Here is a 57340-nt window from a genome sequence, read left to right as displayed (position 1 = left end):
CCAGACAGAGACCGAAAGCAGCATGATGTTGCCCGCCGCGAACCCGGCGACCGCTACGGCGCGGATCAACTCCGAAAGCGTCCTGTCCTTCGCGTCGGCCTCGGGAGCGAAGAGATGCGCCTGGTAGCCGACCCGCCCAATCGCGGCGACGAACGGTGGAACCTCGTCCCCACGCCACCGGACCGCGACGCGCTTCGTCGACAGGTTGACGCGCGCACCCTCGACGCGATCGAGCTTTCCCAACGCCGTCTCGATCGTCTGGATGCAGGCTGCGCAATGAACTGTCGGCACGGAAAGATCGGTCTGGCGAAGGTCATCGCCAAGCGATCGGCTCGCCAGCCTGATCTCCTCGCTAGACGGCAGGGCCGATGTGGTGCTCGAGACATCCAGCGCCATTTCAGCGCCCGGCGCACAACAGCTCATTGCAGCGCTCCATGGGAAATCATGATCCTGCGGACGTCGCGATAGGGTTTCGCCAGACCGGCATCGGCGTCGATCTCGACGATCCAGACGCCGTCCTTCGGCATGTGCTGCGCGGCAAACTCCTGGCCGGAGGCGAGCGTGAGCGTGACGGCCTTGTCCTCTTTTTCGTAGGCGGGATGGCGAAACAGCACCTTGACGCCACGCAAGGGAACAGGCTTGCCGGCGGAGTCGGTGAGCTCGTAGCGAACTTCGCCCCATGCGATGGTCAGCTTGCCGGTCCAGCCGAGCGCTGCCTGCGCGCGACCCTCCTCGGCCTGCTTGTTGAATTGCTGGCTCGCCACATAGGTGTTTTCGACGACAAGGCCGGTCCAGCTCGTGTTGGCGAGCGTCGCCATGGTCAGATTGACCGCGATCACCACTCCGAAAAAGGCAAGGATGATGGCCAACATGTGCCTGCCGGTGAATTCGCGGGATTTCTGCGTATTCGCACTCATCTGGCGGTCTCCGGCGCGTTGAAAATGGCGGTGTATTCGTCCGCCTCGAAACTCGCCTTGTCCTCGACACGGAACTTGAAGGTCTGCGCTATGCCGCGGATCTGATCGACCGGCTGGCGCACGAAGACCTTCAGCATCTTCAGGCGGTCGGGCTCGACCGGAATGGCGAAGGAACGGCCTGCCGGGATGTCGTCGCCGACCACGTTCATTTCAGCCCCTGGCAAGCCTTGCATGGTGACGACGATCGTCCGTGGCTCGGGGATCATGTTGAGCAGCTTGACCGTGTAGCCGTTGCGGATCGAACCGTCGGACAGCGTGACGAATTGCGGATTGCGGTCATGCAGCACGTTGACTTCGAGCCTGTCGCGCGTCAGCAGCGAATAGAGCAGGCCCAGGCCGATCAGCGACCACAAACCCATGTAGGCATACGTGCGTGGGCGAAAGATCTTGCGAATATGGAAATGGGCCACCTTGTCGGAGAACAGGCCATCAGCGGTCCTGACCAGCGACGGATTGACTGAACCGGAGCCGCCCGCGGTCGCCAGCATCATGTTGGCGTTGTAGTCGGAGAGCGTTGCGTAAGAGATCAGCCCGCGCTCCTTGCCAAGCTTGTCCATGACGCCGTCGCAGGCGTCGATGCAAAGCGCGCAGGTGATGCATTCGAGCTGCTGGCCGTCGCGAATGTCGATCCCCATCGGGCAGACCGCGACACACGCATTGCAGTCGACGCAGTCGCCAACGGGCTGCCCTGCTGCGTGCACCTTCTTGGCGTGACGCGAGCGCGGTTCGCCGCGCCAGTCATTGTAGGTGACGGTGAGCGAACTTTCGTCCAGCATGGCTGCCTGGATGCGCGGCCATGGGCACATATAGGTGCAGACCTGCTCGCGCATCAGCCCGCCGAACGTATAGGTCGTCGCCGTCAGCACGGCGACGGTGATGTAGGCGACGGGTGCCGCAGTGCCGGTGAAGAGCTCGCCGACCAGCGTCGGCGCATCGGCGAAATAGAAGATCCATGCGCCGCCGGTCGCCGCACCGATGACCAGCCAGATGGCGTGCTTCGATATCCGCAGCACGAGCTTGCGAGCGGTCCAGGGCCCGGCATCGAGCTTCATGCGCGCGTTGCGGTCGCCCTCGATGGCCCGCTCGACGACCAGAAACAGATCGACCCATACGGTCTGCGGGCATGTATATCCGCACCAGGCACGGCCAACCGTGGATGTGACCAGGAAAAGACCGACGCCGGCCATGACCAGCAGGCCGGCCACATAGTAGAATTCCTGCGGCCAGATCTCGATGAAGAAGAAGTAGAAGCGGCGGTTGGCGAGATCGAGCAGCACGGCCTGGTCCGGAGCAAACGGACCACGATCCCATCGCAACCACGGTGTCAAATAGTAGATCCCGAGCGTGATCGCCATCACCAGCCATTTGAACTGGCGAAAGCTGCCCGAGGCCCGCTTGGGGAAGATCTTCTTGCGCGCGGCATACATCGGCTGGCGCACTTTGGCGGAGTTGACCGCCTCGGCCTCGAGCCGTTCTACCTGCGTATTGTCCAGCACATACACCTCCACTGGCGCGGGCGGCAATCTGCCCATGCCTGGGCCGCCAGCGTAGGGAAGTCTTGCCGCAGGGCAGCGCCACGCGCGTTGATGCAAGTCAAACCGGGTTGCCGAAACAAACCGAGGCCCGGACACGCCGGGCCTCGTCGCTCGGGCGGTGAAGGGATGAGAATAGGCCCCCGCTTCCTATTCTCCGCCGCCAAGCGAATGAACGTAGACCGCCAGTTCCTTGACCTTGGTTTCGCCCAGGCGTGCGCCCCAGGCTGGCATTACCCCCTGCTTCGGCGCGCGAACCTGAGCGGCGATGGCTGTTTCGCCGGAGCCATAGAGCCATATCGCGTCGGTCAGATCTGGAGCCCCGAGTTCCTTGTTGCCTTTTGCGTTGTCGCCGTGACAGGAGACGCAATTTTCGGCAAAGACCTTGGCGCCGGGCGCGACCAGGCTTGCGTCCTGAACCTTGCCGGAAAGGCTGGCCACGTAGGCGCTCACCTGAGCGATCTGGTCAGCGGTTATGATGTCGCCAAAGGCAGGCATTTCCGACAGGCGCGTATCCGGATCGGACGCGAAGCGGATGCCGTGCGTGATCGTCTGCTGGATCTGCTCGGCCTTGCCGCCCCAGAGCCAATCGTCGTCGTTGAGATTGGGAAAGCCCCTGGAGCCCTGGGCGCCGGAGCCATGGCATTGCACGCAATTGACCTTGAATGCGGCGCCACCGGCAACGACCGCGAACTCGCGCAAGGTGTCGTCCGCGGCAATCTCCGAAACGCTCTTGGACTCCACCGCCGCAACATACTTGCCCTTGGCGGCTTCAGCAGCGGTCAGTTCGTTCTTGACCTCGTTGCGGCTGGAATAGCCAAGCACGCCCTTGGTTGCCGAGTGCAGCAGCGGCCATGCCGGATAGGCGATGGTGTAGCCGATCGCCCAGACGATGGTGACGTAAAACGTGACGACCCACCAGCGCGGAAGCGGGTTGTTCAGCTCCCGGATGCCATCCCACTCGTGGCCGGTGGTCGAGACGCCAGAGATTTCGTCGATGTGCTCGTCGCTCATGATCACTCGTCCTCAAGGGGAATCCGGGCGGCTTCGTCGGCCAGCTTGCGGCTGCCGGGGCGGAGCGCGAAGGCGATTGCGCCGACAAAGAACAGCGCCATGGCGACCAGACCCCAGCTGTCGGCAAACTCTCGCATCAAATTGTAATCCATGGATAAGACTCCTCAGCGGTAGCCGGCGGCTTCGTCGTAGTTCTTGAAATCGACCAGCGTGCCGAGCATCTGCAGATAGGCAACGAGGGCATCCATTTCGGTCACCTGTTGCGGGTTGCCGTCGAAGTCGCCGATCTTGGCTTTGGGATAGCGGGCTTCGAGGCCGGATGTGTCGGCGTTGGGATCGGCCTGCGCCATCAGATCGGCATTGGCGTGCGCGATCATGTCATCGCTGTAGGGGACGCCGACCCGCCTGTTGGCGACCAGATGCGTCGAGAAGTCCTTCACGTCGATCGGCGCGTCTTTGAGGAACGCGTAGCTCGGCATGATCGATTCCGGGACGACCGAACGTGGATCTGCAAGGTGCTCGACGTGCCATAAATTCGAGTAACGGTCGCCAACCCGGGCGAGGTCCGGTCCGGTGCGCTTCGATCCCCATTGGAAAGGATGATCGTACATCGACTCCGCCGCCAGGCTGTAATGGCCGTAGCGTTCGACCTCGTCACGGAAAGGCCTGATCATCTGGCTATGGCAGAGGTAGCAGCCCTCGCGCACATAGATATTGCGTCCCGCAAGTTCGAGCGGCGAGTAAGGCCGCATGCCCTCGACCTTCTCGATCGTGTTGTCGAGATAGAAGAGCGGCGCGATCTCGACGATGCCGCCTACGGTCACCACAAGAAGAGAGCCAACGAGAAGAAGCGTGGCGTTCTTCTCGATGAGTGCATGTCTGTCCATCAGGCTCATTCTCTGGCTTCCTTATTCGGCAGGCTGCAGGGAGGGTGCGGAGCCCGGCATCGGCTCTTCCGCGCGCTGGTATCCGAGGATGGTCATGGTGATGTTCCAGGCCATGATCAGGGCACCGGAGAGGTACATGGCCCCGCCGATGGCGCGCATGACATAATAGGGATGCATGGCGGCGACGGTTTCGGCGAAGGAGTAGACCAGGAAGCCCTGCTCGTCGTATTCGCGCCACATCAGGCCCTGCATGATGCCGGACACCCACATCACCGCCGCGTAGACGACGATGCCGAGCGTCGCGAGCCAGAAATGCCAGGTGACCAGCCGCAGCGAGTAGAGGCGTTCACGGTTCCAGAGCTTCGGCACCATGTAGTAGATCGCGCCGAATGAGATCATGCCGACCCAGCCGAGCGCGCCGGAGTGGACGTGGCCGATGGTCCAGTCGGTATAGTGCGACAGCGAGTTGACCGTCTTGATCGACATCATCGGCCCCTCGAAGGTCGACATGCCGTAGAAGGCGATGGCCATCACCATCATGCGGATGATCGGATCGGTGCGGAGCTTGTCCCAGGCGCCCGACAGCGTCATCAGCCCGTTGATCATGCCGCCCCATGACGGCATCCACAGCATGATCGAGAACACCATGCCGAGCGTCTGCGCCCAGTCGGGCAGGGCGGTATAGTGCAGATGATGCGGACCGGCCCAGATGTAGAGGAAGATGATCGCCCAGAAATGGATGATCGACAGCCGGTAGGAGTAGACCGGCCGGTTCGCCTGCTTGGGTACGAAGTAATACATCATGCCGAGGAACCCGGCGGTCAGGAAGAAGCCGACGGCGTTGTGGCCGTACCACCACTGCGTCAGCGCGTCCTGCACCCCGGAAAAGGCGGAATAGCTCTTGGAGCCCAGGAAGGAGGCCGGCATCGACAGGTTGTTGACCACATGCAGCATCGCGATGGTCACGATGAAGGACAGGTAAAACCAGTTGGCGACGTAGATATGCGGTTCCTTGCGCTTCAGGATCGTGCCGAGGAACAGGACGAGATAGGCGACCCAGACGATGGTCAGCCAGATGTCCACATACCATTCGGGTTCGGCGTATTCGCGGCTCTCGGTGATGCCGAGCAGATAGCCGGTCGCCGCCATGACGATGAAGAGCTGGTAACCCCAGAACACGAACCAGGCGAGATCGCCGCCGAACAACCTCGCGCGGCAGGTGCGCTGCACGACATACAGGGACGTGCAAAGCAGCGCGTTGCCGCCGAAAGCGAAGACCACGCCCGACGTATGCAGCGGCCGCAAACGGCCGAAATTGAACCAGGGCTGGATGTTGAGATCGGGGTAGGCGAGCTGCAGCGCGATGACCACGCCGACCAGCATGCCGACGATGCCCCAGAACATGGTGGCGATGGCGCCGTAACGGACTGGCCCATCCATGTAAGCGGATGCGTCGATGGGAGCGGCAGCTTCAAAGCTCGTGTTGCGGATAAGCACGGCGACAAAACCGAGCAGCACAAAAAACAGCACCCACATGTGCTGCCGGAAGGGCTCGTCCACACCGAAGCCAGCGGCCACCAGAGCCGCAAATGTAAAAAGGGCCAAAGCGAAGATTTGTGTGCCGAATTTCATGACAGGTCCCCGACCTCGGATTCCGATGCGCGGACGCCAATCCGCCTGGACACCAATTCCTCAGCCACAGTGTCACCGCCTTGATCCATGTCAAAGCTCAGCGCTTTCGGATTGGGCAGCGTGGTCTTGCAAACCAACCGGGGGCCGCCGTTGAACCAGACGAAAGGACCGGGAACGTCGCTGTTCGGAGCAGGCGATGAAAATCCCGCACCAGCCGATCGATCCTGCAGAGAAGCGGTCCCGGCCGCGGTGATGAAGCGCGCGCACAGGGAAAAGCTGCAGCTCTGCGATGCCCTGGAGAGAATTGCAGACGCATTGCCCAGCGTCGATCGTCTGAAATGTCTCGGCACGGCCAACGCGATCGTTCCGTTGCTGCGCAACATTCATCGATACGAAGAGACGGTCATCTTTCCCGCCTACGATGCCGCTTTGACCGGCGGCGGTGCGAACCTTGCCTCAACCCGGCGATTGCGGGCCGAACATGTGGAAGACGAATGCTTTGCCAGTGAAGTGACCGAAATATTATTGGCCATCGGTCATGGTGAGACAGTCGAGAATCCCGAACCCATCGGCTTCATGTTGCGCGGCCTGTTCGAGAACTTGCGCCGGCACATCGCGTTTGAACGTGAGCACGTCCTTCCGATGATCGGGATCGTCGACCGGGACTAGAGCATAATGCCGAAAAGTGTGAGGCGGTTTTCGGCCGAAATCATGCTCTATCGCTTTGATTTAGAGGCAGATTCAGCTTTCAGGTCGATTCAACCTGAAATCATCCGGCTCTAGGCGCCAGAGCGGCTCGCCAACCGGGTGAGGCTGTCCACCGTCACATGGCGGTTGTTGTCGATCCGGATCACGCCGTCTGTCCGCAGCCGGGTCAATTGGCGGCTCACCGTTTCGATCGTCAGGCCGAGGAAGTCGGCGATGTCTGCGCGCGTGAGCGGCAGGTCGAAGCTCGTCGCGTTGGTGGCTGGATCGAGCGTGGGATCGATGTTTCTGGCAATCATCAGCAGAAAGCTCGCCACTTTTTCCGCGGCGGTCTTGCGTCCCAGCGTCACCATCCAGTCGCGCGCCTCGTCGAGTTCGTTCAGCGTTTGCTTGAGCAGGCGATGCTCGAGCTCCGGCGATTGCTTCATCATCCGTTCGATCGCTGTCTTCGGAAACGAGCAAAGGGAGACAGCGGTCGCCGCTTCCGCGTTGATCTCGCTTTCCACCTTGAAAGGTCGTCCCAGAAAGTCCGGCGCGAACTGGAGGCCGACGATTTGCTGGCGTCCGTCAGAAAGGCTCTTCGTCAGCTTCACCACGCCGGAAAGCACGTTCGAGTAGCTGTCGACGGTTTCGGCGTCGCCGATCAGTTCGCTGCCCGGCTCGACACTGTGCCTTGACGAGGTCTTGGCGAGCCCAACCAATTGGTCGGGGTCGAGGGCACCGCAAACGCCGCGATGCCTTGCCTCGCATGATTGGCAAAGCACAGGAATGCCGGCGCTATGAATATCCTCACGCACTGTCATCACGATCGTCCGAGGATCCAGAGTATCGGCAAAATAGCATCGGCCCATTGAAAACGCCTTGTGGCAGTTTGTCCGGTGCAAGGGCTTTGACCGAAATCAAGGCATTGGCGTCCCGTCGCGGCCATTTTCCTGGCCATGCAAACACAAGGGATGGCGACATGCGACCGGAACTAGCTGCCAGGCTTGGCGACAACGTGCCGCGCTACACGAGCTATCCGACCGCGCCGCATTTCCATCCGGGGGTCGATGCCACTGTCTGTCGAGGCTGGCTGGAGGCGCTCGGGAATGGCGATGAGATTTCCCTCTATCTGCATATTCCCTACTGCGACAGGCTCTGCTGGTTCTGCGCCTGCCACACAAAGCAGACACGTCACTATGACCCGGTAGCGGCCTATCTCCGCTCTTTGCATGCCGAGATCGCCACTATCGCCCGCATTGTCGGTGGCAAGGCCGAGGTGCGCGCCGTCCACTTAGGTGGCGGCTCTCCGACGATGCTGAAGCCCGAGGACATGGTGGAGCTGGGGAAAGCATTGCGGGTGAGCTTCGATTTTCTTCCGGACGCCAAGATCAGCGTCGAAATCGATCCCAATGATATGGATGACGCCCGCCTCGATGCGCTTGCCGAGATCGGCATGACCAGGGCGAGCCTCGGCGTCCAGGATTTTGACCCGAAGGTGCAAAAGGCAATTAACCGCGAGCAGAGCTTTTTGCAGACCAAAGCGGTCGTCGACGGCGTTCGCACGCGCGGTGTCGAATCGGTCAATCTGGACCTGCTCTACGGCCTGCCGCACCAGACCAGGGAGAGCGTGTCCTCCACCGTCGCGCAGGCGTTGACCCTGGAACCGGACAGGATGGCATTGTTTGGCTACGCACATGTGCCCTGGTTCAAGAAGCATCAGACGATGATCGACGAGGCATGGTTGCCGGGTTCGGCGGAGCGGTTTGCTCAATCACAGCTGGCCGCTTGTCTTATGCTGAACGCAGGATATGAAGCCGTCGGCTTCGACCATTTCGCCAAGCCCAACGATGCGTTGGCCGTAGCAGCCCGAACCGGCTGCTTGCGCCGCAATTTCCAAGGCTACACGGAGGATCGCTGCGAAACGCTGATCGGCCTCGGCCCATCATCCATCAGTCAATTTCGCCAAGGCTATGCGCAGAACATGCCGTCGACCGCCGAGTATGGGCGCATGGTCTCAGACGGTGGGCTGGCGGCTGTCCGCGGTATTGCATTTTCCGACGACGACCGTGTTCGCGGCTGGATCATCGAGAGGCTGATGTGCGACTTCGCCTTTTCGGCGATCGAGCTGGTGGAGCGCTTTGGCGATGCTGGCCAAAGGCTTCTGCTCAAGGCAAGTTCCACTGCTCTTGATCGTCCTGCGCGGTTGCTTGAACTCGATGGCGACAGCTTCGTCGTGCCGGCGGAAAGTCGCCCCTTTGTGAGAAGCATCGCGGCGAAGTTCGACAAATATCTTGAAGCCGGCAAGGCCAGGCATTCGGTAGCGGTCTGAGCGTCCGTCCGGGTCAAAAGTGCTCGCCAGCCCTGAACGGGCCGATGCGCGTTCCGGCCGCGATGAGATAGGCGGTCGACCAGCCGAGCAGAAGAAAGCCGTTCACGCCTTCCAGCGCCGCCAGCACGCGCCAGTCATGGGCCGGCACCACGTCGCCATAGCCGACGGTCGAAAAGGTGATGGTTGAAAAGTACAGCGCGGTCTCGAAGTCGGGCAGGACGCCGAGCAGGCGGTACACTCCTGCCCACAACCAGACCTCGGCGGTCATGACGGCAAAAAGGCCCATCACCACGCTGATCATTGCAACGACCCGGCTTCGACGACCATGCATGCGAAATCGCGCCACCAGATGCCCCATCGCACGAGTGACGGCAATGAGGCCGAAGGTGTGAATGACGACCGTCAGGCTTATGACGATCGTGCCGACGAAGAGGTTGAGAGCCATGCGAGGAAACTAGGAGCCGCGAGGGACGCTTTCCTTGCGTAAAATCAAACCTGGCGCTGGCCTTTCGAGCCTTGAAGCAATCGGTCGGGTTTCGCCAAGTTCGCCTATTGGCGTGCGCCTGGCGCGGCGGGACCAAGGCGAAAGAACATCGCCAGTTTCAGGCTTGCCGCGATCCGCTCGGCTCTGTCGACAAACACCGCCGCCGTTTCCGGGACGAAGAGTTCGGCCGCCGTCTGGCCGAAGAGGGCCTGCCAGATATCGAAATCGGCCTCGCTGACACCCTTGAGTTTGAGGTGCGCCGGCACCGGGCGTCCGTGATAGTCGCCGCTCTTTAGGATGACAGAACACCAGAAGTCCGTCATTTTCTCGAGATGAGGCTCCCAATCCCCGGTGATCTCGCGCGCGAAAATCGGACCGAGACGCTCGTTCTGTCTGACCTTTGCATAGAATTCGCGGACCAGTTTCCCGATCGAAGTTCGATCAACGCCGCTATGGTTCAGAGCCTGTTCCGCGACAGGACGTGCCCGGTCAACCGGAGCGGATTTTGAAGTCATTCGTGCAACTCTTGATTCTGCTGCAGTCAGGTCAATCCCAAGCTGCGAATGGTGGTTTGAAAGAAACCTGTCCGGTCGCGTACAAGCCGGAAACCCAGATTGTCGGGCGGCGTTCCGACGGCGCAGCCGCCGCTCTTACCGTCCCGAATGAAGTTCGACATATAGGTGCGGTGGAAGCCCTCCACAGCGTGCACTCCACAATTGTCGATCGAAATCGCGGTGCGCTTTCCGTCGCTGCCTATCGTGGCGTGCGAATAACATGTCGAGGTCCATTCCCAGACATTGCCTGCAATGTCCGACAGGCCCTTTGAATTGGTTCCGAAGGCGCCTTGAGCTCTCGGCTCGGGATCAGGTTTGCGTCCGAGCGCAGCCTCCTGGCGATACTGTGTCAGCCACCGTCGCGCCGGGTTGTTCGGGTCGCTTTCGCCACCGTCGATGTCACCTTTGAACCGCTCGCCGGCGGCGTAAGCCCACTCCACATCCGTGGGCAACCGCCATGCCTCGCCTGTGCGGGCTGACAGCCAGGTCGCATAGGCTTCGGCATCGATGTGGCTGACGCCGGTGACCGGCACGTTGCCGATCTTGCGCGAGTCGGCGGGCTTGCAGGCACCGTCCGCCACGCAAAGTCCATAGTCCGACACGCTTACCTGGTATTTCATGATTTCCAATGGCGCATCGATGGTTTCCTGCACCACAGGCGCTGCGACGGTATGGTTCTGCTTGAGGAATTCGCCGGGCTGTGGGTGCTCGAACGAACCGGGCCCCAGGACCACAAGTTCGCTCACGGCGACAGGTGGCGGGAATTCCAATGAAGCCCTGTCGAGCGCATGGGTTATGCCCAAGCCGATCAGTGCGGCAGCCGCAGTTGTTCCGAATGTGAAGACAGGATCGAAGGGCATGGCACCAAGTCCGGCCGCACGTGCAACCTGTTGGCTCCGCCGCAAGGTTGCACTGAAGATCGGATCTCCCGTTTACGAGGCGATCGGCTTGGGTGCTTCGACCTGCATCATCAGATCGTCGTCCCAGGTTCCGTCGACGACAAAGTGCGCGGTTGCGCCAAGTTCCACCGCCTCGATCAGATTGTGGTTCACATACGCGTAGATGCCTGGCTGCCGGAACGTGTAGAGCGCCGACCCAGCCGACCCGCCGCGGATGAACCAAGTTTCCAGGTCCTTGGCCGGAGGGTTGGCGAACTTGCCCTGTTCCCAGACAAAGTCGCCATGGCCGCCGATCAGGTGCGGGCGTGTGTCACGATTGGCCTGCGAATGAACGATCAGTATCGTTTCGCCGACCTTCGCCCTCATCGCGTTGTCGCCAGTCAGCGATCCCGCCTTGCCGTTGAACACGACATGGGTGGGGATCAACCCGCGCATGACCTTGACCGTATCATCGTAATTGTCGCCGGCTGTTTCGTATTTCTTGAATTTCCCCTGCTCGTCGCGGGGGACGTAGAAATCGTGCTCGCCGATGTAGAAAATGCGGTCATAGCGAGCGGGCTTGCCCTTGTCGTCCTTGAGGCCGTCGCGCGGCAATATCATCACTGCTCCGCTCATCCCCGACACGACATGCCACGGGATCATCGCGCCGCCAGGCGCACAGTGGTAGACGAAGGTCCCCGTACGCGTCGCCTTGAAGCGCAGCGTGACCTGTTCGCCAGGATTGACCAGGGTCAGGCCGCCGCCGCCAAGCGCGCCGGTGGCGGCGTGGAAATCGATATTATGGGCAAGCGTGTTGGTCTCGGGATTGATCAGCGTCAGTTCGATATAGTCGTCTTGATGCACGACCATCAGAGGGCCCGGAATCGAGCCGTTGTAGGTCATCGCATTGAGCTGCGTGCCGTCGGCATCGATGATCATCGGCTTCTCCTCGATCGTCATGGTGAATTCGACGACCTTTGGACCGCCCTTGGCCACTTGGTCATGGGCGTGGACGAACGGCGGCGCGACGAGGGTGACCTTTTCGCGCGGTAGACTTGCAACTTCGGCTGCACTTGCCACAACCGGCATTGCAACAACGGCCGCGGCTGCGGCCGCGGTAAGGACAGAACCTAACAAAGCTTCTCGTCTCGTAAGCATTTCCATCTCCTTTGTTCACCGATCTGATGCGCTAAGAATAGTCTGCTCGCGGGCCACGTCTTTGCGCTGGCGCAAATCTGATTTCATTTGTTGCGTTGCTCGATTGACGGGGCGAGCAGCCGAGCCCGGCCGGCCGAGGTTCACTGACTGCCAACTCCAGATCAGCAACCTTGGATAAGGCAACCGCTGGGGACGGGAGGATCGTGTCGCGGACTGCCAATCGAGACCCATATGAAATAGGCCGGACCAGACCGCTCCCTCGGTCTGTCCGGCCTCTGCCTCCGGAAGATCGCCAACCGGAGGGCATCCTGGAAAAGGCTCAGTTGGAAGCAGTCTTGGTCGCTTCGGCAAACAGTTCGGCAAATACGGTTTTGGCTTTGCCGACCTGCTTGACGGCCTGCGCCGCTTCCAGGTTGGCGGGCTTGCCGACCACGATCAGCGCAACCATGCCCATGCCGTAATGTGGAGCGCACTTGACGCCATAGACGCCCTCCTTGGTGAGGGTCGCGATTATTTCTTCGCTGGGCTTCCCTTTGAAAGCTTCAGCACCCTCCGGGATCATTCCTTTGATGCTCTCGGCATTGTGGGATTTGTCGGTCGGCACAAATTTGATCGTGTCTCCGGGCACTGCCCGAACAAAGGCGGGCTGGAAGACCATCGAACCTTTCTCGCCCTTGTTCAGCATCTGCACGACGTGTTCTTCGGCATTCGCGACACCGGCGACGGAGAGCAGGGCGATGGCCGCGGCGATCAGTGGCAGTTTCATTTGGAAATCCTTTTCTTGAGTTCGTCACGGCTTCAACCGTTGCCTTCTTCTAGGCCATCAGGCGGCTTGGCGATTTGCGCTGGCGCAAACTCATGAGCAAAAACATCCTTGGCGCCCTCGTGTGGCGTGGCGCATGGACGAGAGCCAAAGCATGCGCCCCTTGCCCCGCATCAGTCGCCGTGAGAGACACTCTTTGGCAGACCGGCTTGGATGCATGGGCCGCGGTCAAATTCGGGAGGGGACAGAGTTGGTTAGCCTCGATCGCTCGCTGATTGCAGGGCTTTCTGTCTTTGAGGGCGTGGCCGCCACGGATCTCGACCGCATCGTCGGCCAGGCCAGGTCGCTCCGGATCGCCAAGGACCAGCCGGTGTTCGAGCAGGAGCAGGATGCACATTCCTTTTTCCTGCTGCTCGACGGACATGTGCGCGTCGTGAAATCAACCCCGGACGGTCACGAGGTGACTGTGCGGTACATAAGTCCAGGCGAGTTGATGGGCATCGCCCACGCGCTTGGCCGCACCACCTATCCGGCAAATGCGATCGCTGCCGTCGATTGTGTGGTTCTTGCCTGGGCAAGCCATCTATGGCCGACCTTCGCAGCAAATTTCCCGAGCTTCAGTGCCAACACCTACAAAGCCGTGGGCACCAGGCTGCAGGACGCTCATACGCGCGTCATCGAGATGGCCACAGAACAGGTGGAACAGCGCGTCGCCCATGCGATGCTCAAGCTGGTCAAGCAGGCTGGCAGGAAGACAGAGGAAGGAATCCTGATCGACTTCCCGATCTCTCGTCAGGACATTGCCGAGATGACGGGAACAACGCTCCATACGGTGAGCCGGTTGCTCTCGGCCTGGGAAGACCAGGGATTGGTCAAAAGTGGACGCCAGAGGGTGACCGTGGTCGAACCTCACCGGCTCCTTCTGATCGCGGAAGGCCGCGCCGAGAAAAGTTAGTCAGGGTTGGTGCTTTCGATCGCGGCCCGCAAATCGGAGCCGAGTTGTTCCTCGTTCAGATCGTGCTCGCGTGCCGCGTCGGAAACGGTATGGAACGAAGCAATCGGGCAGCCGACGCAAAGCATGCCGTGCTGGAGCACCACCCGGATGGCCGCCGGCGACCGGTGCATGATTTCGTCCATCGTCGCATCGTCGCTGAATTTGCGTTTCATGCCGCTTGCCCACGCTTGGAAGCGGACATGCTGCATCTGATTTCCGGGATGCTCGTTGCGCTGGGACAAAGAGGAAGCAGCCGATTGCACCCTCATCACCTATGAACGGCGCAGATCGTCGACCGCGTCAGGAACCGCTTCTCCCGTCCGTTGTCCAGCGAGAACATGCCGCCGCGACCAGGCACTACGTCGATGATGAGATCGGTATGCTTCCAGGCCTCGAATTGCGAAGCCCCGATGTACCCGATGTAGAAGGGCGCGTCTTCGATGTGGCCGAGCAGCACATCATGGTCGCCGACGATGAAACCGGCACGCGGATAACACATAGGCGAAGAACCGTCACAGCAGCCGCCGGATTGGTGGAACAGCACCGGTCCATGCTCGGCAACGATCTCTGCGATCAGTTCAAGGGCTGCCGGCGTCGCCGTGACCTTCGCATGCATGGTCTTTTCCGGATTCAGAATGGGGGGCGCGGCCCCTCGCGGAGCCGCGCTGTGAGCCAAAGAGGGGATCAGAAGAAGCCGAGCTTCTTCGGGCTATAGCTGACCAGCATGTTCTTGGTCTGCTGGTAGTGGTCGAGCATCATCTTGTGGGTCTCGCGGCCGATGCCGGACTGCTTGTAGCCGCCGAAGGCCGCATGCGCGGGATAGGCGTGGTAGCAGTTGGTCCAGACGCGGCCGGCCTGGATCGCGCGGCCGAAGCGATAGGCGCGGTTGCCGTCACGCGTCCAGACGCCGGCGCCCAGGCCATAGAGCGTATCGTTGGCTATCGCCAGCGCTTCATCGTCGTCCTTGAAGGTCGTGACCGAAACCACCGGTCCGAAAATCTCCTCCTGGAAGATGCGCATCTTGTTGTGGCCCTTGAACACCGTCGGTTTGACGTAATAGCCACCCGCCAGATCGCCGGGCAGGACGTTACGCGACCCGCCGGTCAGCACCTCGGCGCCTTCCTGGCGGCCTATGTCGATATACGACAGGATTTTTTCCAGCTGCTCGGACGAGGCTTGGGCACCGATCATCGTCGCCGGGTCAAGCGGATCGCCCTGCACGATCGCCTCGACGCGCTTGAGGGCGCGTTCCATGAAGGTGTCGTAGATCGATTCATGGATGAGCGCACGGCTTGGGCAGGTGCAGACTTCGCCCTGGTTCAGCGCGAACATGACGAAGCCTTCGATCGCCTTGTCGAAGAAGTCATCGTCCTCGGCGACAACATCCTTGAAGAAGATGTTGGGCGACTTGCCGCCCAGTTCCAGCGTGACGGGGATCAGGTTCTGGCTGGCATATTGCATGATCAGCCGGCCCGTCGTCGTCTCGCCGGTAAAGGCTATCTTGGCAATGCGCGGCGAGGATGCGAGCGGCTTGCCGGCCTCGAGGCCGAAACCGTTGACGATGTTGAGCACGCCTGGCGGCAGCAGATCGCCGACAAGATCGGCCCAGAGCAGGATGGCCGCCGGTGTCTGCTCGGCAGGCTTCAGCACGACGCAGTTTCCGGCTGCAAGCGCGGGAGCAAGTTTCCAGCAGGCCATCAGCAGCGGGAAGTTCCACGGGATGATCTGGCCGACCACGCCGAGCGGCTCGTGGAAATGATAGGCGACGGTATCGTCGTCGATCTGGGAAAGGCTGCCTTCCTGGCCGCGCACGGCGCCGGCGAAATAGCGGAAATGGTCGATGGCGAGCGGCAGGTCGGCGGCGGTCGTTTCACGGATTGGCTTGCCGTTGTCCCAGGTTTCGGCGCATGCGAGGAGATCGAGGTTTTCCTCCATGCGATCGGCGATGCGGTTGAGGATAAGCGAGCGCTCGGCGACGCTGGTGCGCCCCCAGGCGTCCTTGGCGGCGTGCGCGGCGTCCAGCGCTGCCTCGATGTCCTGCGCATCCGAACGCGCCACCTCGCACAGCAGCTGGCCGTTCACCGGCGAGTGGTTTTCGAAGTAGCGGCCGGAGCGCGGCTCGGCCCATTTGCCGCCGATGAAATTGCCGTAACGCTTGTCGAAGGGCGCCTTGACCGAGCGTGAGAATTCTACCTTGTTCATGTGTCTTCCTCCCAGAGCTGACGCCGCGGAATGCGACGCTTGGGAAGGGAGACTTGCGATTTCCGCCGCTATTGTCACCGTGCCGAGGACAGCGGGCGGGCGGCATGTGTCGCAGAATTGCGACAGTCATGCGAGGATTCGGAAGGTCAGTGAGGCCTGTGCACATCCAGGCGGTTGAGCTTGCGGTGCAGCGTCGCCCGGCTGATGCCAAGCGCCTGGGCCGCAGCAGAGACATTTCCGTCTGCTCGCGCCAGCGCCCGCTGCAACACGCCGCGTTCAGCCTCGGCGAGGACTTCTGGGCCGCTCTCGCCCCAACCAAGCAGATCTGCGGCGGGCATCGGCCTGTCGAGACACCGTTGCGTAATTCCAAGCGCCAGGCGTGCCGAACGGGTCGCGCCGACCACAAGGTCGTCCGCATCAACCGCGATCAGCGCGCCCGAACCTCTGTCGGTCACCGGCGCCAGCAGAATTCGCGCCTTCGGGAATGCTATCCTGAAGTTCTCCGCCTCGATCCGACGCACCGCGTCGACCACGGCCACCGAGATAAGGTTGGCGAAGGCTTCGGTCAGATCGGCCCGGCAGGAAGACACGTCAAGCGCAGCCACAAGATCCCCCTGGTGATCGTAGATCGGAGCGGTGGTACAACTGAGCCCCGTGTTGCGCGTATGAAAATGCTGGTCGCGATGGATTGTCAGTGCGCGCTGTTCAACCAGGCAGGTGCCGATCCCGTTGGTGCCCTGGCTCTGTTCGTTCCAGACGGAGCCGGTCCACAAGCCCCAGGAATGAAACGTCTCGTCATCCACTGGGGCGCCGCGCCGTTCGACCGGCACGCCGTCGCGGTCGGCGAGAAGGACGCAGCACCCGACGCCACCCACGGCAAGATAGAGCCGGTCCAGACTCGATTGGGCAGCACGGACGAGCGGCTCGCTGCGTTGCCGGGCCTCTCCGAATTCCGCCTCTGTAAGATAACGTGGGGGACTGCAATCGGTCGGATTGAGCCGATGCAAATTGGAAGACCGTCGCCAGGAGGCAACCAGCGCGGACTTCGCCGCGGCGTCCGAAGCGATCGCGGCCTGAATGCGGTCGGCATGATGACCGGATAGATCCTCGCCCATGCTTATCCTCCCAAACCTCAACTCTCCCTTTCAGGCCCTGGATCAGGTCAACTGCAAGACAGGGTCAAGCTGTCATTGCGCCCGCTTTTCCGCTTTCAATCGTCACACTGTCAATTCGTCGGAAGAACTAGAAGGGCAAACCACTCCCCACCATGCTTGGCCGAGCCGATGGTCATTCTCGCCCCGAACGTTCGAACATCCTTGTCGAAGCGAACCGTTCGATTGACGTCCTGACAGCGTACTCAAACCAGATTGGGCATTCATTGATCGAGAGCAAAGTCTCACACGAACGCCGCCTGGCGACATCGCATGGATTTTCTCGATGCTCCGGATCACAAGCCGGACTGGCGAAGATTGGGACGCGGAACCGCGTGGCGGAGAAACGGCCTTCAGAAGGGCGTCAGAGCAGAAGCTCTGACGCAAGAAGGCCAAGGTGCCGTATCAGGAGCGATATGGGGTCGGCTCAACGCCGTTGAAGAAGGTCCAGAAACTCTCATAGACCAGATCAGGCCGGTGCTCGGCTGGATAGTGACCTGTCGGAATGGCCCAGCCCCTGAGGTCGGGCGCCCAGGGCGTCCAAGCTTCAATCGGTGTCAGGTGACGGCCAACATGGCTGTTGCTGCCCCAGATCACCATGACCGGGCACTGGATCGTCTTCTTGCCGAAATCGGCTGTGTCCATGGCGAGGTCGAGCGTCACGGTCGCGCGGTAGTCCTCGCACACGGCGTGGATCTGCTCAGGCGTGGTGCAGCGTGCATACTCCTTGAAGGCTTCCGGCGTGAATATCTCCAGGCCCACGCCTTTCTTGTTGAGCTTGTAGTTGATGTAGTAGTCGAGGTCGGCACAGATCAGCTTCTCGGGGAAGGGCGCCTTCTGCGCCATGAAGAACCAATGATAGCTCTCCAGCCCCCATCCAAGGGTGACGTTGGTCAGGAGATGGTAGGTCGGGATGATATCCAGCGCGCAGAAACGGGTGATCCTGGCGGGCTGATCGAGCACCATCCGAAACCCGACGCGGGCACCGCGGTCATGGCCAGCAAGCGCGAACTTTTCAAAGCCAAGCGCGCTCATCACATCGAAGGCGTCTTCGCCCATGGCGCGGAAGCTGTAGGAGGCATGGTCCGCACCGCCGTCGGGTTTCGAGCTGTCGCCATAGCCGCGCAGGTCGATGGCGACCACCGTGAAGGATTTTGCCAGAGAGGGCGCGATGCGATGCCAGCTGACATGCGTCAACGGGTTGCCGTGAACAAGCAGCAATGGTGGGCCTGATCCCGCGACGGCGACATTGATCTCGGCGCCCCTGGTCTTGATCCTCCTGTAGGAGAACCCCTCCATCAGGCTTCCATGCTTGCCTTCCAAAGGCGGCATAGAGGATTCGGCGGCGACTTCCGAGGCGTTTTGGCTGTCCATAGTGCTCTCCAGATAAGGTCATCCTTAGCCTCGCCTTGAAATTGAATACTGTCAACAATTTTCAGTTGACTTTTCTTGGATGCGGCGCAACATGGCTTCAAAGCGGTCACGAAGCCAGCCTTGCGCGGCCGATATCGGGTGGCCTCACCACCGTCGAGCCGAAGGGGGCATGTCCATGGAAAATCCAGATAAATCCTCGCGCAAAACCGCTTCACCCCTGCCTCGTCTGGCCTTGCTGCTTGGTGATATGACCGGTATCGGCCCGGAGCTCGTTGCTCGCGTGCTGTCGGACGGTAGGCTCTCCGACGTGGCGCGCATTGTCGTCCTTGGCGACCAGCGTGTCCTGGAGATGGGCGCCCGCGACGCCGGCGTAGCGCTTTCGCTCAAGACCGTCCCGGATGTTGCATCCATCGATTGGAATGCATCAGAAACACCTGTCATCGACCTTGGTAACATCGACCCGGCGGCCTTGCCGCGCGGCGTGGTTTCACCGGAGTCGGGCAAGCTGACAGGGGACACCTTGGCCGAGGCGGTGCGGCTGGCGATGAAAGGCGACGTCGATGGCATCACCTTCGCGCCGCTGAACAAGGCAGCGCTTCATGCCGGCGGCTGGAAATTTCCCGACGAGCACAAGATGTTTGCTCATCTGTTGGGACACAAAGGCTATTTCTCCGAGATGAACGTGCTCGACGGCCAATGGATGTCGCGCGTCACCTCGCACGTGTCGCTGCGCACGGCTCTCGATCAGATCACCCATGACAGCATCATCGAGGCAATCGAACTGGTTAACCGCACCATGCAGCGCGCCGGTATGGACAAACCGCGCATCGCCGTTGCGGCCCTTAACCCTCATGCCGGCGAGAACGGGCTGTTTGGCCGTGAGGAAATCGACCTGATCGGACCGGCGGTCAAGGCCGCGGCGGCAACCGGCATCGACTGCAAGGGGCCTTTCCCGGCCGACACCATCTACATCAAGGCCTTCGCGGGCGAGTATGACAGCGTCGTCGCCATGTACCACGACCAAGGGCAGATCGCGACCAAGCTGCGCGGCTTCAACCGCGGCGTGACCGTCACGGCCGGGCTGGAGACCGTGTTCACCACGCCGGCGCACGGAACCGCCTTCGACATCGTTGGCAAGGGAAGTGCATCGACAGGTGCACTGGAAAACGCAGTCCGCCTCGCGGCTCAGCTAGCGCGCCGCAAGGACGCGCAGCGCGAAGAGGCCGCGGCCTGAGCAATTCCCGTCGATCAGCCTGGAAAGCAAAATGACACAATCCAACAGTTTCCGCATCGCGGTCATCCCAGGCGACGGGATCGGCAAGGAGGTCGTACCCGAAGGCGTGCGTGTTCTGGAAAAGGTCGCGTCGCGCTTCGGCATCGGGCTGTCGTTCGACTGGTTCGATTTCGCCACTTACGACTACTATGCCCGTCACGGCCGGATGTTGCCGGAAGACTGGAAGGACAAGATCGGATCGCATGACGCGATCTTCTTTGGCGCCGTCGGTTGGCCGGCCGGCGTGCCCGATCACGTGTCGCTGTGGGGGTCGCTTCTCCAGTTCAGGCGCGAGTTCGATCAGTATGTCAATCTGCGGCCGGTGCGCCTGATGCCCGGCGTTCCGAGCCCGCTCGTTGGCCGTGGTCCCGGCGATATCGACTTCTGGGTCGTGCGTGAGAACACCGAAGGCGAGTATTCATCGATCGGCGGCCGTATCTTCCCGGGCACCGAGCGCGAAGTGGTTATGCAGGAAACGGTCATGACGCGTATCGGCGTCGATCGCGTGCTGAAATTCGCATTCGAGCTTGCCGCCAAGGGCAAGCGCAAACACCTGACCTCGGCGACCAAGTCGAACGGCATCTCGATCAGCATGCCCTATTGGGACGAGCGCGTTGAGGAAATGGCGAAAGCCTTCCCCGACGTACGCTGGGACAAGTATCACATCGACATCCTGACGGCTCAGTTCGTGCTTCACCCCGATTGGTTCGATGTGGTCGTCGCATCGAACCTTTTCGGCGACATTCTTTCCGATCTCGGTCCGGCCTGCACGGGAACGATCGGCATCGCGCCGAGCGCCAACATCAATCCGGGCCGCAATTTTCCATCTCTGTTCGAACCGGTCCATGGCTCGGCACCGGATATTGCGGGGCAGGGGGTCGCAAATCCGGTCGGGCAGATATGGTCGGCGGCGATGATGCTTGACCACCTCGGGCATGCTGAAGCAGCTGCCGGGATTGTATCGGCCATCGAGACCGTTTTGGCCGAGCCTTCGCTGCGCACGCGCGATCTCGGCGGCGCTGCAAACACCGTCGAGTGCGGCAAGGCGATCGTCGCCGCGCTCTGACTTTCAAATCGATTTTCTCAAGGCCGAGGACGACGGGTCGCCTGCATTGGCTGGGCTGGCCAATGACGTCCGCGAAACCACCTGTTAGGTAGCCGGGATTGCGGCCTGCGGGATCGCCGCGGTGTCTTCGAGGCTCTCGATATCCCAGCACAGGTCGCGCAGACGCGCCGTTGCCTTTGCACCCAGAACCGGTTCGGCCAGTCCGTCGAACTTTGCGTTGAGGTCGTCGTCGGTCATCGGCCGCGCCAGGCTGCCGATTGCATGCTCGACATGCCTCTTGAGCACGCGACCATCCCTGACCTTGATCGTGACGTGACATTCGTCTTCAGCGACGCTTTGCGACGCCACCGCGCTGACGCGATCGCGCAGCGCAATGACCTGCTTATCGCGCACGTTTGCATCGCTATATTCTGCCTCGCCGGCGCGGCCTTCGATGATGGCGACCGCCGCCGAATGGTAGACGCTGAATTTGCCTTCGAGGCCAACCTGCGGGGTCTTCTTGCCGGTCAATTCCAACACCAACGGATCGACTTCCAGCGCAATGCTTTCGATCTCGTCGGCCTTCAGGCCGAATTCATTGCGCAATTGCACGCAGCCGTCGATGATCGGATGGATGACGATGCCGCAAGCGAACGGCTTGTAGGTGTTCAGCGCGATCTCGAAACTCTCGCCCAGGCCTTTGGTGATCTCGTCGAAATTCCGCTCGGTGGACATGACATGGGCAAAACCGCGCGGCGCCTCGAGCACGCGGTTTGACGAGGTGAAGTCGCGTTGCGCCAGCACGGCGGAAAGCAGTCCATTTTGCGCGGCGCGGCCGGGATGGAAACTTTTGCACATGGTTCCGAACATCTCACGAAACCCCGAAGACTGTGTGCCAGCGATGCCGAGCGCCCAGATCATCTGCTGTTCGTTGAGACCGAGCAGGCGGCCTGCCGCAGCGGCGGCGCCGAAAACGCCGGCGGTTCCGGTGATGTGCCAGCCGATGTCGTAGTGCGCGGGATAGACGGCGTTGCCGATGCGGCATTCGACCTCGACGCCGAGGATGAAGGCGTGCAGGAGATCACGGCCGCTCGTTGGTTGCAGCTGCGCTAGGCTGAGGATCGCGGAGGCGACCGGCCCCGCCGGATGGATGATGGTCCTCAGATGTGTGTCGTCGAAATCGAAGACATGGCTGGCGATGCCGTTGATGAGCGCGGCGTTCAGGGCGTCCAGCCGTTCGCTACGGCCGAGGATCGCAGCCTGATCCTTGCCGGCGAACGGTGACACCGCGGACAAGGCAATGTCGACGCTCGGATGTTGCGAGCCGCCTACCGCGCAGCCGGTCCAGTTGAGGAAGGAGCGCACCGCTTCGCGCCGGACGTTTGCCGGTACGCTGTCCGCGGATGCCGACACGACATAGCGCGCCAGAATGGCTGTAACGTCCATCATTTGATCTCCCTGGATCGCCGTCGGGCACCGCCCGGTGCATCGGCGTGCTTGCTGATTGGCGTGCATCACGCCATGAAGGCGCCGCCATTGACGTGGAAGGTCTGGCCGGTGATGTAGCGAGCCGCCGGTCCGCAGAGATAGCGCACGAGCAGTGCAACTTCCTCGGGTGTTCCACGCCGCCCGACAGGCGGCAGTTTCCCGGCATGATGAGAAGGCTCTTCGCCGGCACGCCGAGTGTCGATCATGCCAGGCGAAACGCAATTGACCGTGATGCCTTCACCGGCAAGGTCATGGGCGAGCGCCCGGGTGAATCCGGCCAGGCCCGCTTTGGCCGCGACGACATGGGCGCGACCGCTGGCGCCGGTATGAGCCGACAGACCCCCGATGTTGATCACCACGCCTTGTCCCGATTTCTTGAGATGCGGGAGCGCCGCATGGGCAGTGAGGAATGCACCATCGAGGATGATCGAAAGCACCTCGCGCCATTCGGTGAAACTCAGATCCCCGAACGCGGTTTCGCGTCGCACGGCGGCGCTGTTGACGAGAATGTCTATGCCGCCGAACTGCCGGACAGCCGCGCCGACCAGCGCGTCGACGGCATTCGGATCGACGACGTCTGCCAGGACGGCCGTAGCTCTGCCGCCGGCAGCCGTGATCTCGTTGACGACAGCTTCGGCTTCGGCACGAGATGTGCGTGCGTTCACCACCACCGCGGCCCCGGCTCGAGCCAGTTCCAGCGCCATCACGCGGCCGATGTTGCGTCCCGCACCCGTCACGATGGCGACGCGCCCCTCAAGTTCCCGAGCGCCGTTCATGCGATGTCCGTGGTTTTGGCGGCACCGCCGATCGAATGTTCCGTGTCGGCTGCCGCCGGCAGGGTCATGCGGCTCTTGCCGCTCAGCACATGCGCAAACGCTGCCTCCATGGCTGCCGTGGCGTCGCCCGCTCCCAGCGCTGCCACGATGCGGCGATGCTCGATATTGGATACGGTCAAGCCGCCGCCTTGCAGCAGCGCACGCTCCCGAAACAGGTGCAGTTCCTTGACGAGCTCGGAATAGGCTTTGTGCAGCCGGCTGTTCCCGGCAAAGCGCAGGATGGAATCGTGGAATTCCAGATTGAGCGGATAGTAGTTGTCGAGCGAATGCGCGAGAACCGCTTCTTCCATGCGATCTAGTAAACTCTGGAGTTCCGAAATCTGCTCCGGAGTCACCTTGGTCGCCAGCAACCGCGCCGCCGATGCAAACAGGCCTGCTCTCACGTCGTAGAGTTCGGCCGCCTGTTCCTCGCCAATCCTGCGCATGAACACGCCTCGATTGGGCACGAGCTCGAGCAAGCCTTTTTCGGCGAGCGCGCGGCAGACTTCGCGGATCGGGCCGCGGCTCACCGAGAAGCGGATTGCCAGCGAATTCTCGTTCAATCGCTCACCAGGGGCAAATTCTCCCGACAGGATGAGGGTTTCCAACTCACGTCGAAGGACGCTCGTCAGGGAGTGGTTCTGGAGAAATTCAAGCTCGGCCCTCATGGGGTAGTGATCGACTATTTACTGCAAACTGTCAACAGAATACAGTGCCGCCGACGCAGCGATCAAGCACATCCCTGGTCTGAAAGCAGGAAAAATCGGAGGTTTCATGGATCAAATGGATGTCCCGCTGGCGGCTGACACGTCGCCCCCACCAAGCCTCCTTGAGCTCTTCCTGGCGTTCACCAAGCTCGGCATCACCAGCATTGGCGGTGGTGTGAACGGCATGATGCACACGGAATTCGTTGTGAATCGGCGCTGGTTCAGCGACAAACAGTTTCTGTCAGGGCTGGCGCTTAGCCAGTCCCTTCCTGGTGTCAATGTTGCAAACCTGGCGCTCTGGCTCGGGTTTCAATGTCGCGGTGTCGTTGGAGCCGTGGTGGCGCTGGCGGCGGTGGTGCTGCCCCCCGCGGTCGCAATAGTTCTGATAGGAAATATCGTGCTGAGGCTGAGCGCCGATCCCGCGATCGGCGCTATGCTCGTGGGTCTCGCGGTTGCGGCAGCCGGCTTGTCACTGTCAGTCGGCTACCTTGCCATGCGCTATGCCTGTGTCGACGCGGTTTCAATTGCCCTCTTCACGTGCACGCTGATCGGCGCGACCGTCTTTCATTTCTCGGCTCTCGTCGTTGTGGCGGTGCTTGCACCCATCGGCATCGGCGTCGGCTTTGCAAGAAGCCGCCATGAAAGACGATAATCTGCTTGTCAGCCTGTTTCTGGTGTTCGCGCCTCTGTCCTTGATGGCCATCGGCGGGGGGGCCTCCATTCTGGGCGAACTGCAGCACAGCGTTGTCGACAACCAGCATTGGTTGACCAACAAGACCTTTCTCGACATGTTTGCCATCTCCCGCGTTGCGCCCGGACCGGGAACCCTGATCGTCACGCTGATGGGTTGGCATCTTGCCGGATGGGCGGGCGCGATCGTTGCGACGATTGCGATTTTTGCGCCGTCGTCGCTGCTGGTGATCGTGATCGCGCATTTCTGGCACAGCCGCCCCAATGCGGCATGGCAAGGGGCTTTGGTTTATGGCCTGGCTCCGCTCGCCGCCGGGCTGGTGCTGTCAAGCGTGTTCACTCTCTTGAGCAACGCGAAAGGCGGATGGATTGCCTGGTGCGTGGCAATCGTGGTCGCCGTTGCCGCGCGGACAATTCGTTTGGGTCCACTGACGCTGATGGCCGCTGGATCGTTGGTCTTTTGCGGGCTGTTGTGGGCCGCCGGATAGCGCGCCGCAAAGCCATTTCGATTCAACGCAGATGGCAGCGCTTTGCAATTCGTGCAGATAGTCGTCAGTTAATTGTTGACAATTGACAAAATTAGACCGACCTTTAGTAGCAGGCACAAGCGCATCGCGTTTGTGAGGAAATGTTTCGGGAGGACCGATGGCCTTTGTGGAACTCGATAAGCTGACCAAGCGCTACGGCAAGTTGACGGTGGTCAACGCGGTCGATCTCGCTATCGAGAAGGGAAAGCTGGTGTGCCTGCTCGGACCTTCGGGCTGCGGCAAGACCACGACCCTGCGCCTGGTTGCCGGCTTCGTTCAACCGTCGGACGGTCAGATCCGCGTCGGCGGCCGTGTTGTGTCGTCGCCCCACGCCAGCGAGCCGCCGGAAGCGCGCAACATGTCGATGATCTTCCAGAGTTATGCGCTCTGGCCGCATATGACCGTATTCGAGAACATCGCCTACGGCTTGCGGCTTCGTCGCATGGGCAAGGCCGATATTCAGGCAAAGACAGGCCGCATCCTCCAGGCGACCAAGCTCGAAAATCTGGCCGAGCGCTATCCGGGCGAGTTGTCGGGCGGTCAGCAGCAGCGTGTTTCCCTGGCGAGGGCGCTCGTCATCGAGCCGGAGACGCTGCTGCTCGACGAGCCGCTTTCCAACCTCGACGCCAATCTTCGCGAGGAGATGCGGTTTGAGATCCGCCGCCTTCACGACGAGTTCCGCTACACGACCGTTTACGTCACGCACGATCAGACGGAGGCCATGACCGCTGCCGATGTCATCGTGGTGATGAACCAGGGCAATGTCGAGCAGGCGGGTTCTCCCGAAGACATTTACGAGCGACCGCGTTCGGAGTTCGTTGCACAGTTCATCGGCGGCACCAACATCTTCAAGGGCAAGCGGGTCGGAACGGACACCGTCGACTGCGGCAACGGTCTGCTGCTGTGCTGTGGCAGCGGCGACTATGCCGCCAACGGCCAGACCGCCGTATCCGTGCGGCATCACGATCTGCATCTCACCAACGAGAAACCGAAAGGCGATCCGAGCAACTGGGCCACCGGAAAGGTCGTGCGCCAAGTCTATCTCGGGTCGCATCGTGATTATCTTGTCAATCTATCAGGTGGCGAAACCGTGCGGGCGATCGCGCCTGTCGATGTCGCGGTCCCTGAAAACCAGCAAATTTGGCTTCATTGCCCACCTGATCGTTGCCGGGCGCTCGCACACTAGGGAGAGAGAGAATGTCCAATAAGAAAGTCGCAGCAGGCGCGTTTTTAGCAGCCTTGGCATGGGGGCAATTGGCCTGGGCCGGTCCACCCGAACCCTACAAAGTTACGGACGACCTGGTTGCCGCGGCAACCAAGGAAGCATCGGTCGTCTACTACACCTCAACCGATGTCCAGGTCGCCGAGAAACTGGGCGCGGCATTCGAGGCGCACTATCCAGGCATCAAGGTCCAGGTGGAAAGGGCCGGTTCGGAGCGCGTCTTTCAGCGCATAGGTCAGGAATATTCGAGCGGCATCCACAACGCCGACATCATCGAAACCTCCGACGCATCCCATTTCCTGACGTTCAAGGAGCAGAACTGGCTGACGCCGGCCGTTCCGGAGGATGTCGCCAAGATGTGGCCGGAAAAGGATCGTGATCCCGATGGCTTCTACGCGGCTTTCCGCGCCACGCTGACGGTAATTGCCTACAGGACAGACCTGGTCAAGGAAGGCGACGCGCCGAAGACCTGGACCGACCTGCTCGATCCCAAATACAAAGGCAAGCTGGTGAAGTCGCATCCAGGCTACAGTGGCAACGTGATGACCGCCACCTACGCACTCAGCCAGCTTCTCGGATGGGACTATTTCGAGAAATTGGGCAAGCAGGGTGTGATGCAGGTTCAGTCCTCGACGGAGCCGCCGAAGGTCCTCGCCCAGGGCGAACGTCCGATCCAGGCCGACGGCAACGAATACAACGTCTTCATCCTCCAGGACAAAGGCGTGCCGATCAAGGCGGTCTATCCGGCGGAGGGAACCTCGATCGCTTACGGCAACGCCGCAATCCTGGCTTATGCCCCTCATCCGAACGCAGCCAAGCTGTTCTATTCCTTCATGTTCTCGCAGGAAGCGCAGCAGTTGAATGACGATTTCGGCGGTTTGCGCTCGGTTCGCCCGGACGTGAAGGAGAAATCCAACCGCACGCCGCTCTCCCAGATCAAGCTTCTCGACTCCGATCCGTCGAACGTTCGGGATGCCGTCGAAGAGATCAAGCAGAAGTACGAAGAGTATTTCGGCACGTAAGCAATGGCTCGGCACCGGCCACGGATCGGTGCCAGAATGAGGATCTTGCGATGTCGTCACCGGCGACATCGCCCCATCCCTGGGCATATCGGCGGTTGATCCGCCGACGTCGGATCAAAACTCAGAGGTGACCAGGTGACCATCGCTGCATTGTCCCCCGATACCGCCAATAGGCGACACCTCGGCAGGTTCGATTTGTCGACGCCGCTCTTCGTACTGCTTGCAGTGGTTCTGTGTGTGCTGGTCCTGCTGCCTTTGTTCTGGCTGGGATACTACGCCCTCACCAACAAGGCCGGTTCACCGACCCTGGCGAACCTGGCCCGTCTCTTTACCGATGCCACAATTCGCCGGGCCTTCCTTATTTCGCTGGGCATGGCTGGTTGCGTCGGCGTGTTCTCTTGCCTGGTGGCCACACCACTCGCCTGGCTCGTCGCGCGCACCGACATGCCGGGGCAGCGCCTGGTCCGCAGCCTGGTGACGGCATCCTTCGTGACGCCGCCATTCCTGGGTGCCATTGCCTGGGCGATGCTGGCCGCGCCCAACAGCGGCATCCTCAACAACATCTACCGCTGGGCATTTGGCCTCGATCAATCGCAGGCGCTGTTCAACATCTACACCTTCACCGGACTGGTGTTCGCGGTCACCTGCTACTCGTTCCCCTTCGTCTTCACGCTTGTTGCCAACGCCTTCGACAAGGTACCATCGGATCTCGAGGAAGCGTCGGCGATCCTCGGCGGCAAGCCAGGCACCACATTGCGGCGGGTGACCCTGCCGATGGTGCTGCCGGCGATGCTCGCCGGGTCTCTGGTCGCCATCGTCCAGGCCTTCACCATGTTCGGTTCGCCGGCGATCCTGGCGCTGCCGGCCGGGTTCCATGTTCTCACCACCAAGATCTGGAGCTTCTTCCAGTTTCCTCCACGGCTTGACCTGGCGGCAGCGAGCGCCGTGCCTTTGCTTGTGGTCACAATGCTCTTGCTGTGGGGGCAGAGATGGCTGCTTGGGCGGCGTGGCTATACCGTGCTCGGCGGCAAGAGCGGCACCCCCCGGCGTGTGAAGCTGGGCAACTGGAAATGGCTGGCGGGCGCATACGTCCTGTTCATCCTGTGCGTGACGATCCTGTTCCCCTACCTGGCCTTGCTCAAGGTGGCGCTGACCCACAACATTTCCGAACCGCTCAGCTGGAGTTCCTTGACGCTCCATAACTTCAATTTCGTGTTTTTCGAATTCTCCAGCACGCGGCTCGCCATCTGGAACACCCTGATCCTCGGTCTGGCTACGGCAACGATCGCGACCGGCATAGCCCTTGTCGTGTCCTATCTGGTTGCGCGCCGCGCGGTGCCGGGCGCCTCGCTGCTCGGCATGCTGGCGACCGCGCCGATTGCGATTCCAGGCATTGTGCTGGGCGTTGGTCTTTTCCTGGCCTACGCCAATCCGACTTTCGGCCTCTACGGCACGCTATGGATCCTGCTGATCGCATTCCTGACGATTGAGCTTCCGGCCGGTTATCAGCAACTGTCATCGGCCTTCCATGGCGTCCATCCGGAACTGGAGGAAGCCAGCCGGATTCTCGGCGCCACCCGCCTGAAGACCCTTTGGCAGATCACCGCGCCATTGTTGCGCACCAGCCTGATCGCGGCCTGGTGTTTCGTCTTCATCGGCACCATCCGAGAATTGTCGGCGACGGTCCTGCTGACGACGGCACAGACCAAGCTGGTCTCGGTCATCATCTACGACCTCAACGAAAGCGGCGACTACGGCGCGATTTCGGTGCTTGGTATCCTGCTGCTGGTGGTCTCGTTCACTGTCGTCTTCATAGCCAACAAGGTTCCGGTTCTCGGTGGCGCGGCTCCCAGGAGCGGCAGTTGATAGGATACAGCTTGGTTCCACAGCAATTATCGGCGTTTCGCTTGACAAGAGGAAGTATCGTCTCAGTCATGGGCCCGATTGGACGCGTCGGCATCAATTCGATGAGGGAGACCAAACCATGGATGATGCGCAGGCAACGCGTCGGCGGCCATCGGGGCCGGACCAGGCAAGCGGTATCTTCCGTGACGCATTGAACGGAATTCAGGCCCATGGCTAACGAAACCGAGAACATGCAGGGATTTTCGCCCATCGACTTTTTGCGCACGCGCTCGCTTGCCAATGTCGTGCAGCACGAAATAGAGCGAATGATTGTCGAGGGGGAATTCACACCCAACGAGAGGATCAACGAAAACGCCCTGGCCCAGCAACTCAAGGTCAGCCGGGGACCGATCCGCGAGGCGTGCAGCGCGCTGGCCGCTCTTGGACTGATCCAGGTGATTCCCAATCGCGGGTTTTTCGTGCGCGAACTCAGCGAAGACGAAGCCCGTGATGTCTCGGAGGCCCGTGCCTATATCTTCGCCTGCATGACCATGAGCGTTGCCGAGAGGATCACCGACCCCGAGGTCGTCAGGCTGCGCGCGCTCGTCGACCGCATGGACGCGCTGGCCAAGACCGGTGAGGTGAGCCAGTACTACCCGGTCAATCTGGAATTCCATTCCGAACTGGCCAGGATGTGTGGCAACGCACGCCTGGCGCAGATCTATCTCGGCCTCGCTCGTGAGCTTCATATCCAGCGTTATCGAGCATTGGCGAGTGGCGACGTGCTCGACATATCCAACCGCGAGCATCGGGCAATAGTTGAGGCTGTTGCCGCCCGCGATCCGCAACAGGCTTTCACGGCCGGGCGGGCGCATATCGTCAATGGCACCTCGCGAACGCGCAGGGCCAGCGTCGCTTTGCGCCACGGCTCCGACTGACGCTCACCCATTCCCGTAGTCGAGGTCCGAGGACAGATACCGCGGCAGCATTTGCGTGCCTGCGGTAGCGGCTGTCCGACGAACTGAAAACTTGGTTGCCCTGTCGACAAAAAATTGTTGACAGTTTACCAAAACTGCCTTCCTACTCCTCTGCATCAGGCGGCCATGACATGGAGTCGAGCCTGAACTCGATGCCTGGTTGGCCCGCTACAATTTCGATGGAGAGGACTATCAATGCACGACACCGCACCTGCAGGTCTCACAAATTATGTGGCGGAATTCGTCGCGTCGGCCACTCCGGAAGATCTGCCGGACGACGTCGTGGCCCTTGGCAAGAAGTCGATACTGGACGGCATTGGGCTGGCTCTTTCAGGCTCGGTCGCGCAAAGCGGCGACCTCGTCCGCCGCCATCTCGATGAGCTCGGACTGATGCCGGGCGCCGCGACCGTAATCGGAGCGGGCCGCAAGGTTGCACCGCGCTTTGCGGCATTCGCGAATGGTGTCGGCATCCATGCCGATGACTATGACGACACCCAGCTGGCCGTCGCCACGGATCGCGTCTACGGCTTGCTGACCCACCCCACGGCGCCGGCATTGCCCGCTGCTCTGGGCATTGGCGAACAGGTGGGCGCCTCGGGCAAGCAGGTCATGCTGGCGTATCATCTCGGCGTCGAGGTCGAGTGCAAGATCGCCGAAGCCATCGCGCCCCGCCACTATCAGACGGGATTTCACGCGACGGCCACCTGCGGAACGTTTGCCGCGGCCGCGGCTGCGGCCTGGCTTTTGCGTTTCGACGCGAAAACCACGGCTCGCGCGCTTTCGATCGCAGGCAGCCAGTCGGCTGGTTTGCGTGAGAATTTCGGCACGATGACCAAGCCGTTCCATGCCGGGCGTGCATCGGAAAGCGGTGTCGCCGCCGCACAGTTCGCCGCCCATGGATGGACAGCCACCGACAAGATACTGGAGGCCCCGCGCGGGTTCTTCCAGGCGGCCGGCGGCGGTTACGATGAGAACGCAATTCGCGGACGCCTCGGCGCTCCCTGGACGTTCGCCAACCCAGGCATCTCGATCAAGCCGCATCCCTCGGGGTCGTTGACCCATCCCGGCATGACGGAGATGGCGCGCCTCATCCGTAAGAAGGACATCAAGGCCGGGGATGTGAAGCACGTGCGCATAGGCACCAATTCCAACATGCCGAACGCCCTGATCCATCACCATCCGCATGATGAGTTGCAGGCCAAGTTCTCCATGGAATTCTGCATGGCCATCCTGCTGCTCGACGGAAAGGCCGGGCTTGGCGAATTTACGGATGCGGCAACGCAACGCGACGACGTCAAGGCCATGATCGACAAGGTGGATTTCGTCATCGACGAAAAGGCCGAGAAGGCAGGCTATCACAAGATGACAACGATCATCGACATCACGCTCAATGATGGCCGAGTCATCCATGGCGAGGCCGATTTCGGCAAAGGCAGCCCCGCCAATCCGATGAGTTATGAAGAAGTCGCCGACAAGTTCCGGGACAACGCGGCTCATGCCCGCCTTGCTCGTTCGGCAGCCGACGAGGTCGTCGCGCTGGTGCGCGACCTCGAAGAACAGCCCTCGCTCGAACGCTTGATGGCCCTGGTCGCCAAGGCCGGCTGACGGTCTTCGTGGTGTTACGCCGCAGCCGGCATTCAGAAAGGTTGGTTCGATGGCCCATCTCACGATCGGCATCCTCAATGGCGATGACATCGGACACGAAATCGTGCCCGCTGCCGTGCGCATCGCCCGGGCCGCCGCGGCGCGAACGGGTCTCGACATCGACTGGCGACCGATGCCGATTGGCCGCTCGGCACTCGACACACACGGCTCGACGATGCCCGACGGCACGCTCGAGACGCTTTCGACACTCGATGGCTTCATACTCGGTCCGATCGGACATCGCGCCTATCCAAAGGTGATTGGCGCGATCAACCCGCATCCCATCTTGCGCAAGCACTTCGGCCTTTTCGCCAACGTCCGTCCGACGCGCTCGTTTCCCGGACTTGGCGCGCTGTTCGACGATGTGGATCTCGTCATCGTTCGGGAAAACAATGAGGGCTTTCAGCCGGATCGCAATGTGGTTGCCGGTTCGGGAGAATTTCGTCCAACGCACGATACGACCATTTCGGTCCGCGTCATCACCCGTGCCGGCAGCTATCGCGTGGCCAAGGCCGCACTCGAACTTGCCAGAACCCGGCGCAGGAAGCTGACGATCGTTCACAAGGACACCGTGTTCAAGCTCGGCTGCGGCATGTTCGTGGAGGAGTGCTACCGGGCCGCCGAGCTGTTCCCAGACGTCGCTGTCGACGAGGTGATCGTCGACACCTTCGCCATGCGATTGCTTCGCGATCCCCAGACATTCGATGTCGTCGTCACCACAAACATGTTCGGCGACATACTGAGCGACGAGGCAGCAGGCCTCGTCGGCGGGCTCGGCATGGCGCCCGGCCTGTGTATCGGTGAAGGCAACATAGCCATGGCACAGGCGGCGCACGGGTCTGCTCCCGATATTGCCGGAAAGGGCATCGTCAATCCCTATGCGATGGTCGAATCCACCCGCATGCTGCTGGAGTGGCTCGGCCACAACCGCGGCATTGCCGAGGCGCTCGCCGCGGCGTCCATGATGGCGCAAGCCACCATTGCCGCGCTCTCGCGGCCCGAAACGCGCACGGGCGACATACGTGGGATCACCAACACCGAAGGAATGACCAGCGCCATCGTCGCTGCCATCGAGAAGGAATCTGAAAATGTCCTTGCATAAGATCGCTGTCATCGGCGGCGATGGTATCGGCCCGGAGGTGGTTGAGGCCGGCGTCAAGGTGCTGGAAACGCTGGCAGACGTCGAGCCAGGCCTTGCCTTCGATTTCAAGCGCTTTGACTGGGGCTCGGACTATTATCGCCGCAACGGCCGCATGATGCCGCAAGATGGTCTGGCTCAGATCGAGGGCTTCGATGCCATCTATTTCGGTTCGGTCGGTGATCCGAACCTTCCCGACGATATCACGCTCTGGGGTCTGCGTCTGGCCATCTGCCAGGGGTTCGACCAATACGCCAATGTGCGGCCGACGCGTCTCTTACCCGGACTGACCGGTCCGCTGCGCCTCGAACTCGGCAAGCAGATAGACTGGGTGATCGTCCGCGAAAACAGCGAGGGCGAATATGCCGGCGTCGGCGGTCGCGCCCATCGCGGCCTGCCGATCGAGGTCGGCATGGATGTCGCCGTCTTTACCCGCACCGGCATTGAACGGATCGCCCGCTTTGCCTGCGATCTTGCCATGTCGCGCCCCCGCAAGCTGCTGACCGTGGTGACAAAGTCGAATGCACAGCGCCATGGCATGGTGCTCTGGGACGAAGTCGTGCGCGAAGTGGTGCGCGACCACCCTGGTCTGACTGTCGACTGGATGCTGGTCGACGCGATGACCCAGCGCATGGTCAACAAGCCTGGAAGCATCGACACGGTCCTGGCGACCAACCTCCACGCGGATATCCTTTCCGACCTGGCTGCAGCACTTGGCGGGTCGCTCGGCATCGGCTCGACATCGAACATCGATCCGTCGCGCAATCGTCCGTCGATGTTCGAACCCATCCATGGTTCGGCCTTCGACATTACCGGCAAGGGCGTCGCCAATCCGCTTGGATCGTTCTGGACGGCGAGCTTGATGCTGGACCATCTTGGTGAGCAGGCTGCATCGCGACGTCTCATGGTTGCGATCGAAACCGTTACCGGTCGAGGAGAATATCTAAGCCCGGATCTTGGTGGCGCAGCCAACACCGCCGAAGTAACGGCCGCGGTGATTGCCGCGCTTGCAGGCGTGAACAGTCCAGGATCCTGAGGCTTGCCCGGACAGAAGTGTTGTGGGCGCGGGGACTGTCCTGTCAACCACCGAGGCCGTCGCGGATCGCGCTGAAATAGCGGTCGGTTCCGACCTGTCCGCCCTTCAGCGCAACCTCCAGTCCGTCGATCGCCGCAATGCGCGAATGGGCGACGCATAGCGGGGACCCTGGCGAGGCAGGCAGCGGCATCCGCACAGTCAGGGCGTCGATGCCCATCTGGCCGAGCGCGTGGCTCGAGGTATCGCCGCCGGCGATGACCACGCGCCGCAGTTTCTGTTCGATCGTTAGCGCGCGAAGCAGTTCGCCGAGACCGCGACCGAGCTTGTGGCGGGCGCCTTCCTGCCGGTCGATTTCGGCGCCCCTGTCGGCGGCGGGGCCAAGCGCGGTGTAGAGGATGACGCTGCGCCCGGCTTGCAAGCTGGCGCGGCCGCTTGCTGCCGCACGCGCGATCACCTGCTCGGAAGCCTCCGAAACCAGTTCGACAGGATCGACCTCGATGCCGTCGAAACCGTCGCTCAGGGCATACCGGATCTGTCGTTCGGTGGTCGGCGAGCAACTGCCCGATGCGACGGCGATCCGGTCGGCAGCACCCGGCGGTGTGAAGCCTGGTCCAGTGCTGACGATGTCATTCGAAGCCCATTCGGCCAGCAACGCGTACTCGATGCCGGACGAGCCAACGACAAAGGAGCCGCCTGGCTTGCGGATGCGCCAGATCTCTTTGCCGGCCAGTGCCTGGGTCCCGTGGCTATCGACGTCGATAAGCACGATAGCCGCGCCATTCGCCACGAGGCGCTCGAATGCCTGCGATCGTGACGCGGATTGCAGGGTTGCCAGGTCGAGCAATCCCGAGGCAAGCCCGGTCTGCCTCGACAGGTGAATCAGAAGGTCGGATTCATCCATTGGCGTCGTCGGGTGGCGGCTCATCACCGGATGGCGGTCGATGCGGAAATATTGATCGCGATAGGCGGCGAACAGGTTTCCAAAGGCGGTGTACCGCTTGAGCTGCGGCGCGCCGACTAGCAGCGGCACGCTATCCTGACTGAACACTGAGCGGCCGATCTCGATCGCCCGGCCGATGCTGCCGGTCGTTGGGCTGGAATCGAAAGTCGAGCAGACCTTGTAGTGGCAGATCGCTGCGTTCAGCGTCTTCAGCCAGGTGAAAGCGTCCTTGAGATGCGTGTCCATCCAGTGCGGCGTCTCGCTGCGGCTGGTGCCGGCCAATCCGATGGCCTGGCAATGTGAGAAACGCGAAAGTTGGGCTTTGTCCGGCTGGCGCATGAACAGCACCGTTTGCACGCCGCCGAGCTCGAGCGCTTCCATGACGTCGGTCGAGCCGGTGAGATCGTCGCCATAGTAGCTGAGCAGCAGGTTCTGCATGGCGTCAGGCCGCCCTGCCATCGCCGAATTTGTCGATCGACCGTGCCAGTTCTGGATGAGTCAGGGCGAAGTCCGCCAGCGGAATGCCGTCTACCGCTGCCTGCCAGGCTTGCTGCACTGCGCGCACGCCGGCGCCCGGCCCGTCCGGATGGCTGACAATGCCGCCGCCGCAGAGATAGAGCAGATCGACCGTGCGTCCGGTTCGCTGGTAGGTCTCCGGCGCCTGCCCACCCCATTGGCCCGAGCCCGCCACCGGCAGGGCGCAATCATCGGGCGACAAGATCGGCGTGGTCACCGCCTTGAAGGATTCGACGAAGGATGCATCCGGCTCCCAGTATTTCGAGGCGATGCCGTTGATCTGGAACTGGTCGACGCCGAGCAGCCGCCAGAATTGCTGCCAGACCTTGAAATCCATGCCGAGGCCGGGATGGCGGGTGAGGATGTCCCAGCCATTGCGGTGGGCGTGCAGCACCAGGCTGGAGCGCTTCCTCAGGAACGCCATGCCGCCGAAGCCAATCGAATTGATGTTGACCACCGCGCAATTGCCGCCGGCCTTCGCCACCAGGTCGTGGTTGCGCATCATCTCGTCAGGGTCAGCATGCGAAATGCCGAAGGCATACATCACCTTCTTGCCGGCCTTCTGCTCGTGGTCGAGGATCAGCGGCATGATCGCCTTCACTCGCTCGGCCAGCGGCGAATAGGCCGGGCTCATCAGCTTCTCGTCGTCCTTGATGAAATCGACGCCAGCTTCGATCAGCTCGCCCACCATCGCCGCCGTCTCGTGCGGCCGCAGCCCCAGCGCCGGCTTGACGATGGTGCCGATGATCGGGCGCTCCTCGACGCCGGTCAGCCGGCGGCTGCCGGCGACGCCGAACTGCGGGCCTGGATGCGCGCCGCGGAATTGCTCCGGCAGCTTCATGTCGACTATGCGAATGCCGGACAGCCCTTTGATCGAATAGGCACCGCCGATGGCGATGGTCATCAGAGCAGCAAGGTCTGTGCCGATGGCGTCGAGCGGAAATGCGATGTCGACATCGGCGCGCTTGAACGGTCCATCGCCGGCTTCCGGAATGGAGGGCTGCATGGCGTCGGGCAGATGCCGGATCGCCAGGACGCGCGCAGCCACCCTGGCCTTCAGTTCCTCGGTCTCGCCGGGCAGCGCAACGAAGGTGCCGGTCGACTGGTCGCTGGCGATCTTGGCAGCCAGCGCCTCGATGCTGTCTGATGTTTCGATGCGATAGGTGAGGGTGATCATGGTCCGCAGTCTCAAGCCCAGGCGTTCGAAAAAGGTTCACCGATGCCAGAAATCTGGTATAATGAGTACATAAGTATTGCAAGAGATATCCGAGTGGAAGCTGGGGCGGGTCGACCCGACCGCAATTTCCGGGAATTGTGGCGGAAAGTGTTAGATAGGCCGGATCAAGGGAGTGATTCGTGACGATGAACCGTTCCGAACCGATTGTCCGGCGAAAGCTTTCCGACGAGGTCTTCTTGCGGCTGAAGCGCCTGATCACCAGCGGCGAATTGGTGCCGGGCGATGACATGCCCTCGGAGCGCGAACTGATGGAACGCTTCGAAGTCGGCCGTCCGGCGATCCGCGAGGCGATGCAGGCGCTGAGCAATATGGGGCTGGTGGCGATCTCGCATGGCGAGCGCGCCAAGGTGCTGCAGCTGACCGCCAAGTCGATCATCAGGCAGGTCGACGGCGCAGCCAAGATCATCCTGTCGTCGTCGAAAGACACGCTGGAGCATCTCAAGACGGCGCGCATCTTCTTCGAGCGAGGCATGGTCAGGGAAGCAGCCGAAAAGGCCACCGCCGAGGATGTGCAGCGGTTGCGCGCAACCGTCGCCGAGCAGCGCAGCTTTCGCGGTGATTCCGAAGCCTTCATATCCGCCGACATGAAGTTCCATACCCAGATCGCGGCGATCGCGGGCAACCCGATCTATGTCGCAGTCAGCGAGGCGATGCTGGGCTGGCTGAAGGAATATCACACCGAAATGCTGATCTGGACCGGCAAGGAAAAGTTCACGCTGACCGAGCATGAAGAGATCATCGGCCGCATCGAGAACAAGGATGCCGACGGCGCCGAGAAGGCGATGATCAAGCACCTCGAGCGCTCGCGTGCGCTCTATGTGATGAACTCCGAAAAGTGAATCCGCCGGTTCAGCCGAACCGGGTGATCGCGTAGGGCGTCATGACCAGGTGGCCTCTGCCCAGCGCTGAAACGTCGACCGGTACGTCGTCCGCTGTCAGGTTCGCCAGCCACACGATGGTCTGACCGGAAGCGGAGCGCCCGGCCAGCGCCAGCACCTTGGCCTCATCGCTCGTCGTTGCCGCAACATGTGCGAGGCCGGCCAGTTCGCAAAGCCCCTTGATAGCCCTGAAGATCGGCCGGGGTGATCCTTCCGCGACTGGCTCGCCCGGTCCCGCCAGCACGCCGAACGGCCCTGTGAAGCCAGAGAGCGTCAGCATCTCCAGTCCCGCCGGTGCGACGCGTGCCGCATAGCCTATCGTCCATGCGGCCCCGAACAGGCCGGCATGGCGCGGATCGCGGTCGGCCATGGCAATGCGCTGTCCCCCGGGATTGGACTTGGTCGCGCCGCCATAGGGGTTCTGGCGCATGGCAATCGTCGACGGGCCGATCCGGTAGGGTCCTTCTCCGAAGATCGCCCGCACCGATTGGGTGATGAAGGGCAGCGCCTCCAGCGATTGCATGACGCTGAGATCGTCGGCCGCGTGCACGATCGGGCAGGTGCAGTGAGTGACGAAGTCGAGCAGGTCTGCCGGCACGCGTTTGCGGTTGAGTTCGGTGAAATAGCTGAACATGCCGCCGCCGAGACGGAAGTCGGGGAAGGCGCGGCGGGCGGCGGCATAGACGGTTTCCAGCGGTGGGCACTCCGGCCATGCGCTCCCCGGCGGCGTCGACTGCCGGTCGACCGAAGGCGAGACGGCGATGGCCGAAAGTTCTAGCCCTGCCTGGTGCACCATGCTGGCGATGGCAGAAAATTCAGCATCGAGATCGCCCACGCCGGCAACAATGCATTCGAGCGTCGTCCGGGCCGGGTAGGCTGCCGCGACCCGGGCAAAGGATCGCAAGGCGTCGAGCCCATGGCCGCGCGTTGGATCGTAGTGAAACAGCAGCTGTTGCGGGCCGAGTGTCGACAGCGTCAACAGGGTCGTCGGCACCGTCTCGACATCCTCGGGATAGATGATCATGCCGACATCGGGCAGCTTCCTCGGTCCGGCCTCGCCGAGCTTAACGCGGACCGGTTCGTTGGCCATGGCGGCAGCCGGTGCTTTGCCTTCACCGGTGATCAGCAGGCTGATTGTCTGGCTGAGGGGCTGGCCGGCAGGCAGCATATGGGGCCACGGCAAAGTGAGCGGCCGCACATAGGTCTTGTAAGAGGCATCCGACCAGTTGCGCTGGTCCTCCATTTCGAACACGTCGCCTTCCATCCGGCATTCGGCACTGACGCCTGGCCGCACCTCATGCGTGATCGCACGCAAATCCCTGAAAGGCTGCCAGGGGTCGATCAGCAGCGGAAGCTTTGTCGCCACCGTGCTGCCGTCGGTGTGCTCGACCGTCACCGGGCTGCCGGCGAGGCCGGCGATCGGATGCAGGACGCAGAAGCCGCAGCGATTGGTTTCGAAATCGCTTTCGGGAAGGGCGCTGACGTCGAAGACCAGTTGGCCATCGGAGGAGCCCTTGATGGTGGCGCGGAAGCCGAGCCGGCTTGCGTCCGGCCCGGTGCAGCTTGCCGAATAGCGGATCGAAAAAGTGTCATCGCCTTGGTCGATGACTAGGTCGGTCAGTTCGGGCTCGTAATTGCCCCAGTCGCGATCCCTGACGATATAGGCGATGGCCCGCAGCACTTCGGTGCCGCCATGGCGGATGGTGCGCAGATTGCCGTTGACGAAGTCGGCGCTGAGCGCACCGGCGCACAGCCTGACCGGCTCGACCTCGGTCGCATCCGTGCCGTAGAGGTGAAAGGTGTCGGCGGTCATCTGAGCAAAGTGTCGAGCTGCATCGGCTCGCGGCTTGCAGCACCGGCGTAGGCGGCCTCGACCAGTGCGAAGGTCTTGAGGTTGTCGGCGCCCGAGGTCGCGGGCTGTGTTCCCTTCGCCAGGCAGTCGACCCAGTGCCGCTGGATGGCAACGACGCTTTCCTGGATGTTGTGCCAGGGACGCGATGCCCAGGGCAGCAGCGGCGGCGAGACGTCGCTGACCGCCGTGCCGCTTTTGCCGGTGACGGTGAGCCAGTATCCCTGTGCCAGTCGGATCGTGCCGTCGCTTCCGTCGATCTCGATCAGCGTTTCGGGAAACGGTTCGACGGCAAGCGTCGTCGCGTAGCTGCAGTCGACCACCGACGTGGCGCCACTGGCATGGTCCATCAGCATGGTCGCCACGTCCTCGCCGGCGATAGCAGGGTTGATGCGCGCCGTTCGCGTCGTGATCGTCGAGACGTCGCCCAGCAGGAAGCGGGCTATGTCGAGGATGTGGATGCCGAGATCCTCGATGATGAAGCGCTTTCCCGTTGCCAGATAGGGCTGGCCGGAAAACACGTCATAGGCGGAGCGGAACGAGATGCGGCCGAAGAACGGCGTGCCGATCTCGTTGCTGTCGAGTACGGCGCGCACCGCCTGGATTGGCGACTGCCAGCGAAAATTCTCATGCACCATCAGCGGCACGTCGGCATCGGTGCATGCCTTCACCATCGCCTTGGCATCGGCAAGTGTTGGCGCGAACGGCTTTTGACAGATCGCCGGCACGCGGTATTGCGCCGCCATCTCGACCAGCGGACGATGGCTGGGCGCAGTGGTGGCGATATCGACGAAATCCAGGCTTTCGCCGGCAAACAGGGCCATCGCGTCGGTGTAGCGCCGCGCAATGCCGAACTGGTCGCCGACGATCCGCAGCCGGTCCGGATCGCGGTCGCAAATGGCGACGATCGCGGCGCCAGCGATGTCGCGCCAGGCATGCATCTGGTTGACGGCGAAGAAGCCGCAGCCGATCAGCGCTCCCCGCAATTCCACCATGCTCAGCCTGCCTTTGCCATCTGCATCAGTGTCACGCGACTCTGCAGCCGGCGCTGCGCCTGGTCGACGACGACGGCGACAATGATGACCAGGCCCTTGATCACCATCTGCCAGAACGAACTCACCCCCATCATCACCAACCCGTCAGAAAGAATGCCTATGACGAAGGCACCCACTATGGTGCCGCCGATCGTGCCGCGACCGCCCGACATCGAAGTGCCGCCGAGCACCGCCGCCGCGATGGCATTGAGCTCGAAACTCTCGCCCGTCGCCGGATGCGAGGCCATCAGCTCGGACGAGATGATCAGGCCGACGATTGCCGCGCAGAAACCGGAGAACATATAGACGAACATCTTCACCGTGTTGACACGGACGCCCGAAATTCGCGACGCCCGTTCGTTGCCGCCAACCGCGAAGATATGGCGGCCAAGCGGGGTGTATTTGGCGAGATAGGCCGCCGCCAGCGCAACCACGATCAGGATCCAGATCGCCACGGGCAGGCCGAGCAGCCGGCCAGCGCCGAGGAAGCCGAACCCGGTGGTGCCCAGTTCCGGCTTGCCGACAAGGTTGGGGAAGGTGCGACCATCCGACGACAGCAGCGCCAGGCCGCGCGCGACATAGAGCACGCCGAGCGTGGCGATGAATGGCGCGACGTTCAGCCTGGTGATCAGCAATCCGTTGACGGCGCCGATCAGGATGCCGACCGCCAGCGTGATCAACGCGATCTCGACGACGTTGAAATAGATGGTGTAGCCGATCTGCAGGTCGATGCCGTTGAGCACGAGATAGCCGGCCACCATGCCGCACAGGCCGACGATCGAGCCGACCGACAGGTCGATGCCGCCTGTGATAATCACGAAGGTCATGCCCATGGCCAGGAACGCATTCAGCGCCACGTGCTTCGACATCAGGATCAGGTTGGCGGTCGACAGGAAATTCGGTGCCGCGATCGAGAAGAAGACCAGCACGGCGATCAGTGCGATGAAGGTCCTCGCCTTCATCAGCGTCAGCAGCAGCGAACCGCTCGATGCCGAGGGAATAGCCGCCTTGGCCGGGATGTCAGTCATGAGCGGTGTACTCCGTGTGCGGGACCGGGCCGTGGCCAAGCGCCGAGGCGGCGACAAGGGCGGCCTCCGTCGCCTCGGCGCGATCGAACATGCCGGTCAGTTTTCCATTGCTCATCACCGCGATCCGGTCGGACAGCGCCATTACCTCGTCGAGGTCCGAGGTGGCGAACAGGATGCCCAATCCGTCGCGCGACAGTTTGCGCATGGTGCGGAAGACGTCGGCCTTGGCGCCCACATCGATGCCACGGCTGGGCTCGTCCATCAGCAGCACCTTCGGGCCGGTGAGCAGTGCCTTGCCGATCACCACCTTTTGCTGGTTGCCGCCGGACAGCGACGAGACCTCCTGTGCCGGATCGGCAACCTTGATCGCCAGTTCCCCCACCATCTGCACCACCGCCTGCCTTTCGGGGCCGCCGCGGATATGAAACAGGCGGACAAACCGCGACAGGCTGGCCAGCGTCAGATTGCTGGCAACGGAGAGGATCGACACCAGCCCTTCGCGCTGGCGGTCTTCGGGGATCAGCGCCAGCCCGCGCCGGATGCGCCGCGTCGTGTCGCGCTCCTTGACCTGTTTGCCGGAAATGAAGATCGCTCCTGTGGCCTGGCCATGGCGGCCCATGATGCAGTCGAACAGCTCGCTGCGTCCCGCGCCCATCAGGCCGTATATGCCGAGGATCTCGCCGGCGCGCAGCGACAGCGAGACGTGGTCGACCGCAAGACCGCCGGTCGCACGCGGCAGGCAGATGTCATGGGTGCGGAATATTTCTTCGCCTGGAACATGGCCATCGGCCTTGGCGAAATCCTTGGCGTCGGACCCAATCATCTGCCGTACGATCCACCGGGTGTCGACGTTTCTCATTTCCTCCTGGCCGGTGATGTGCCCGTCGCGCAGCACGGTGATGTAGTCGCCGATGCGGATCAGCTCCTCGAGCCGGTGCGAGATGTAGACGATGGCCACACCGCGCGCCTTGAGGTCGGCAATCACCTTGAACAGGATCTCGACTTCCGCGGAACTCAGTGCAGAAGTCGGTTCGTCCATGATCAGGATGCGCGCATCGAGCGAAACCGCCTTGGCGATCTCGACCAGCTGCTGCTGGCCGATGCGCAGATCCTCGACCAGCATGTCGGGCCGGATCCCGGCCTGCAGGCGTTCGAGAAATTGCGCAGCGCGGCGCTCCTGTTGCTTGCGGTCGATCTTGCGGAACCGGTTGGTGATCTCGCGGGTGGCGAAGATGTTCTCGGCGACGGTCAAATTGCCGAACAGGTTCAGCTCCTGGAACACCATGCCGATGCCGCGGTTCACCGCGTCGGCGGATGACGAGAAGGAAACTTCTTCCCCTTCCAGGAGGATCCGGCCGGCAGTGGGTCGTTCGACGCCGGCGATGATCTTCATCAGCGTCGATTTGCCTGCGCCGTTTTCGCCGACCAGCACATTGACCGCGCCCTTGCGCACCTCGAAATTCGCGTGCTTGACCGCGACCGTGCCGGAATAGACCTTGGAGACGTCCTCCAGCTTCAGAATGACATCGTGATCGCTCATGGCCGCGGCCCGATTTCTGCCTCCGCCGGCGTCACCAGCGGCAGGTCTTGGCTGCCTTCGAGCGTATAGGCGCCGAGAACCTTGGCGATGCGGCCTTCCAGCGCTTCACGCGGCAGCTTCGAAAGCACGGTCTTGTCGGCATACGCGTTGAACGCCTTGCCGAACTGGGCGAAGTCGATCTGGTTGGTGAAGTCGTTGAACTGGACGAAGTCGAGGCTGTCGCGCAGCGCCGTACCGCGCATGGCGGGACCGATCTGCACGCGTGCATCCGCCTTGCCGTCGCCGTCGACATCGATATCCATCGTCGCCGCGCGCGAGCCCGTGTTTGCGGCAACGATCTTGCCGTCAACACGAACCGCGAAGGTCCACGGCGAATTCGCCTGCTTGTTCGGGTTGCCGTATTTGGCGCCGGCAGCCGCCGGGTCGGCCTTCGCCAGGGCATGAACCTCGGGAAACGGTCCGGCTTTCTGCCTGAGATAGGGCACCACCTTCGCCGCCCACAACGCCTCGACCATCTTGTCGGGATTGAAGGCGGCAGCGCCGCCGCTATCACCCGAGGGGGTCGGCAGAATCTTGCAGGCGGCAAGGCTGATGCCGAGTGTCACGGCAAGGATCGGCCAGGTCGGCTTGTTCAGCATGGCGGTTTGTTGTTCAGCATGGCGGCCTCGGCATAATGGTCGGCATCCGCAGAAAATGGCGGCGAGGGACGAACCGAGATTCGCCCCTCGCTATTCATGTCACGCCGGCTCAGTTGGTCAGCGCGAAGGTTTCCAACTTGGGGGCGTTGTCGCCATTGACCAGGAGGCAGTCCATCAGCTGCTTTTCCTTGGCCGGCGACTTCTTGTTCTTAATGAAGTCGTTGGCCTGCTCGACCGCCATCTGCGCCTGCGCAAAGGCCGGCTGCAGGACTGTCGCCTTGATGCCGCCCGCGGTGATTGAATCGCGCACGTCGTTCGATCCGTCGAAGCCGACGACAATGACGTCCTTGCGGTTTGCCGCGACCAGCGCCGCATAGGCGCCCATCGCCATCGTGTCGTTGCCGGAGATGACGCCCTTGATGTCCGGATTGGCCTGCAGGATCGATTCCATCTTGGCGTAGGCTTCGGTCTGGCTCCAGTTGGCCGACTGCTGGGCAACCATCTTCAGATCTGGATAGTCGTCGATGACGTCGTGATAACCCTTGGAGCGAATGCCGGCATTGGTGTCGGATTCCTTGCCGACGAGTTCGACGAAATTGCCCTTCTCTCCCATCAGCTTGACGAATTCCTGCGCGCCGAGCTGGGCGCCCTGGTAATTGTTGGAAACGATCTGCGCGACGGCAACGCCGGTGGCATTGATCTCGCGATCTATCAGGAACGAAGGCACGCCCGCGTCCTTGGCCTTCTGCACGGCGGCAACGGTGGCGTCGGCGCCGGCATTGTCGAGGATGATCGCCTTGGCACCGCGGCCGATCGCCGTGTCGATCAGCTCGGACTGCTTGTTGGCGTCGTCATCATGGACGAGCACCAGCGCTTCATAGCCGAGTTCCTTGGCCTTGGCCTCCGCGCCGACAGCTTCCGCCTTGAAGAACGGGTTGTCGTGCGAGGGCGTGATGATGGCAATGAGATCGGCCGCATAGGCGGGGGCGGCCGTGCCAAGCGCCAGCATGCCGGCAAAAGCCGCCAGTGTCATTCTGCGTGTCAGTTTCATGAAGTCCTCCCGTTTGAAAAACAATTCAGGCCGCTGTCTGCATTTCAGACCGCGGATCGTCTCAGTTTCAAAAACCGTTTGTTTGCCGGCATCACCCGGGCCGTCGTGCCCCCGGCAGTCCTCCGCTCGTCCAGGCCACGAATTCCCTGCGAAGCCTTGGCCTGAGCTTAAGAAACAGCTAAGCCAACTGGTATGATGAGTCAATCACAAATTCAGATGATATGTACCTGATGAGCGCGTTTTCACGAAGGCGTCGACGGCCCAAACTCTCGCAAGCTCGGTTTTCATCCAAGGGTCTCGGCCCTTCCGGCCGTTCCGCCTGAACTTCGCTTCAGGTGATGCGCTGAATGCTGGCGGCAATCTCCTCCGGCTCGAAGACCCGCTTCCAGTCGTCGCGCATCAGCACCGGCTTGCCGAATTCAATCGCCTTGTTGCAGGCGTCGGAGAAGACGCCCTTGGTTTCGCCGAAGATGACAGCGCCGAGGACGTTCATATGGCCGAGCAGGAAATCGAGAGCCGCCTGTTTGTCGACGCCGCGCGCAACGACTTCATCGACGGCTTCCTTCATGACGACGAGCAGCGAGGCGCATACGGTCTCCGAAAGACCCGGCTCGAGCAGCGCCATCTGATCGACAGTGACGCGGTGCGAGCGCATCACCGGCGCCCAGATGATCTTGGCGATCGCCTCACCCTTGGCATAGTCCTCTTCCGGGCCCTGCATCAGCGCACTAACCATGTGCTGCTTGGCTTTGACGCCGCCGAAATAGTCCTTCTTGGCCGCCATGTCGGTTTCGTCGTTGAAGATCGGCGGATGACAGGGATGGGTGACGAAATAGGTCAGGTCCGGCCGCTTGGGCAGATGGCCGGCGAATGGTGCCGCGGCGTCGAGCACCACCACCATCGTGCCTAGCGCGAGCTTGCTCTCGATGCTCGCCGCGACCGTGCCGATATGTGTATCGGGAACGGCCAGGATCACCACATCGGCGCCTTTGAGCGCTTCATCGGCACTGACGGCATCGAAACCCAGCCCCGACTTCAGCCGCTCGCGACCGGCCTCGCTGACCTCGACATGGCGTATCGTGTAAGGCGAGCCGCGAAAATTGGTCGACAGGCGGTAACCCATTTTCCCGCCGGCACCGAACAGTGCAATCGTCGTCATGTATCACTACTCCCGATGTCCAACGATGGACCAACCAATCGTCATGTTATCAACTGGTATAATCACTCTACCAAAGCTTGGCAATCTTCATCCGGCATGGATGCCGATGATTCATGGACCATCCCTGGCCAGCATGCCTGGCGCTGGTCAAGGCTTGCTAGGAGTGCGCCGTCGCAGCGGCGCAGCTGGATAACGCGATCGGCGAGACAAGACCTCCGGGGTCTCTACTTGGCCCATTGCGGAACGTGCAGCAGATCACGCAGGCGGATCGGCAGGCTGGGCGAAGCGCCCAATTCGGCACAGCTTGCCTCCCATCGCACGAGATACTCGGCGATCGGTAGACCGGTGCGGCCGGGCCAGCGGTTGAGTGCGCCCAGCGCCTCGACGCAGTCCGGCGCGCGGTCGTATTCGGCGAGGATGGTCACGGACATCGCCTGGGCGAATGGATTAAGGGCGGGCATTTCGATCTCGCCGCGATGGTCGGCGAACCATGCCGCGGCGTCGCTGGTGAGCCCCTGGCTCTCGGCGAGCGCGATATAGCGTTGGATGATGTTCTCGCGATACGCGGCAATGGCATCGCCGAAAGCGTTGTCGCCGGCGAACGGCGGGGTCTCCTTCCAGCTTTTCGCCAGGCGCCCCAGGCCGCGCAGCGAGTGGGCCTCCACCATGGCTTCCTCGAGCCACTGGCAGGGCGGCGCCGGCTTGGCGTCCGGCTGCCAGCTGTTGCACAGTACATGGCCGAGCTCGTGGCCGAACTGGTAGGCGAGCTTCGACCAGTCACGCTCACCGATATCGACGATGATCCAGGCCATGCTGCTGCCGTCGGGATGCAGCCAGACGGCCGGCGTGCCGGAAGTGTGCTCGTCGACACGCAGCCGCGTCGGCTGGCGGTCGGACAGCAGGCGGACGCCGTCAAGGCATGAATGCCGCATGCGTTCGACGACCTGATCAGCCGCGCCCTCCAGCATGCGGCCCCAGTCGCCGGCAAGCTCGATGGGCGCGGTGAGGAGGGTTGGCGATGGGCGGGCCGAGGGAGATTTGGGAGACATGGCTGCGTAGCCTTTCTGCGAGTGACTCAACAGCGTAGCCAAGCTAGCAGCCAATGAGACGGCAGCTAGGATGCCAAACTGTCGCCTGTTCGTCAGCTGATGCTCCTTGGTCCAAGCATACATATCGAGGTATGGCCGGAGCGTCATCGGGAACTTTCTCCTGGGGCGTAGCGCAACCCCACAATCATCGAACAACGCTAAAGGTGGTGTGTGAGTTGCCATGTTGCCTTCGCGGCGGCGACGAGCATCTGAATCGGCAATGGCACTGGCTTTTCTCATGCCCCGATTTGCGTCATGTCCCACAGACACATCGCCTTCGATGCATAGTGTTCCTCCGGCATGACCAGGAGTGGCAGCGGCAACGAGAATGGTGGTTGCTGCAAGTTGAGAAACCCGAATCCGCCGGTTTCCGGCGCAATGTCCTGCGCCGAGGTCGAATGGCTTGAGGTGAACAGCCAGCGCGCGCCGCACTTCTTGAAGTTGCGCAGCACGCGCCAGATATCGGGCTCGGTCAGATGCTGCAGACAGTCGCGTGAAAAAATGAGGTCGACGTTCGGCAGTGGGCCGGCAGCCAGATCGAGCACGTGGAATTCGCGATCCGCGTATCGCATGCGATTCGTTTCGATGACTGCCGGAACGATATCGCAACCAATGTAGTGCGTTTTGCCCAAGTCGACGAAGCGCATCCAGTTGAAGTCGCCGCAGGGCGCATCGAGCATGGACTCCACATCCAGTGCGCGGAAGAGCATCGGCAACACCGTTCGCACGCGATGCGTCGTCGCGTGCGTTGAACCGAGTCCGGAGCGCGATTCCGCGGAGCCCCACTCATTGCTTTGGTAAATGCGCGCGAAGGCTTCGCGGGAATCATCGGGCGTGCTTTGCGTCATCGAATGCACCTCTTGCTAGGTATGGCCGCCGGCCGGAAATTTGCGGTTCGATGTCGCTATCGACCTCTCAAGGGCTTCAGCAGACTCCTCAAGCATAGGTAGGAATGGATAGAACCAAAGTGTGTGGTCAGGCCTGGGCGACCAGTTCGGAAAGTCGAATTCAGTCGGATATACGGTCGTCGACGGGGCGCGTTCGATCAGGTCAGATCTCACATACGACAGCTCCATCACCGGCGCGACAACGTGCCCATCGACAATTCTCAGAGGCTCATTATTGTTTGAATGCACATGAAATAATGTGAACTCACTGTTGATTTTCGATAGTGCCGCCACGAAACCAGCTCGGTAAGTCGGATCACTCAGTCTGTCCAACCAATGGAGTTCCATCGTAATCTGCCGGAATTGTCTAAGGATTTCTTTCGGCATCGCAGAGAACACCTCGAACTCAGCACCTTCGATATCGATCTTCAGAAGTAGATCTGGTCGCCCCTCATGGCCGAGCCTGTTAAGCTGATATGCTAACGTGTACAAGGACACCGCTTCGCTGTTATCTGCTGCCAACCCCTGCTTGTAGAAATGGAAGTTCGGGTGCTCAAGAGGAGGCCCATCAACGGTGTGGTCGAACATGAAGATATCTTTTCCCATGTTCGCCATTTCAAGATCAAATGAAACCTGGTTTCCGATGCCGAAGCTGTAGACAATTTCTATTGGATCAAAGTCATCGAGAATGACATATCCTCCATCACTTTTGCATCCGACCCTCACCTTGAGGAATGGTTCTACATCGTATGGCTTGAGAAGGCCCAAGGCTTGAAAAATCTCTTGTGAACGAGGTGGCTCCGAGAGCGAAAAACTTTCGTAGCCGAGGCAATGGGGTCTGGAGAGAGTTATGCGCCCATCAAGCTCGGCGCAAAGGAACGTGCCGCCAACATGAAAACCAATCCAAACCCAGTGCTTCGGGAAGATCTCCAAACTAGTGGGCGCCGACGTCTTGGACTCCCTGGCGACCAGCGAGCCATCTGACTGAAAAGCAATTGGAAGGCGGTGATCTTCACCACCGAATATCATCTGCCCTTGCTTCCCATCGGACAGAAATCTGACATTTGTAGAACTGCTGTCGATCGGGCCATGACGCAGCTCACCGGTGTCGACTTTCACGTACAGCACCGTGTCGTGAGCGGTATAAATCCAAGGCAGTGTTTCGAACTGCTCCTTGGTGATGATATCCAATGTAGTATCGGGCTGAGACTTGGTGAATCCAGGTGACTTCAAGACGCTCAGTACGCGCTTATACCGCTCCTGATTTCCCCCTCTTTGCAAATGGATCGCATCCTTCTCTGAGGAGTGGGGGAGCGAACCGGTGGGGTAAAAAGGCTCAGTTTCGGAAGGCGAATTCCATATGAAAATAGGAAGCTGTCGAGACGAAAAATAGAGAGAGAGAACCACATCGTCGCTTTGGCGGCAGTCCACGTCTTTCGAGGTCGCCTGTACATATTCTAAGAAGTCGTCTCCAATGCACGCCGGAGGGTACAGCACTGTACCAAACCCCTCGAACATCGATACTTGCAATTGCCCGAATTTGAAAGTGATACTGCCATCTGTGTTGAAGTCGCCACCGTGCCTCGCAAGTATGCGATGTTCCGAAGCGCAATGTCCACGGCATAACATTTCCAGCTGATTTGCAGGATACGCAAAGTCGTCATCTACCGACCATAGGTACGTTTCCTGGTCGTTCTGGTGTCGCAGCAGTGTGGGGGCAATCTTTGTGATCGGGCCGTAGTCGTCCGTTCGAAAAATCTTTACCCGTTCCATTTCTGTGAGCCATGTCGGCAGAGTGTATGATTCATTCGTACGCACACATACATATGGAACATTCAATTCTATATGCCCCACCGGAATGGTCTGGCCAAGCACGCTCTCAAGTGCAGGACCAATTCGATCAATTCGCGAGGGAATGGTGGTCATTGAAGCGATTATTCGCATGGCCTGTCCTATCTGTACCGGTCGAACCCCGCTGCCCTGGCTGATATCGCAGACCCTGCTAGGGTTGAAGCTGATCGATTGGATCTCCGTTCAAACGCATTTGATGAGAACGGCACAAAGGTCTCCCGCGGATGGAGGGCAGGGTCTTATTCGGGTCGCAAGCCGTCTGCAGCCACCCGATGTGAAGGTTGCTCGCCATCATGGATGACCAGCGGCGGCATGCAAACGAACGCTTTCATTGAGTCATACGCGGCGGACATTGCGCAATCGATGCCCTCATCCTCCAGGACCAATCCAGTCCCGGGAAACGGAATTAGTCTCTTTCGTAGGGGTAGACATTTTTCAAGAAGTACTTGAGCTCCATTTGGAGTTACTGAATAGGCCATCGCACCAAAGGAATGGATCAGCCGGATAAGAGATCTCGAATAGTTATCAGATTGAAATTGAGCCGGGACTTGTTTGGGCTTTCGCTCGTAGAATTCCAGCTTGGCTCTGGAAAAATCGAAGTCCAACCACAGGAATAGAGGATCAAAATTGAATCCCCAGTTTACCATATCCCAGTTCTCTGGAGCCATGGACAGGATGCGGTTCGACTCTTCAAGAAAGTTAAACGACGAGTAGACGCCGTCCTCGAAAATGGTAATTGGCCGCTTCTCGGCTACCGCCAACTTCCACAAGTTGATGTGGGATAGAGCACATCCCAATGCGTCCGGCAGGTATCCGCAATCCTCAGCAATCACTCCATCGTTTACCAAAGCTTGCAAGGCCGATCTATCGAGGGAAGCTCCATCGATGGCCGATACGCGGATTGTATTGGTGGCTAGATGAGGATTTCTGTCTTGATATTTGCGCCAGCGCTCAACGCTGCTGTCCAAGTTTATGAGGTGAATTTGCGGCGGCTCGACAGGTCGAGCTGGCATCGGCCCGGAGCCAGAGGGCGTGGCGGCAGTGAATGCGGGGGTATCGCCCGCACCGTGCAACAGCGCTCGAGCGCGCTCGATCCCGTCACTCACATGATATTGGCCGTCGCCGAAGGTGATGTAGCCATAGATTTGTCGGTTATCCATGTACTGGACGACGCCGGCCTTCCTGGCGCTGTCGGCAAAGATGACGTACTCGTACCGCGATGTGTCGTCCTCGTATGTCAGTTCGATCAGCACGTCGGCGCGGACAAGATAGGTGCAGTGCACGAGCGGCATCTCGATAATGCCGCGCACGTGGCGGTTGAGCACCCATCCATATTGATCGCACTGCATATAATAGCCGTTCGCATCGATCTCGGCGTGATAGTTCGAATAGTATTGGCCGGGCGAGATGGAGCGAAGCAGGGGAGCGACGATTGGCAAGTCGAGCGCCACAAGTTCTCGCAGCGTGGCCGGCCGCACGAAATTGTCGACGTCGACAACGAAATAGAAATCACAGCCGTGCTCGAGCGTTTTCCGCAAACTTATGTTGCGGATTCGGCCGAGCACCCTGAAGCGCGTCTCGTTCCATTCGTGCTCGCCGAACTGCTCGACCCGATCGGCTACGTCCGAGGTGTCGATTTCGACCGCCGCATAGAGGTGGCCCACACGCTCCAGCCATTCGCGCAGTATGTGCTCGGTCCTGTCGGTGTTGTTGTTTGTCCTGATGTACAGGACGATCGACGCCTTCGGGTAGTCGAGCGCCTCGATGCACTCGAGGTAAAGCGGCAGTGCCGGCTCCTTCTGCTTTGCCAGGATTGCCACGAGGATGCGTGGTGTGCCCTTGATGCGCGACCGCAATGAACGCCGGCGGACAAGCTTGTGCTGATCGATCAAGCTCTCGGTCCCAAACGCCCCGAGTTTCGGCGGTTCATGGACCGGAAGCTTGTCGGAGGCGAAACGCGCGTTGGCCACCACACGCTTTACCATTTCCGCCGGCAATTTTTCGCTGGCGAGCAATTTCAGACAGGCGTCGAGCGATTCCCGGTAAGCGCCTGTCCAGTAGGCATTGACGGCAAACTCGTCGAGCAGTCCGTAATCGTAGACCCAAGGCTGTACGAAAAGTCCGGCGGGTTGGGCAAGGTCGAGCCCTCGACGCGCGAATTCCGTGCCTTCCGCATTCCGGCCCTGGTTGCGGCAATAGAGGCTCGCGGCGTGAAAAGCCTCGGCGCGGGCGGGAACGGTCTGCGCCGCACGCTCGAAGACGGCAACGACCTCGTCGAATGGCCGTCCCAGCGCTGCCATGAGGTTGCCCGCCTCGAGCAGGCTGACATAGACCTCCTCGTCCCAAAAACCCAGCTCGGCACGCTTCAGATAGTTCGCCAGCGATTTTTCACGTTCACCGGAATCCCTGTAGCTCTGCGCCAGATAGAAGGTGTATCGCGAAACCAGGAAGGGGTCGGTCTCCGTGGCAAGCGCATTTTCAAGAACGGCCGCGTCGTCCTGGTACTTTCGCGGGTTTTGACTGCGTGCCCCGCCGCGCCCCGTCGCTATGCGAAAACCCTTGGCGGTCTCGCGTGCGAGATGGCCGGGAGGGGCCTCGAGATACTCGTGCAGCACGCCCTTGAAGGAGAACGGCAGCCGGTTGCGGCAGATCTGCGGGCGATAAAACGAAATGCCACCATGGGACACCTCGACGTCGTACAGATCGTGTTGCATCCGCGACTTGAACGTGACCGGATCGAAGTCGGCGTCCTGGACCACAGCGTCGTCCGCGTCGATGATCATGGCATAGTCGACCGTCTCGACTTCACGCAGCCGGTCGAGGGCAAAGGTCCGGTTGTACGCGAAGTCCCGCCATGGCTCGTCGATGACTGCGCCGTTGACATTGTGCGTGGTCAGGAAGGTACGGATGAGGTCCTGCGTGCCGTCCTCGGAACCCGTGTCGATGACGAGCACATAGTCGACGAGAGGAAGCGCGCTGGCGAGGCATTGCAGGATGACCTTTGCCTCGTTCTTGACGATCATGCACAGGCCGATGGTGCTCATGTTAATCCCTTGGCGGAGCGGCGTTCGTTACGCGTCTTTATCCGGCCTTTATACCTCATGCACATCACCCCGCCGCCTTGGCCATTTGCATGAGCTCTGTTGCAAGGATCGATCGTCCGTTCCCAGTCACGCGCTAGCTCAGCCTCATCCATTGTTAGCCAGCGCTTTCCGTCACAGCAAGGGTCCACGCGGTCGCCCTGGGCCAGGGGTTGCGTTCAAACGTTCCCATCGACTCAATCGCTGACGCGCAAACTCCGCCGTGACATCGAGGGTTCGGCGCGAACAGGGGGCGCCTTTAAGTCTCGGATTTTTCGATGCGTTTGGCCCATGCGCGCCATTTCGATGTCGACCGAAAAGTAGTTGCTTGTGGTCAGCAATTAACAAATTGTTAACTTGGTTATTTACAACTTGCTAAATTTAGATTTTACTAATGTCTTGTGCTGGGAGGGTAGCCGCGGACCGGGCAATGGGCCTGTCTGTCTGCGCAGTCTGCTGAGCCAGGAGAGTGTCTGGAGCAAGTCACGTCGTGCGTGAGGGCGCAGCGAGTGTTCGGTGGCGTGCAAGAGAAGACGTCGTACTGCCTTGAACTAAAGGCCGGCGTTTTCCCAACCTGATGTTCCCTCGCCAAGTAGTCGGGTCCCTCGCAAGTAGTCGTCGAGAAATCGAGACATGCGTTGCGGGAGTTGGATGTGGTTGGGGTGATACCAAGTACGAAACGATGCGCCCGTCACGCGGGTTTCCGCTTCGATAAATCTCTCAATTTTCCGCAGCTGGCCGCCGGCAGGGATTGCCCGGCGATTGATCGGTATTCCCCGGTGCCTTGTGGGCTGCCGGGCGCCCGCGGACTGTACATTCACCTCAGTGAAGACAAGCGGGGCGCCGTTCGATTGAGCGGCACGAAGAGGCCGTCAAACCTTGCCCGCCCGTCTCGCCATACTGCCCGTCATACGCCGATGCGCGCGGGGCCGATAGCAGCCGCGACCGGCCTCGGCGAGCGCGTGCGTTCGGTTGCGATTGAAACCAGAGATTGAACTAAGGGTACGAAACAAGCAGCGGCACGGCGGCCGCGACCAGGGAGAATATGATGAGCTTCACAGCAGGTTTTGCGGTTATGGAAGTCACCGTTCGGGGCGTTTTGCCGATCGGCGACACGACCGAAAATGCAACTTATTTCATTCTGGATACCGCCAGGAGCGCGATCGTCGGTCAGGTCATTCTGCCCAAAGCCGTCAAGCGAAGCCTCGCTGTCGCCCTCACCGTCAAGGTCCCGAGCACCGCCGGCTCACTTGCCATTGGCACGTTTGACGATGGCGGGAATTTCCTGGTCGCCAGCTTCCTTCGCGTAGAGACCCCTGCCGTTGAACGTCCAGACGGCGCGGTCGGGTCGTCCGGAAGATGACGGCCCCCCAGGCCCCTTGTCCCCAGCGCTCGCCGGCCAGGCCGGTGGGCGGTTTCCCCGTAAATTGAATTCGAAGCCAACAGGAGCCAGTCATGGCCCGTGCCTCTGAAATTCTTTTTGTCGACCCTTCAGTTTCCGACCTCCAGACTGTTCTCGGCAGCTTGCGATCCGAGGTTCAAGCGATTGTGCTCGATGGCCGCCGACCGGCGGCGCAGCAGATCGCTGCCGCGCTCGCGGGGCACGCAGGGCTCGATGCGGTGCACGTCATCGCACATGGCGCGTCTGGGCGGGTCGGCTTCACAGCAGGGGAGTGGTCATCAGCCACATTGAAGGCGGAGGCTGAGGACCTTGCCGCAATCGGCCGGGCGCTTGCCGCGGACGGCGAACTGCGGCTGTGGAGCTGCGAAACGGCATCGGGGAATGCTGGCGAGACCTTCGTGGCAGCGCTGGAAGAGGCCGTCGGCGCGGACGTCTGCGCATCGAGATCGCTGGTTGGCGCGGCCGCCCTGGGCGGCGCCTGGGAACTGTCCGCACGCGTGAACGCGTCCACGCCCCTGCCGCCACTGACCCCAGATGGCGTGGCCAGTTACTCGGGGGTGCTTGAATCGGGCAATCTTACACTCAAAGGCACGATACAAAACAACGGCAACAGTTCAGCCGTCAACACCTATTATCTGGTGGATACATTTAACGGGTTGAACGTAGTGGTTGGCAGCTTCGTGCTTCCATCTGCAACAAATGGTGGTAAAGCCCTTGCGTTTGCGGTAACTATAACAATTCCAAATACTACTCATACCTATATAATTTACAACGACAACTTCAACGTGGTTGGTACGCTCTCTCCTCCTGCAATTCAAGATCCAAATAATCCCACTTATGATTTCACAGGAGGTGCCGCCAATGGCAGTAATAACAACACGTTTATTACGGGAGGTCTTACACTCACGAGTCAGGGTCAGGTAGGCCCGACGGGTGCGACCGGAGCAACTGGTGCCACCGGGGCCACAGGTGCGACCGGCGCCACAGGCGCCACAGCCGCGACGGGCGCAACTGGCTCCACGGGTACGACTGGCTCCACGGGTGCGACCGGCTCCACGGGTGCGACCGGTGATACCGGCGCGACAGGTACGACTGGCTCCACGGGTGCGACCGGCTCCACGGGTACGACCGGCTCCACGGGTGCGACCGGTGATACCGGCGCGACAGGTGCGACCGGAGCCACAGGTGCAACTGGCGGTACGGGTGCGACCGGCGATACCGGCGCGACAGGTGCGACCGGAGCCACAGGTGCAACTGGCGGTACGGGTGCGACCGGCGATACCGGCGCGACAGGTGCGACCGGAGCCACAGGCGCGACCGGCGATACCGGCGCGACGGGCTCTACCGGAGCCACGGGTGCAACCGGTGATACCGGAGCAACCGGCTCTACTGGTGCGACTGGCTTGACGGGTGCAACCGGTGATACCGGCGCGACGGGCTCTACCGGAGGCACAGGTGCAACCGGTGATACCGGAGCAACCGGTTCTACCGGTGCGACAGGCTTGACGGGTGCAACCGGTGATACTGGTGCGACTGGATCGACCGGAGCGACAGGCTCAACCGGTGCAACTGGTGAAACCGGCGCGACTGGATTGACCGGAGCGACAGGCTCAACTGGTGCAACTGGTGAAACCGGCGCGACTGGATTGACCGGTGCGACAGGCTCGACTGGTGCGACTGGTGAAACCGGTGCGACTGGCTCGACCGGATCGACAGGCTCGACTGGTGCGACTGGTGAAACCGGTGCGACTGGATCGACTGGTGCGACTGGTGAAACCGGCGCGACTGGATCGACCGGATCGACAGGCTCGACTGGAGCAACTGGTGAAACCGGCGCGACCGGCGGTACTGGCTCGACCGGCTCGACCGGAGCAACTGGCTCGACCGGTGCGACAGGCTCGACTGGTGCGACTGGTGAAACCGGCTCGACTGGTGCGACCGGCTCGACTGGTGCAACTGGCTCGACCGGAGCAACTGGCTCGACCGGAGCAACCGGAGCAACTGGCTCGACCGGGGCGACTGGTGAAACCGGAGCGACAGGCTCGACTGGAGCAACCGGAGCAACTGGCTCGACTGGAGCAACTGGTGAAACCGGAGCGACAGGCTCGACTGGAGCAACCGGAGCAACTGGCTCGACCGGATCGACCGGCTCGACCGGCGCAACCGGTGCGACCGGCTCGACTGGTGCCACTGGCTCGACCGGAGCAACGGGCTCGACTGGTGAAACCGGCGCGACCGGTGCCACAGGCTCGACTGGCTCGACCGGAGCAACTGGCTCGACCGGAGCGACCGGCTCGACCGGCTCGACCGGAGCAACCGGTGCGACCGGCTCCACCGGTGCCACAGGCTCGACCGGAGCGACCGGAGCAACGGGCTCGACCGGAGCGACCGGCTCGACCGGAGCAACGGGCTCGACTGGTGCAACTGGCTCGACCGGAGCCACAGGCTCGACTGGTGCAACTGGCTCGACCGGTGCGACAGGCTCGACTGGTGCGACTGGTGAAACCGGCGCGACTGGGTCGACAGGTGCAACCGGGCATACCGGTGCAACAGGCTCGACTGGGGCAACTGGCTCGACTGGAGCAACAGGCTCAACTGGTGCGACAGGCTCGACCGGAGCAACCGGCTCAACTGGTGCGACTGGTGAAACCGGCGCGACTGGATCGACAGGTGCAACCGGGCATACCGGTGCAACAGGCTCGACTGGGGCAACTGGCTCGACTGGAGCAACCGGCTCGACCGGAGCAACTGGCTCGACCGGAGCAACCGGCTCGACCGGAGCAACCGGTGCAACAGGCTCGACTGGGGCAACTGGCTCGACCGGAGCAACCGGCTCGACTGGGGCAACTGGCTCGACCGGCTCGACTGGATCGACAGGTGCGACAGGCTCGACTGGAGCAACAGGCTCAACTGGGGCGACAGGCTCGACTGGTGCAACAGGCTCAACTGGTGCGACTGGCTCGACCGGCTCGACTGGATCGACAGGTGCGACAGGCTCGACTGGAGCAACAGGCTCAACTGGTGCGACAGGCTCGACTGGTGCAACTGGCTCGACCGGAGCGACAGGCTCGACTGGAGCAACCGGCTCCACCGGAGCGACAGGCTCGACTGGTGCAA

General features: G+C 61.3%; 51 protein-coding genes and 1 pseudogene (1 of these 52 only partly in view). 17 read left to right on the top strand and 35 right to left on the bottom strand.

Annotated elements, in window-relative coordinates; genetic code table 11:
* The 7 genes from AC07FD_RS38870 to ccoN form a co-directional block, all read right to left on the bottom strand.
* Window positions 1-423 carry the 5' end (the start) of a heavy metal translocating P-type ATPase gene (locus AC07FD_RS38870; RefSeq protein WP_478354110.1) on the bottom strand. Its footprint begins 1866 nt before the window's first position, so the window shows 423 of its 2289 coding nt (coding positions 1-423); the start codon lies at window positions 421-423; the stop codon falls past the left edge of the window.
* Window positions 420-917 (bottom strand): FixH family protein, encoded by a 498-nt coding sequence (locus AC07FD_RS38865; protein WP_478354109.1) that lies wholly within the window; start codon window positions 915-917, stop codon window positions 420-422. Before AC07FD_RS38865 ends, AC07FD_RS38870 begins: the two co-directional genes overlap by 4 nt.
* Window positions 914-2473, bottom strand: coding sequence for a cytochrome c oxidase accessory protein CcoG (ccoG, locus tag AC07FD_RS38860; RefSeq protein ID WP_478354108.1), 1560 nt, complete (start codon window positions 2471-2473; stop codon window positions 914-916). The genes AC07FD_RS38865 and ccoG overlap by 4 nt, the downstream gene beginning before the upstream one ends.
* Before the next feature lie 186 nt (window positions 2474-2659).
* Entirely contained in the window at window positions 2660-3523 is an 864-nt protein-coding gene (gene ccoP, locus AC07FD_RS38855; RefSeq protein ID WP_478354107.1) for a cytochrome-c oxidase, cbb3-type subunit III, read from the bottom strand.
* A 2-nt stretch (window positions 3524-3525) separates the two neighbouring features.
* Entirely contained in the window at window positions 3526-3675 is a 150-nt protein-coding gene (locus AC07FD_RS38850) for a CcoQ/FixQ family Cbb3-type cytochrome c oxidase assembly chaperone (protein ID WP_023759205.1), read from the bottom strand.
* 12 nt (window positions 3676-3687) lie between these two features.
* Window positions 3688-4419: a cytochrome-c oxidase, cbb3-type subunit II gene (gene ccoO, locus AC07FD_RS38845; protein WP_095080473.1), complete on the bottom strand. Its 732-nt coding sequence runs from the start codon at window positions 4417-4419 to the stop codon at window positions 3688-3690.
* A gap of 12 nt (window positions 4420-4431) precedes the next feature.
* On the bottom strand, window positions 4432-6042 hold the full coding sequence (ccoN, locus tag AC07FD_RS38840) for a cytochrome-c oxidase, cbb3-type subunit I (protein WP_478354106.1): 1611 nt from the start codon (window positions 6040-6042) through the stop codon (window positions 4432-4434).
* 252 nt (window positions 6043-6294) lie between these two features.
* On the opposite strand from ccoN, the gene AC07FD_RS38835 reads away from it, so the two are divergent.
* Complete coding sequence (locus AC07FD_RS38835; protein ID WP_478354114.1) at window positions 6295-6711, top strand: hemerythrin domain-containing protein; 417 nt, start codon at window positions 6295-6297, stop codon at window positions 6709-6711.
* 110 nt (window positions 6712-6821) lie between these two features.
* On the opposite strand, the gene AC07FD_RS38830 is transcribed toward AC07FD_RS38835, so the two are convergent.
* Window positions 6822-7550: a Crp/Fnr family transcriptional regulator gene (locus AC07FD_RS38830; protein WP_477225705.1), complete on the bottom strand. Its 729-nt coding sequence runs from the start codon at window positions 7548-7550 to the stop codon at window positions 6822-6824.
* Between the two features lie 158 nt (window positions 7551-7708).
* Here AC07FD_RS38830 and hemN point away from each other — a divergent pair, with 158 nt between their 5' ends.
* The gene (gene hemN, locus AC07FD_RS38825) at window positions 7709-9058 is read left to right on the top strand and encodes an oxygen-independent coproporphyrinogen III oxidase (RefSeq protein WP_478354105.1); all 1350 of its coding nucleotides are present in this window, start codon (window positions 7709-7711) and stop codon (window positions 9056-9058) included.
* A 13-nt stretch (window positions 9059-9071) separates the two neighbouring features.
* On the opposite strand, the gene AC07FD_RS38820 is transcribed toward hemN, so the two are convergent.
* The 5 genes from AC07FD_RS38820 to AC07FD_RS38800 form a co-directional block, all read right to left on the bottom strand.
* Window positions 9072-9503: a potassium channel family protein gene (locus AC07FD_RS38820; RefSeq protein ID WP_477225707.1), complete on the bottom strand. Its 432-nt coding sequence runs from the start codon at window positions 9501-9503 to the stop codon at window positions 9072-9074.
* 104 nt (window positions 9504-9607) lie between these two features.
* Window positions 9608-10057 (bottom strand): group III truncated hemoglobin, encoded by a 450-nt coding sequence (locus AC07FD_RS38815; RefSeq protein WP_478354104.1) that lies wholly within the window; start codon window positions 10055-10057, stop codon window positions 9608-9610.
* A 26-nt stretch (window positions 10058-10083) separates the two neighbouring features.
* Entirely contained in the window at window positions 10084-10956 is an 873-nt protein-coding gene (locus AC07FD_RS38810; RefSeq protein ID WP_478354103.1) for a formylglycine-generating enzyme family protein, read from the bottom strand.
* A 72-nt stretch (window positions 10957-11028) separates the two neighbouring features.
* Entirely contained in the window at window positions 11029-12132 is a 1104-nt protein-coding gene (gene nirK / locus AC07FD_RS38805; RefSeq protein ID WP_478354102.1) for a copper-containing nitrite reductase, read from the bottom strand.
* Window positions 12133-12451: 319 nt separating this feature from the next.
* Window positions 12452-12898 (bottom strand): pseudoazurin, encoded by a 447-nt coding sequence (locus AC07FD_RS38800; RefSeq protein WP_478354101.1) that lies wholly within the window; start codon window positions 12896-12898, stop codon window positions 12452-12454.
* A 247-nt stretch (window positions 12899-13145) separates the two neighbouring features.
* Here AC07FD_RS38800 and AC07FD_RS38795 point away from each other — a divergent pair, with 247 nt between their 5' ends.
* Entirely contained in the window at window positions 13146-13850 is a 705-nt protein-coding gene (locus tag AC07FD_RS38795) for a Crp/Fnr family transcriptional regulator (RefSeq protein WP_478354113.1), read from the top strand.
* Here AC07FD_RS38795 and AC07FD_RS38790 read toward each other — a convergent pair.
* The 5 genes from AC07FD_RS38790 to AC07FD_RS38770 all read right to left on the bottom strand — a co-directional run bounded on the left by AC07FD_RS38790 (window position 13847) and on the right by AC07FD_RS38770 (window position 18616).
* A complete protein-coding gene (locus AC07FD_RS38790; RefSeq protein WP_478354100.1) occupies window positions 13847-14152 on the bottom strand; it encodes a DUF1858 domain-containing protein in 306 nt (101 codons plus the stop codon). The genes AC07FD_RS38795 and AC07FD_RS38790 overlap by 4 nt on opposite strands.
* Window positions 14153-14157: 5 nt before the next feature.
* Entirely contained in the window at window positions 14158-14505 is a 348-nt protein-coding gene (locus AC07FD_RS38785; RefSeq protein WP_478354099.1) for a DUF779 domain-containing protein, read from the bottom strand.
* Window positions 14506-14573: 68 nt separating this feature from the next.
* The gene (gene adh, locus AC07FD_RS38780; protein WP_477303483.1) at window positions 14574-16091 is read right to left on the bottom strand and encodes an aldehyde dehydrogenase; all 1518 of its coding nucleotides are present in this window, start codon (window positions 16089-16091) and stop codon (window positions 14574-14576) included.
* A 146-nt stretch (window positions 16092-16237) separates the two neighbouring features.
* Window positions 16238-17206: a helix-turn-helix domain-containing protein gene (locus AC07FD_RS38775; protein ID WP_478354098.1), complete on the bottom strand. Its 969-nt coding sequence runs from the start codon at window positions 17204-17206 to the stop codon at window positions 16238-16240.
* A gap of 441 nt (window positions 17207-17647) precedes the next feature.
* Complete coding sequence (locus AC07FD_RS38770) at window positions 17648-18616, bottom strand: alpha/beta fold hydrolase (RefSeq protein WP_478354097.1); 969 nt, start codon at window positions 18614-18616, stop codon at window positions 17648-17650.
* A 175-nt stretch (window positions 18617-18791) separates the two neighbouring features.
* Here AC07FD_RS38770 and AC07FD_RS38765 point away from each other — a divergent pair, with 175 nt between their 5' ends.
* Both AC07FD_RS38765 and AC07FD_RS38760 read left to right on the top strand, forming a co-directional pair.
* Window positions 18792-19850 (top strand): PdxA family dehydrogenase, encoded by a 1059-nt coding sequence (locus tag AC07FD_RS38765; protein ID WP_478354096.1) that lies wholly within the window; start codon window positions 18792-18794, stop codon window positions 19848-19850.
* Window positions 19851-19881: 31 nt separating this feature from the next.
* On the top strand, window positions 19882-20955 hold the full coding sequence (locus tag AC07FD_RS38760) for a tartrate dehydrogenase (RefSeq protein WP_478354095.1): 1074 nt from the start codon (window positions 19882-19884) through the stop codon (window positions 20953-20955).
* A gap of 84 nt (window positions 20956-21039) precedes the next feature.
* Here AC07FD_RS38760 and AC07FD_RS38755 read toward each other — a convergent pair whose 3' ends face one another.
* From AC07FD_RS38755 to AC07FD_RS38745, 3 genes are all read right to left on the bottom strand, one after another.
* Window positions 21040-22383: an MmgE/PrpD family protein gene (locus AC07FD_RS38755; protein WP_478354094.1), complete on the bottom strand. Its 1344-nt coding sequence runs from the start codon at window positions 22381-22383 to the stop codon at window positions 21040-21042.
* A gap of 65 nt (window positions 22384-22448) precedes the next feature.
* A complete protein-coding gene (locus AC07FD_RS38750; RefSeq protein ID WP_478354093.1) occupies window positions 22449-23198 on the bottom strand; it encodes an SDR family NAD(P)-dependent oxidoreductase in 750 nt (249 codons plus the stop codon).
* Window positions 23195-23905: an FCD domain-containing protein gene (locus AC07FD_RS38745; protein WP_478354092.1), complete on the bottom strand. Its 711-nt coding sequence runs from the start codon at window positions 23903-23905 to the stop codon at window positions 23195-23197. The genes AC07FD_RS38750 and AC07FD_RS38745 overlap by 4 nt, the downstream gene beginning before the upstream one ends.
* 106 nt (window positions 23906-24011) lie before the next feature.
* Here AC07FD_RS38745 and AC07FD_RS38740 point away from each other — a divergent pair, with 106 nt between their 5' ends.
* The 9 genes from AC07FD_RS38740 (at window position 24012) to AC07FD_RS38700 (ending at window position 34045) form a co-directional block, all read left to right on the top strand.
* Window positions 24012-24596: a chromate transporter gene (locus tag AC07FD_RS38740; protein ID WP_478354091.1), complete on the top strand. Its 585-nt coding sequence runs from the start codon at window positions 24012-24014 to the stop codon at window positions 24594-24596.
* Window positions 24568-25122 (top strand): chromate transporter, encoded by a 555-nt coding sequence (locus AC07FD_RS38735; protein WP_477288428.1) that lies wholly within the window; start codon window positions 24568-24570, stop codon window positions 25120-25122. The genes AC07FD_RS38740 and AC07FD_RS38735 overlap by 29 nt, the downstream gene beginning before the upstream one ends.
* A 157-nt stretch (window positions 25123-25279) precedes the next feature.
* Window positions 25280-26347 carry an ABC transporter ATP-binding protein gene (locus AC07FD_RS38730; RefSeq protein ID WP_478354090.1) on the top strand — a complete coding sequence of 356 codons (1068 nt, stop codon included), beginning with the start codon at window positions 25280-25282 and terminating at the stop codon, window positions 26345-26347.
* A gap of 11 nt (window positions 26348-26358) precedes the next feature.
* Window positions 26359-27405 (top strand): ABC transporter substrate-binding protein, encoded by a 1047-nt coding sequence (locus AC07FD_RS38725; protein WP_095080506.1) that lies wholly within the window; start codon window positions 26359-26361, stop codon window positions 27403-27405.
* Window positions 27406-27540: 135 nt separating this feature from the next.
* Window positions 27541-29271: an ABC transporter permease gene (locus AC07FD_RS38720; protein WP_478354089.1), complete on the top strand. Its 1731-nt coding sequence runs from the start codon at window positions 27541-27543 to the stop codon at window positions 29269-29271.
* 209 nt (window positions 29272-29480) lie between these two features.
* Entirely contained in the window at window positions 29481-30188 is a 708-nt protein-coding gene (locus AC07FD_RS38715) for an FCD domain-containing protein (RefSeq protein ID WP_478354088.1), read from the top strand.
* A gap of 234 nt (window positions 30189-30422) precedes the next feature.
* Window positions 30423-31832 carry an MmgE/PrpD family protein gene (locus AC07FD_RS38710; RefSeq protein ID WP_478354087.1) on the top strand — a complete coding sequence of 470 codons (1410 nt, stop codon included), beginning with the start codon at window positions 30423-30425 and terminating at the stop codon, window positions 31830-31832.
* Window positions 31833-31881: 49 nt separating this feature from the next.
* Window positions 31882-32973, top strand: a complete 1092-nt coding sequence (locus tag AC07FD_RS38705; protein ID WP_478354086.1) for an isocitrate/isopropylmalate dehydrogenase family protein — start codon at window positions 31882-31884, stop codon at window positions 32971-32973.
* Window positions 32960-34045, top strand: a complete 1086-nt coding sequence (locus tag AC07FD_RS38700) for a tartrate dehydrogenase (RefSeq protein ID WP_478354085.1) — start codon at window positions 32960-32962, stop codon at window positions 34043-34045. Before AC07FD_RS38705 ends, AC07FD_RS38700 begins: the two co-directional genes overlap by 14 nt.
* A 43-nt stretch (window positions 34046-34088) precedes the next feature.
* On the opposite strand, the gene AC07FD_RS38695 is transcribed toward AC07FD_RS38700, so the two are convergent.
* Window positions 34089-35423 carry a four-carbon acid sugar kinase family protein gene (locus tag AC07FD_RS38695; protein WP_478354084.1) on the bottom strand — a complete coding sequence of 445 codons (1335 nt, stop codon included), beginning with the start codon at window positions 35421-35423 and terminating at the stop codon, window positions 34089-34091.
* A gap of 4 nt (window positions 35424-35427) precedes the next feature.
* Entirely contained in the window at window positions 35428-36678 is a 1251-nt protein-coding gene (gene oiaX, locus AC07FD_RS38690; RefSeq protein ID WP_478354083.1) for a 3-oxo-isoapionate-4-phosphate decarboxylase OiaX, read from the bottom strand.
* 185 nt (window positions 36679-36863) lie between these two features.
* On the opposite strand from oiaX, the gene AC07FD_RS38685 reads away from it, so the two are divergent.
* On the top strand, window positions 36864-37577 hold the full coding sequence (locus tag AC07FD_RS38685; protein WP_478354082.1) for a transcriptional regulator NanR: 714 nt from the start codon (window positions 36864-36866) through the stop codon (window positions 37575-37577).
* A gap of 10 nt (window positions 37578-37587) precedes the next feature.
* Here the strand turns inward: AC07FD_RS38685 and apnL are convergent, their stop codons facing one another.
* The 11 genes from apnL to AC07FD_RS38630 form a co-directional block, all read right to left on the bottom strand.
* Complete coding sequence (gene apnL, locus AC07FD_RS38680; protein WP_478354081.1) at window positions 37588-39429, bottom strand: D-apionate lactonase; 1842 nt, start codon at window positions 39427-39429, stop codon at window positions 37588-37590.
* The gene (locus tag AC07FD_RS38675; protein ID WP_478354080.1) at window positions 39426-40460 is read right to left on the bottom strand and encodes a Gfo/Idh/MocA family protein; all 1035 of its coding nucleotides are present in this window, start codon (window positions 40458-40460) and stop codon (window positions 39426-39428) included. Before AC07FD_RS38675 ends, apnL begins: the two co-directional genes overlap by 4 nt.
* A gap of 2 nt (window positions 40461-40462) precedes the next feature.
* Entirely contained in the window at window positions 40463-41527 is a 1065-nt protein-coding gene (locus tag AC07FD_RS38670) for an ABC transporter permease (RefSeq protein ID WP_457153137.1), read from the bottom strand.
* The gene (locus AC07FD_RS38665) at window positions 41520-43067 is read right to left on the bottom strand and encodes a sugar ABC transporter ATP-binding protein (RefSeq protein ID WP_478354079.1); all 1548 of its coding nucleotides are present in this window, start codon (window positions 43065-43067) and stop codon (window positions 41520-41522) included. The genes AC07FD_RS38670 and AC07FD_RS38665 overlap by 8 nt, the downstream gene beginning before the upstream one ends.
* Complete coding sequence (locus AC07FD_RS38660) at window positions 43064-43705, bottom strand: DUF2291 family protein (RefSeq protein WP_478354078.1); 642 nt, start codon at window positions 43703-43705, stop codon at window positions 43064-43066. The genes AC07FD_RS38665 and AC07FD_RS38660 overlap by 4 nt, the downstream gene beginning before the upstream one ends.
* A gap of 109 nt (window positions 43706-43814) precedes the next feature.
* A complete protein-coding gene (locus AC07FD_RS38655; RefSeq protein ID WP_095080533.1) occupies window positions 43815-44756 on the bottom strand; it encodes a D-ribose ABC transporter substrate-binding protein in 942 nt (313 codons plus the stop codon).
* A 331-nt stretch (window positions 44757-45087) separates the two neighbouring features.
* A complete protein-coding gene (locus tag AC07FD_RS38650) occupies window positions 45088-45915 on the bottom strand; it encodes a phosphogluconate dehydrogenase C-terminal domain-containing protein (protein WP_478354077.1) in 828 nt (275 codons plus the stop codon).
* A gap of 224 nt (window positions 45916-46139) precedes the next feature.
* Window positions 46140-46964 carry a hypothetical protein gene (locus AC07FD_RS38645; RefSeq protein ID WP_478354076.1) on the bottom strand — a complete coding sequence of 275 codons (825 nt, stop codon included), beginning with the start codon at window positions 46962-46964 and terminating at the stop codon, window positions 46140-46142.
* A 275-nt stretch (window positions 46965-47239) separates the two neighbouring features.
* A complete protein-coding gene (locus AC07FD_RS38640) occupies window positions 47240-47851 on the bottom strand; it encodes a class I SAM-dependent methyltransferase (RefSeq protein ID WP_478354075.1) in 612 nt (203 codons plus the stop codon).
* Between the two features lie 15 nt (window positions 47852-47866).
* Window positions 47867-49816 carry an FkbM family methyltransferase gene (locus AC07FD_RS38635; RefSeq protein WP_478354074.1) on the bottom strand — a complete coding sequence of 650 codons (1950 nt, stop codon included), beginning with the start codon at window positions 49814-49816 and terminating at the stop codon, window positions 47867-47869.
* Between the two features lie 164 nt (window positions 49817-49980).
* Window positions 49981-52785, bottom strand: coding sequence for a glycosyltransferase family 25 protein (locus tag AC07FD_RS38630; RefSeq protein WP_478354073.1), 2805 nt, complete (start codon window positions 52783-52785; stop codon window positions 49981-49983).
* A 1084-nt stretch (window positions 52786-53869) separates the two neighbouring features.
* Here AC07FD_RS38630 and AC07FD_RS38625 point away from each other — a divergent pair.
* Window positions 53870-54184 carry a hypothetical protein gene (locus AC07FD_RS38625; protein WP_478354072.1) on the top strand — a complete coding sequence of 105 codons (315 nt, stop codon included), beginning with the start codon at window positions 53870-53872 and terminating at the stop codon, window positions 54182-54184.
* 92 nt (window positions 54185-54276) lie between these two features.
* Window positions 54277-54726: pseudogene (locus tag AC07FD_RS38620) on the top strand (DUF4347 domain-containing protein); the annotation flags it as partial.
* A 982-nt stretch (window positions 54727-55708) separates the two neighbouring features.
* Here the strand turns inward: AC07FD_RS38620 and AC07FD_RS38615 are convergent.
* A partial coding sequence (locus tag AC07FD_RS38615; RefSeq protein ID WP_478354071.1) for a hypothetical protein occupies window positions 55709-57340 on the bottom strand: 1632 nt, incomplete at its 5' end.

The sequence above is a fragment of the Mesorhizobium waitakense genome (assembly GCF_056431085.1).
The sequence above is the reverse complement of the archived record's forward strand: the minus strand, read 5'-3'. Positions and strand labels throughout refer to the sequence as shown.

Excerpts from the sequence above, each read along its gene's own strand:
- AC07FD_RS38785 (WP_478354099.1), bottom strand. The coding sequence starts at position 14,505 with ATGCATGCGAAGGTCACGGCGACGCCGGCAGCCCTTGAACTGATCGCA.
- ccoO (WP_095080473.1), bottom strand. The coding sequence starts at position 4,419 with ATGAGCCTGATGGACAGACATGCACTCATCGAGAAGAACGCCACGCTT.
- AC07FD_RS38725 (WP_095080506.1), top strand. The coding sequence starts at position 26,359 with ATGTCCAATAAGAAAGTCGCAGCAGGCGCGTTTTTAGCAGCCTTGGCA.
- AC07FD_RS38770 (WP_478354097.1), bottom strand. The coding sequence starts at position 18,616 with ATGGACAGCCAAAACGCCTCGGAAGTCGCCGCCGAATCCTCTATGCCG.
- AC07FD_RS38815 (WP_478354104.1), bottom strand. The coding sequence starts at position 10,057 with ATGACTTCAAAATCCGCTCCGGTTGACCGGGCACGTCCTGTCGCGGAA.
- AC07FD_RS38750 (WP_478354093.1), bottom strand. The coding sequence starts at position 23,198 with ATGAACGGCGCTCGGGAACTTGAGGGGCGCGTCGCCATCGTGACGGGT.
- adh (WP_477303483.1), bottom strand. The coding sequence starts at position 16,091 with ATGAACAAGGTAGAATTCTCACGCTCGGTCAAGGCGCCCTTCGACAAG.
- AC07FD_RS38665 (WP_478354079.1), bottom strand. The coding sequence starts at position 43,067 with ATGAGCGATCACGATGTCATTCTGAAGCTGGAGGACGTCTCCAAGGTC.
- AC07FD_RS38705 (WP_478354086.1), top strand. The coding sequence starts at position 31,882 with ATGGCCCATCTCACGATCGGCATCCTCAATGGCGATGACATCGGACAC.
- AC07FD_RS38760 (WP_478354095.1), top strand. The coding sequence starts at position 19,882 with ATGACACAATCCAACAGTTTCCGCATCGCGGTCATCCCAGGCGACGGG.
- AC07FD_RS38730 (WP_478354090.1), top strand. The coding sequence starts at position 25,280 with ATGGCCTTTGTGGAACTCGATAAGCTGACCAAGCGCTACGGCAAGTTG.
- AC07FD_RS38765 (WP_478354096.1), top strand. The coding sequence starts at position 18,792 with ATGGAAAATCCAGATAAATCCTCGCGCAAAACCGCTTCACCCCTGCCT.
- AC07FD_RS38740 (WP_478354091.1), top strand. The coding sequence starts at position 24,012 with ATGGATCAAATGGATGTCCCGCTGGCGGCTGACACGTCGCCCCCACCA.
- AC07FD_RS38800 (WP_478354101.1), bottom strand. The coding sequence starts at position 12,898 with ATGAAACTGCCACTGATCGCCGCGGCCATCGCCCTGCTCTCCGTCGCC.
- AC07FD_RS38710 (WP_478354087.1), top strand. The coding sequence starts at position 30,423 with ATGCACGACACCGCACCTGCAGGTCTCACAAATTATGTGGCGGAATTC.
- AC07FD_RS38650 (WP_478354077.1), bottom strand. The coding sequence starts at position 45,915 with ATGACGACGATTGCACTGTTCGGTGCCGGCGGGAAAATGGGTTACCGC.
- AC07FD_RS38850 (WP_023759205.1), bottom strand. The coding sequence starts at position 3,675 with ATGGATTACAATTTGATGCGAGAGTTTGCCGACAGCTGGGGTCTGGTC.
- AC07FD_RS38660 (WP_478354078.1), bottom strand. The coding sequence starts at position 43,705 with ATGCTGAACAAGCCGACCTGGCCGATCCTTGCCGTGACACTCGGCATC.
- AC07FD_RS38835 (WP_478354114.1), top strand. The coding sequence starts at position 6,295 with ATGAAGCGCGCGCACAGGGAAAAGCTGCAGCTCTGCGATGCCCTGGAG.
- AC07FD_RS38820 (WP_477225707.1), bottom strand. The coding sequence starts at position 9,503 with ATGGCTCTCAACCTCTTCGTCGGCACGATCGTCATAAGCCTGACGGTC.
- oiaX (WP_478354083.1), bottom strand. The coding sequence starts at position 36,678 with ATGATCACCCTCACCTATCGCATCGAAACATCAGACAGCATCGAGGCG.
- AC07FD_RS38645 (WP_478354076.1), bottom strand. The coding sequence starts at position 46,964 with ATGTCTCCCAAATCTCCCTCGGCCCGCCCATCGCCAACCCTCCTCACC.
- hemN (WP_478354105.1), top strand. The coding sequence starts at position 7,709 with ATGCGACCGGAACTAGCTGCCAGGCTTGGCGACAACGTGCCGCGCTAC.
- AC07FD_RS38655 (WP_095080533.1), bottom strand. The coding sequence starts at position 44,756 with ATGAAACTGACACGCAGAATGACACTGGCGGCTTTTGCCGGCATGCTG.
- AC07FD_RS38640 (WP_478354075.1), bottom strand. The coding sequence starts at position 47,851 with ATGACGCAAAGCACGCCCGATGATTCCCGCGAAGCCTTCGCGCGCATT.
- AC07FD_RS38755 (WP_478354094.1), bottom strand. The coding sequence starts at position 22,383 with ATGATGGACGTTACAGCCATTCTGGCGCGCTATGTCGTGTCGGCATCC.
- apnL (WP_478354081.1), bottom strand. The coding sequence starts at position 39,429 with ATGACCGCCGACACCTTTCACCTCTACGGCACGGATGCGACCGAGGTC.
- AC07FD_RS38670 (WP_457153137.1), bottom strand. The coding sequence starts at position 41,527 with ATGACTGACATCCCGGCCAAGGCGGCTATTCCCTCGGCATCGAGCGGT.
- AC07FD_RS38685 (WP_478354082.1), top strand. The coding sequence starts at position 36,864 with ATGAACCGTTCCGAACCGATTGTCCGGCGAAAGCTTTCCGACGAGGTC.
- AC07FD_RS38775 (WP_478354098.1), bottom strand. The coding sequence starts at position 17,206 with ATGGGCGAGGATCTATCCGGTCATCATGCCGACCGCATTCAGGCCGCG.
- AC07FD_RS38810 (WP_478354103.1), bottom strand. The coding sequence starts at position 10,956 with ATGCCCTTCGATCCTGTCTTCACATTCGGAACAACTGCGGCTGCCGCA.
- nirK (WP_478354102.1), bottom strand. The coding sequence starts at position 12,132 with ATGCTTACGAGACGAGAAGCTTTGTTAGGTTCTGTCCTTACCGCGGCC.
- AC07FD_RS38715 (WP_478354088.1), top strand. The coding sequence starts at position 29,481 with ATGGCTAACGAAACCGAGAACATGCAGGGATTTTCGCCCATCGACTTT.
- AC07FD_RS38700 (WP_478354085.1), top strand. The coding sequence starts at position 32,960 with ATGTCCTTGCATAAGATCGCTGTCATCGGCGGCGATGGTATCGGCCCG.
- AC07FD_RS38635 (WP_478354074.1), bottom strand. The coding sequence starts at position 49,816 with ATGACCACCATTCCCTCGCGAATTGATCGAATTGGTCCTGCACTTGAG.
- AC07FD_RS38625 (WP_478354072.1), top strand. The coding sequence starts at position 53,870 with ATGAGCTTCACAGCAGGTTTTGCGGTTATGGAAGTCACCGTTCGGGGC.
- AC07FD_RS38675 (WP_478354080.1), bottom strand. The coding sequence starts at position 40,460 with ATGGTGGAATTGCGGGGAGCGCTGATCGGCTGCGGCTTCTTCGCCGTC.
- AC07FD_RS38630 (WP_478354073.1), bottom strand. The coding sequence starts at position 52,785 with ATGAGCACCATCGGCCTGTGCATGATCGTCAAGAACGAGGCAAAGGTC.
- AC07FD_RS38830 (WP_477225705.1), bottom strand. The coding sequence starts at position 7,550 with ATGACAGTGCGTGAGGATATTCATAGCGCCGGCATTCCTGTGCTTTGC.
- AC07FD_RS38745 (WP_478354092.1), bottom strand. The coding sequence starts at position 23,905 with ATGAGGGCCGAGCTTGAATTTCTCCAGAACCACTCCCTGACGAGCGTC.
- ccoP (WP_478354107.1), bottom strand. The coding sequence starts at position 3,523 with ATGAGCGACGAGCACATCGACGAAATCTCTGGCGTCTCGACCACCGGC.
- AC07FD_RS38865 (WP_478354109.1), bottom strand. The coding sequence starts at position 917 with ATGAGTGCGAATACGCAGAAATCCCGCGAATTCACCGGCAGGCACATG.
- AC07FD_RS38695 (WP_478354084.1), bottom strand. The coding sequence starts at position 35,423 with ATGCAGAACCTGCTGCTCAGCTACTATGGCGACGATCTCACCGGCTCG.
- ccoN (WP_478354106.1), bottom strand. The coding sequence starts at position 6,042 with ATGAAATTCGGCACACAAATCTTCGCTTTGGCCCTTTTTACATTTGCG.